The sequence below is a fragment of the Herbaspirillum sp. SJZ107 genome (assembly GCF_006715485.1).
Taxonomy (GTDB): Bacteria; Pseudomonadota; Gammaproteobacteria; order Burkholderiales; family Burkholderiaceae_D; genus Telluria.
In genome coordinates this window covers 1-57,465 of sequence record NZ_VFNH01000002.1, presented here as the reverse complement: position 1 = coordinate 57,465, position 57,465 = coordinate 1, and the positions used below count along the sequence as shown (strand labels likewise).

Sequence of the window (57,465 nt, the reverse complement as noted above, 5' to 3'; positions counted from 1 at the left end):
CGAAGCCAAGCTCGCCAAGCTCGGCCTGCGCACCGACATGGACCTGGTCCTGCACCTGCCGATGCGCTACGAAGACGAGACCGAGATCGTCCCGATCCGCGAAGCCTGCCTGCGCGGCGGCCACGTGTCGCAGGTCGAAGGTGTGGTGATCAAGAATGAAATCAGCTACAAGCCGAGGAAGCAGCTGCTGGTATCGATCGCCGACGAGACCTCGGACATCCAGCTGCGCTTCATGAATTTCTACGGCAGCCAGGTCAAGCAGCTGGCCGAAGGCACGCGCGTGCGCGCCCGCGCCGAAGTGCGCCACGGCTTCTTCGGTGCCGAGATGGTGCACCCGGTGTATAAAATCGTCAACGAAGGCGCGCCGCTGCCGACTTCGCTGACGCCGGTGTACCCGGCCGGCGAAGGCCTGTCGCAGACCATCCTGCGGCGCGCGATCAACGATGCGATGAAGCGGGTCGAATGGCAGGACACGGTGCCGCCGTCGGTGCGCACGCGCCTCAACCTGGCCGAATTCCAGCCGGCGGTGCGCCTGCTGCACTACCCGCCGGCCGACGTCGACACCCATGCACTGATCGAGCGCAGCCATCCGGCCTGGACCCGCGTGAAATTCGACGAGCTGCTGGCCCAGCAGCTGTCGTTGAAGCGCGCGCAGCAGGCCCGCCGCGAAAAGGGCGCGCCGCACCTGCGCACGGTGGGCGCACTCTCGAAGGCTTTCCTGGAAACCCTGCCGTTCAAGCTGACGAATGCCCAGGCGCGCGTGGTCAAGGAAATCAGCGCCGACCTGCGCGAGGGTTACCCGATGCAGCGCCTGCTGCAGGGCGACGTCGGCAGCGGCAAGACCGTGGTCGCCGCGCTGGCAGCGGCCCAGGCCATCGACAGCGGCTACCAGGCCGCGCTGATGGCGCCGACCGAAATCCTGGCCGAACAGCACTTCCGCAAGATCGCGGCCTGGATGGAACCGCTTGGCGTAAAAGTCGCCTGGCTCACCGGCAGCCTCAAGAAAAAGGAAAAGCAGGCAGCCAGCGAGATGGCCGAAACCGGCGCCGCCAACCTGGTGATCGGCACCCACGCACTCATTCAAGACTCGGTGCAGTTCGCGAAGCTGGGCCTGGTGCTGGTCGATGAGCAGCACCGCTTCGGCGTCGGCCAGCGCCTGACCTTGCGCAATAAAGGCAGCGACGGCCTGGTGCCGCACCAATTGATGATGTCGGCTACGCCGATCCCGCGCACGCTGGCAATGACCTATTACGCCGACCTCGAAGTGTCGGTCATCGACGAGCTGCCGCCGGGCCGCACGCCGATCGTCACGCGCGCAATCGACCAGAACCGGCGCGATGAAGTGATCGAACGCGTGCACGCGGCCGCGCTCGAGGGACGGCAGGTGTACTGGGTCTGTCCGCTGATCGAAGAATCGGAAGCGCTGCAGCTGCAGACCGCCACCGACACCTTCGAGACCCTGGCCGCTTCCCTGCCCGACCTCGTGGTCGGCCTGGTGCACGGGCGCATGAAGCCGGCCGAGAAGCAGGTGATCATGGATGCCTTCTCCGCCGGCCATGTGCACGTGCTGGTGGCGACTACCGTGATCGAGGTCGGCGTCGACGTGCCGAACGCGTCATTGATGGTGATCGAGCACGCCGAGCGCTTCGGCCTGTCGCAGCTGCACCAGCTGCGCGGGCGCGTCGGACGCGGCTCGGCGGCCAGCGTGTGTCTGCTGCTGTATCAGAGCCCGCTCGGCCACGTGGCCAAGCAGCGCCTGATGACGATGCGCGAGACCACCGACGGTTTCGAGATCGCACGGCGCGACCTGGAAATCCGCGGCCCCGGCGAATTCCTGGGCGCGCGCCAGTCGGGCGAGGCGATGCTGCGCTTTGCCAACCTGGAAACCGACCAGTGGATCGTGGAACAGGCGCGCGACGTGGCGCAGTGGCTGCTGGATGCGGGGACGCCGGAGGCGGAGGCGATCGTGGATGCGCACCTGCAAAGGTGGCTTGGGGGGCGCGAGGAGTTCCTCAAGGTTTGAGGCATGGCCTCACATAGCGTTAGCCATAAACGTCGCCCCTGCGAAGGCAGGGGCGACGTGCTTATGCCAACGAATCGTGTCTGTTTTACTTGGCAGCCGCGACCGTAGTGTCCTTGTGTGCCGCAGCCTTGTGCTCAGCCTTCGCTGCCTTGTGTTCGGCCTTGGCTTCCTTCACCTCGGCCTTCGCTTCGGCCTTGGTCTCTTTCGCATCCGCCTTGGCTTCCTTCACTTCGGTCTTGGCGGTCTGCTTGGCTTCCTTCACGTCGGCCTTGGCTGCAGCCTTGGTCTCTTTCACTTCAGCCTTCGCTGCCTGCTTTTCCTGCTTGGCTTCGGCCTTGGCGGCCGCCGGGGTGGTGGCGGTGGCCGGTGCCGGGGTCTGGGCGAATGCTGCGGTTGCGAACAGGCCGGCGATCAGGGTAGCGATGGTCTTTTTCATGATGAATGGTCCTTTGTTTCGTTTTCGGTTGCAGCGCACGTTCATCGTGTCGCCTGTCCATAAAACGAGGCAACCCATCGCCCTGTTGACGGCCTTTACAAACGCTTACCGTGCTGACAGATGCTTACAACTCGGCCGTATGCGCCTCATTCGACCCTGGTCAGCTCCACGCCATCCACCGTCATCTTCCACTTGCCGCCTTCGCGGTGCGGCGGCTTGCTGAAAGCAAACCGCGTATGCATGCGTGGTCAAATGGCGACAGCGCCTGCAGGCGCGCTTACACCCATAAAAAAAGCCCGCACTGGGCGGGCTTGCGATGCGTGGCGACTGGCTTATTTGCTGGTCGATGTCGGCGTGCCCGAGGTGCTCGGGTCGGTCGGACCGGTGGTCGTGGTCTGGGCGTCGGCCGGCATCTTGGCATCGGCTTTCACCGGTGCATGCTTCTTGGGATGCTTGGCGCTCGCTTTGTGCGCGCCCTTGGTTTCCTTGGCGTCGGCCGCGGCCACTTCCTTGTCATGGGTGGCCTGTGCCTGGGCGACAGCCGGCGAGATCGACGATTGCGGCGTCGCGGTCGACGGGGTGGCCGGAGCCGGCGTGGTCTGGGCGAAAGCTGCGGTGGCGAACAGGCCGGCGATCAAAGGTACGATGGTCTTTTTCATGATGGAACGTCCTCTTCAGTGTTGGTTGGGTGCACGTTATCGTGGCACGTGCCCCTCTAACGCAGCCTTTGCTCCACCTGTTGACCTGATTTACAAGTACTTACACCACGGTTCAGGCAGCCTTGGATTCGTAGCCGTACCAGGCGTCGAACAGGTGGCTCGCCTTGGCATCCTTGACTTCCGGGCGGGCGCGCAGCCAGGTCACCACGGTCTCGATGTCCGCTTCGCCGGCCGAACCGCGTTCGGCCCGGGCCACGATGCCGCCGGTTTCCAGCAGCGGCATGCGGCCGCCGAAGCCGCCGGCCAGCAGGCCGTGGCCATCGAGGAAGTTCGAGAATGCGCTGAGGAAATCGTCGTAGGGTTCGCCGTCCATCGGGCTGGCGAACACCAGGTCGACTTCGAAGCTGAGTTCCTGGAATTCGGCGACGCGCTGTTTCTTGCGCTGGCGCGGACTCAGGCGCCGCACGCGGCAGTTGGCGCAGGGGTTCTTTTGCATGGTCTTCCTTTATTGGTTGAACAGCGCATCGGCTGCATACTTCAGCCCGATCTGGCGCCGGATCTCGTCCATCACGCCCATCAGGGCCAGGGTATCGTCGTGGGTCATGCCCGGACTTTCGATCAGGCCGGCCTGCCAGCAGCGCTGGGCCTCGATCGCTTCGTGCACGTAGCCGTTGCCCAGGTAGGGCGTGGCCACGGTGCGGGCGACGCCATCCAGGCGCGTCACGGTCACGGTCTGGGCGTGGTGGAACTTGGTGTTCATGCGCACGCGGCCCAGGTCGCCGGCAATCGTCAGTTCGCTCGGCAGGTGCGCGCGCAGCGAGCAGCTGCAGCTGGACATGCCGCCGCCGCGGTGCTTCAGCACGAAGCTGGTCTGTTCGTCGACGCCGGTGGCGCCGATGTCGGCCTGCGCCACCACCGATTCGACCGGCCCCAGCAGCGCCACCGCGATCGACAGCGGGTAGATGCCGATGTCGAGCAGCGCGCCGCCGCCCAGTGCCGGGTTGAACAGGCGGTGTTCGGGACCGGCCTGCGCGGCGAAGCCGAGGTCGGCGATCACCTGCACCGCCTTGCCGATCTCGCCGGATTCCACGATGCGGCGCACCTCAGCCAGGCCCGGCAGGTAGCGCGACCACATCGCTTCCATCAGGAACAGGTTCTTGGCACGCGCCAGCGCCACCAGTTGCTCCGCTTCGGCGCGGTTGACGGTGAACGCCTTTTCGCACAGCACGCCCTTGCCTGCTTCCAGCGCCATGCGCACGTTCTCGAAGTGCATCGGGTGCGGCGTGCCGACGTAGATCAGGTCGATGTCGGCCGCCTGCGCCAGTTCTTCATAGGAGCCATACGCCGTGCCGCCGAATTCCTGCGTAAATGCCTGCGCACTTTCCAGCGTGCGCGAGCCGACGCCGGCCAGCACCGCATCCGGCGTGTCCTTCAACGCATTGGCAAAGGCCTTGGCGATCCGGCCGGTGCCGAGAATGCCCCATCGTACGCTTGCGGTCATTTTTTCTCCTTCTTGGGTCTGAATACGGTCTCGTCGAGATAAAACGCTTCATCCTGTTCCGGCCACCAGCCGGGCACGCCCAGCACCTGCAGCGGCGTGAAGGCGGCGGTCGTCAAGCCCTCCGCCGCCAGGCTGCCGGCCAGCGTCTGGTCGATCCAGTCGCGCCGTTCCTGCCACGGTAGCCCGAACCAGGCGCCGCCCGCGAACAGCACGCGCGTATGGGCGGTGATCGCCTTGCGTGGCGCGACCAGCTTTTCCATCAGCGCGTGGCCGAACAGCCAGACCTGGGCATCGTCGAGGAAGCGGGCGCGCCGGGTGTGCAGGACTTCGTGCCAGCGGTGGGCGCGCAAGCCTTCGGCCAGCGCCCGGCCGTCGTCGCTGTCGCGCACCACCAGCAGCGCGGCGTTCTCGTCGAACAGGGTGGCGGCATCGCGCGCCGGGCCGCGCGACTTGCCGACGCCGGCGGCCGCGATCTGCGCCGCCTGCAGCGCATTCAGCTCGCGCTTGATGAGCGGGAAGGTCTGCCACACCAGGCCATTGAAGAAATCGTGCAGGTTGTCGCGCGTCGGCACGCCGCCGGTGGTGCCGATGAAGGCTTCGTAGGCGGTGCCGGGCGGCAGGTCGTCCTGCGGCACGAAGCGGATCGGCAGGCCGCGGTGGTTCTGCAGCCCGAGGCGCGTGGCGTTGGCGTTGAACGCGTCGATGAAGCCTGCGCCGCCAACGATGTCACCACGCAGGCTGTCCCAGGCGGGACGCACCGCGTCATACCACGGGCGCGCCCAGTCGATGTCCGCGATGTCCGGGACCATGCGCCGGCTTACACCATCTTCCAGCCGATCTGTTCGCCGGCGTTCAGCGGCACCAGCTCGTGCTCGCCCATCGGCACGGTGGCCGGCAGGGTCCAGCTTTCGCGCTTGAGGGTGATGGTGCCCTGGTTGACCGGCAGGTCGTAGAAATTCGGGCCGTTCAGGCTGGCGAAGGCTTCCAGCTTGTCCAGCGCGCCGGCTTCGTCGAAGGCGGTGGCGTACAGCTCCATCGCGTGCAGCGCGGTGTAGCAGCCGGCGCAGCCGCAGCTGGCTTCCTTGGCGTGCAGCGCGTGCGGGGCGGAATCGGTGCCGAGGAAGAAGCGCTCGTCGCCGCTGGTCGCCGCGGTCACCAGCGCCAGGCGGTGTTCTTCGCGCTTGAGCACCGGCAGGCAGTAGTAATGCGGGCGGATGCCGCCGCGGAAGATCTCGTTGCGGTTGTATAGCAGATGATGCGCGGTGATGGTGGCGGCGATCGGGCCTTCGGCTTCGGCCACGTACTGGGCGGCGTCGCGCGTGGTGATGTGCTCGAACACGATCTTGAGCTCCGGGAAATCGCGGCGCAGCGGGCGCATCACGCGTTCGATGAACACGGCTTCGCGGTCGAACAGGTCGATCTCGTGGTCGGTGACTTCGCCGTGCACCAGCAGCGGCATGTCGAGTTCCTGCATTACTTCCAGCGTCTTGTAGCACTTGCGCAGGTCGGTCACGCCGGCCGCCGAATTGGTGGTGGCGCCGGCCGGATACAGCTTCACCGCATGGATGAAGCCGGTGTCGACCGCGCGGCGGATTTCGTCCGGATCGGTATTGTCGGTCAGGTACAGCGTCATCAGCGGCTCGAATGCCATGCCCTGCGGCAGAGCAGCCAGGATGCGCTGGCGGTACTCGGTGGCGGCGGCGGCGGTGGTGACCGGCGGTTTCAGGTTCGGCATCACGATCGCGCGCGCGAACTGGCGGGCGGTGTGCGGCAGGACGTCGGCCAGGGTGGCGCCGTCGCGCAGGTGCAGGTGCCAGTCGTCGGGGCGGGTGATAGTAAGGGTATCTGGGGATTCGATGATGGACATGGCGGTTCTCGGATTGCGGACGGCGATATTCTACCCCGTGGACATCGCCTGGAGCACACCTCATGGCGCACTCGTGATCTAATGCCGGCTCGCCACCGAGACAGGATTTTTCATGCCGACACGCAGCATTACCGAATTGACCACCCTCGCCACCGACGCCCTGGTGCGCGCCGGCGCCGGGCGCGCCATGGCCGAATCCACCGCGCGTGCGCTGGTCGCGGCCGAAGCCCAGCATCTGAGCTCGCACGGCCTGTCGCGCGTGCCCCAGTATTGTTCGCACCTGGCCAGCGGCCGGGTCGACGGCAAGGCCGTGCCGCGCGTGCAGCAGACCCGCCCCGCCGCCCTGCTGGTCGATGCCGCCGACGGCTTTGCCTTCCCGGCCTGCGAACTGGCGGTGCAGGAAGCGATCCGCTCGGCGCGCGCATGCGGCGCCGCCTTTGCCGGCGTCACCAACAGCCACCACTCCGGCGCCGCCGCCCTGCAGCTGGCGCCGGTGGCGGCCGCCGGCATGGTCGGCCTGGCATTTTCGAATTCGCCCGGCGCGATGCCGGCCTGGGGCGGCAAGCGGCCGCTGTTCGGTACCAACCCGATCGCCGCCGTGTTCCCGCGCCGCGACGCCTCCCCGCTGGTGATCGACCTGTCGCTGTCCAAGGTCGCGCGCGGCAAGCTGATGGTGGCCAAGCAGGAAGGGCGCAGCATTCCCGAAGGCTGGGCGCTGGACAAGGACGGCAACCCGACCACCGATCCGGCGGCAGGCATGGAAGGGATGATGCTGCCGGCCGGCGGCGTCAAGGGCGCCATGCTGGCGCTGGTGGTCGAGCTGCTGTGCTGCGCACTGACCGGGGCGGCGTTCGGCTTCGAGGCCGATTCCTTCTTCCCGGCCGAAGGCAACCGGCCGCGCATCGGCCAGGCCTTCCTGGTGGTCGACCCGGCGGCGCTGGCCGGCGGCGAGGTATTCCACGCCCGGATCGAGACGCTGGTGGAAGCGATGCTGGTGGACGAGGACGTGCGCCTGCCGGGGTCGCGCCGCGAGGCGCTGGCGGATCATGCCGAGGCAGAGGGCATCGCCGTGCCGGCCACGCTGCTGGCGCAGCTGGAGGCGCTGGCGCGGGCCTAATCTATATTAGTGGATGATCCGGGACAGGAACTCGCGCGCCCGCTCCGACTTCGGGGCCTCGAAAAACGCTTCCTTGGCGCTGTCCTCGACGATGCGGCCGCCATCCATGAACAGCACGCGGTCGGCCACCTTGCGCGCAAAGCCCATTTCGTGGGTGACCACCATCATGGTCATGCCGTCCCTGGCAAGGCCGACCATCACGTCCAGCACCTCGCCCACCATCTCGGGGTCGAGCGCGGACGTCGGTTCGTCGAACAGCATGGCGACCGGATCCATCGCCAGCGCCCGCGCGATCGCCACCCGCTGCTGCTGGCCGCCCGAGAGCTGGGCCGGGAACTTGTCCTGGTGCGCCAGCAGGCCGACCCGTTCCAGGTATTTCAGGCCGTTGGCCGTGGCCTCGTCGCGCGAGCGTTTCAGCACTTTCATCGGCGCGAGGGTCAGGTTGTCGCGCACCGACAGGTGCGGGAACAGCTCGAAATTCTGGAACACCATGCCGATGCGTGCGCGCAGCGCCGGCAGGCCGGTGCGCGGATCGCCGACCTCGGTGCCGTCGACGCGGATGCTGCCCTGCTGGAAGGGCTCGGGACCGTTGACGGTCTTGATCAGGGTCGACTTGCCGGAACCGGACGGGCCGCACACCACCACGACGTCGCCGCGCGCCACCCGGGTGGTGCATGCGTCGAGCACCCGGAAGGTGCCGTACCATTTGCTGACCCCATCGATTTCGATCATCTGTTTCCCTCGTATTGTCGTGCATTTACAAAGACTTGCGCGTGCTTGACAGCACCATCAACGCCAAGGATACTGCGGAACTTGTCAATATCATCAGCTTAACGGCACTGTGCAGGACCATCCATATCCTGCCCCGGATTTTGCCTGAAACGCCGCGGGAACAGGACGGACGATCTTCTCCTGCGCCCTGCCCTACTGCGCCGCCATCACCAGAGGAAGCAATATGACCAATCGAAACCGCCTCACCACCTACATCCTCGTAGGCCTGGTGCTGGGCATCGTCGTCGGCTACGTCGCGAACACGAACATGGCCGATCCGGCCGGCTTCGCCGACAAGATGTCGCTGGTGACCACGCTGTTCCTGCGCATGATCAAGATGGTGATTGCGCCGCTGGTCTTTTCCACGCTGGTGGTCGGCATCGCCAAGATGGGCGACGCCAAGGAAGTCGGCCGCATCGGCGTCAAGGCGCTGGGCTGGTTCATCATCGCCTCGCTGATTTCCCTGACCCTGGGCCTGATCCTGGTGAACATCTTCCGCCCGGGCGACGCCATGGCGCTGTCCGGCCACGTGCCGGCAGCCACCGCGTCCTCCGGCATCACGACCACCGGCTTCACGCTGGCGGACTTCGTCAACCACCTGGTGCCGGCATCGATCGTCGACGGCATGGCCAAGAACGAGATCCTGCAGATCGTGATCTTCTCGATCTTCTTCGGCACCGGCGCCGCTGCCGTGGGCGCACGCGCCGCACCGCTGGTGGACGCCATCGACGGCGTCGCCCACGTGATGCTGAAGGTGACCAGCTACGTGATGAACTTCGCGCCGATCGCGGTGTTCGCCGCGGTCGCCAGCACCATCGCCAAGAGCGGCGTCGGCGTGATCGCCACCTACGGCCTGTTCATGGGCGAGTTCTATATCAGCATGGTGCTGCTGTGGCTGCTCTTGATCCTGATCGGCGTCGTGTTCGTCGGTCCGCGCATCCTCAAGCTGATCGCGATGCTGCGCGAGCCGACCATCCTGGCCTTCACCTGCGCCTCGTCGGAAGCAGCCTACCCGAAAACCCTGGAAGGCCTGGAGCGCTTCGGCGTGAAGAACCGCCTGGCCGCTTTCGTGCTGCCGATCGGCTACTCGTTCAACCTGGACGGCTCGATGTTGTACTGCACCTTCGCGTCCATCTTCATCGCCCAGGCCTACGGCATCGAACTGCCGCTGTCGACCCAGCTGACCATGATGCTGGTGCTGATGCTGACCTCGAAGGGCATCGCCGGCGTGCCGCGCGCCTCGCTGGTCGTCATCGCCGCCACCCTGAACCAGTTCCATATCCCGGAAGCCGGCCTGCTGCTGCTGCTCGGCATCGACCACTTCCTGGACATGGGCCGCTCGGCCACCAACGTGATCGGCAACGGCATCGCCACCGCGGTGGTGGCGAAGTGGGAGGGCGAACTGGGCCAGCCGGTCGCCGAAGAGAAGGATATGTCGACGGCGACGCTGCGCTGATCCGGCGCTGAACCAGACAAGGCTTTCCCGACGTGGAAAGCCTTTTTTTATGAACGCAGCTTTTTTTATGAACGCAGCATGTGAACGTCGTCCCTGCGCAGGCAGGGACCCAAGTTTCAAGCTTTGCCACGAACTTGGGCCCCTGCCTTCGCAGGGGCGACGGTATATTTGAGTACCAGTCCCAAGGAGATCCCATGAACCTGAAATCCGCGCGCACCCTGTTCGCGCTCTTCCTCTGCCTGTTCGCCCTCGCCGCCCAGGCCCAGACCGCCACCGCCAGGCTGCCGCGCGTGGTCATCCTCGCCACCGGTGGCACCATTGCCGGCACCGGCGCCACCAGCACCACCACGGTCGGCTACACCGCCGCCACGGTCGGCGTCGACGCATTGATCAAGGCCGTGCCCGAGCTGCAGAAGGTGGCCCAGGTCAGCGGCGAGCAGGTGTTCCAGATCGCCAGCGAAAACATGGGCAACGAGCAGTGGCTGACGCTGGCCAAGCGCGTCAACGCGCTGCTGGCCAGGCCGGACGTCGACGGCATCGTGATCACCCACGGCACCGACACCATCGAGGAAACCGCCTACTTCCTGAACCTGGTCGTCAAGAGCAGGAAACCGGTGGTGGTGGTCGGCGCCATGCGGCCGTCGACCGCGATCTCGGCCGACGGTCCGATCAACCTGTACAACGCGGTACTCACCGCCGGCAGCCAGGAAGCGGTCGGCAAGGGCGTGCTGGTGGTGCTGAACGACCAGATCAACGCGGCGCGCGAAGTCACCAAGACCAACACCGTCACCACCGACACCTTCAAATCGCCGGAGCTGGGCATGCTCGGCTACGTGGTCGGCAACCAGCCGCACTTCTACCGCGCCTCGACCCGCAAGCACACCGCGGACACCGAATTCGACGTGTCGAACCTGACGTCGCTGCCGCAAGTGGACATCGCCTACACCTACGCCAACGTCGGCCCGACCGCGATCAACGCGCTGGTGGCCGCCGGTGCCAAGGGCCTGGTGCACGCCGGCGTCGGCGACGGCAGCCTGCCCACCAAGGTGCGCCCTGCCCTCTCCAGCGCACGCAAGAACGGCGTGGTCATCGTCCGTTCGAGCCGCGTCGGCCAGGGCATCGTGGCGCGCAATGGCGAAGCCAACGACGACGAGCTGGACTTCGTGGTGTCGGATACCCTGAATCCGCAGAAGGCGCGCATCCTGCTGATGCTGGCGCTCACGAAGACCACGAACACCAGGGACATCCAGCGGATGTTCTACACCTACTGATGCGAAGTTATGGAACGTTCTTGACGTAGTAAACAGAGTGTGTAAACATTACTAAACCACTCCTCCCTTGCGGTGTCATTCAGTTGGCTCTCGTTTGGGACGAAACAGCCGCTCTTCGGGGCGGCTTTTTCACATCTGAAGAACGTGTCGCGTGACATCCTATTCCAATCCCCCAAGAACTACAGCGGTCTACGTCGACGGTTACAACCTTTACTATGGCCGGTTACGCGGCACCGCCTTCAAATGGCTGGACCTCGTCAAACTGTTCGATACCCTGCTCGCTCAACGAGACCAGAGCGAAACGTTAGCACGGCTCCATCTTTTCACTGCACCTGCACTTGCTACATTCGCCAGTCACGGCAATGCATCGGTCGAAGCACAGGCAGCTTATCATCGTGCGTTGAAGGCAAAATACGAAGATCGTTTCGAAACGATTTACGGTACGCACTCGTTCGACAAAAGCGGTACGCTGTTGCCCGTCTATTTGCCCGATCAACCTTTCGATCGGACAAACCGCACTCGCGTGTGGAAACTGGAAGAAAAGAAGACCGACGTAAATCTGGCACTGCGAATGTATCGTGACGCATGCAAAGGTCGCTATGATCGCATGATACTGGTCTCGAACGATAGCGATGCAGAGCCTGCACTCGAAGCACTGCGTGTCGACTTCCCACATATCATGCTCGGCGTGGTAATGCCGATTCGGCCTGTGACTGCCGGCATGCCGGCACATCGCCGGCCAAGCGGCTCATTAGCCAAACAAGCAGATTGGACACTCTCTCATCTCAGTGACGCAATGCTCAGTGCAGCGCAGTTACCAGCAATCATACCTACCAAGAAGAAGCCCATTCGCAAGCCAGGCCACTGGTAACTACGCTTTGGGGACTCCTTGGTGATCAAAACGCGTGCATGACCCCCAGCGATACGCCACGCTGGGAAGTCTGCTTCGACGCCGGGATCAGCGCGCCGGTGTAACGGTTGACGTCGAACTCCGCGTACAGGTTGGTGGTCTTGGAGAAGTAATACGCGGCGCCGACCATGCTCAGCTGGCGCGAGCCCGCCCCCGTTGCACTGTCGTACTCGGAACGGTAGATGGCCGCGGTCAGGTCGAGCGCCCGGCTGACCTTGTAGCTGACGCCGCCGAAGCGGGTCTCGTTCCGGTACGTTCCCGCATTCGCGGTTTCCTGGCGTTCGCGCGACACGCCAGCCTTCACCGTTACCGCCTTCCATCTGAAACCGCCGCCGGCCGTGAACGAATCGTTGGCGAATCCGGTTGTCGTTTCCTTGTGAATGTAGTCGGCAGCAGCCAGCAGCGTGCTGCCGCTGTAGCTGAAGGCGAGGCCCTGGGCCGAGCCCTTGCCGGCGTCGCCCGCGATTTCGCCCAGCGCATACTCGGCGCGCAGGGTCAGGCCGCCGAAGGTGCCGGTGTACTGCACGTCGTTGTTGAAGCGCGTGCCCGAATTCGAAGAAGCGCTCAGCCCCGCGGTTCGCGCCGCCGCCGGCAGGGTAGTGCCTGCCCCCGATGCCAGCGGGATGATCGGCGTGTAGTGATGCTCGAACGGATCAAGGAAGCGCTCGGTACGGAAGCCGACCGTGTACTGGCGGCCGACGTCGATCGCGCCCCAGTCGCCGCCCAGTCCCACCGCCGCGGTACGGTTGAACAGCGTATTGTTGGTGTTGTCCAGTTCTCCGGTATCGCTCCTGAAACCGCTCTCCAGCTGGAAGTGCGCATTCAGGCCATTGCCGAGGTCTTCCCGGCCGCGAAAGCCCAGCCGGTTGGAAAAGTAGTTGCCGGAACTCGCCGTCAGCAGGCCGCTGCCGGCTGCATCGACGTTGGTCTGGTAGCGCAGGCCGCCGTCGATGGTGCCGTAGATCTGGACCGACGCCGGCGCAGCGCATGCGGCGGCCGGCAGCATGGCCGCCAGGGCCAGCATCAAGGGTGCTTGGGTTTTCATTGTCTCGTTGTTTTATAAGTATCGTGGACAGCCGGGGCGCACGAAGTCCCCGGCCGGCGGCCGGTGAAAACGGCGGGAGAGCGGCGGCCCGGGACGGCCGCCGCTGCGTACGGTCTCAGGCGGCTGCTTTGGCCGACGCGTTGCGCGTCGCCTGGTGCGCGCCGTTGCTCAGTATGAGCAGGGTGACGATGCTGGCCAGCGCCAGGATCGCGATCGGCAGCAACGCCAGCGAATAGCTGCCGGTTTCTTCCCGGATCCAGCCGTAGACATTGACCATCAGGCCGCCGCCGATCAGGTTCGCGCATGCATTGATCGCCGCCAGGCCGGCCGCCGCCCCCGAGGCCGGCAGCCACGACGAGCTCAGGGCCCAGAACGGTCCCTTGAACGAGTAGGCGCCGATCAGGACGCAGGACAGCAGCACCACGGTCGGCGCCAGCGAGGTGATGAACAGGGAGCTCAGCATGCCGCCGGAAATCAGGGCCAGCGGGATCGCGGTATGCCAGCGGCGCTCGGCCTTGCGGTCCGAATGGCGGCCCCACCAGACCATCAGGATGGCCGCGATCACGTAGGGAATCGAGTTGATCAGGCCCGTCTCCATGATGCTCAGGCCGAAGGACTTGAGCAGCTGCGGCTGCCACACGCCGAGCACCGTGCCTGCCGCCGATGCGGTCGAGCACACCAGCGCCATACCCAGCACTTCTTTACTGCGCAGCAGCTTGGCGAGCGGGATGTGGGCGGCCGTCTTTTTCTCGCTGCGCTCTTTTTCCAGGCGCGCCGACAGCCAGTTGCGCTGTTCCGCGCTCAGCCACTTGGCCTGCTCCGGACGGTCGGTCAGGAAGTAGAGGCAGGCAAAGCCCATCAGCACCGTCGGGATGCCTTCGAGGATGAACAGCCAGTGCCAGCCGCGCAGGCCCAGCAGGCCGTCGGCCTGCAGCAGCAGCGCCGACAGCGGCGAGCCGACGAAGCTGGCCATCGGCACCGCGACCATGAAGATGGCGACGATGCGGCCGCGGTAGGCGGCTGGGAACCAGTAGGTAAGATACAGCACGACGCCGGGGAAGAAGCCGGCTTCGGCCGCGCCCAGCAGGAAACGCATGACGTACAGCGAGGTCGGGCCCTGCACCGCCGCCATGCCGGCCGATACCAGGCCCCAGGTGATCATGATCCGGGCGATCCACTTGCGCGCCCCGAACTTTTGCAGCGCCAGGTTGCTGGGCACCTCGAACAGGAAATACGAGATGAAGAACAGGCTGCCGGCGAAACCGAACATCTTCTTGGTGAGGCCAAGGTCGTCGTTCATCTGCAGCGACGCCATGCCGATGTTGCCGCGGTCGATGAAGGCCAGCAGGTAGCACAGCATCAGGAAGGGGATGAGGCGCCAGGTCACCTTGCGGATGGTGTCCGCTTCGAGGCGCGCGTTGTGTTGGATCTCGCTCATGTCGTCTCCAATAGTAATCGTCCGGGGCGCGTCTTGGTGCGCGCTTGTTTTGTTTTATATGCCGTCAGGCTTGCTGTTCGAGTACCGCCAGCACGTTCTGCGCCGCCGCCGTGCCCATGCCGACATAGGCATCGCTGGTCACGCCGCCGATGTGCGGCGACAGGATCGCGTTGGGAACGCGGGTGAATGGATGATCGGCGGCGAAAGGCTCGACCTGGAAGCTGTCCAGGCCCGCGGCCAGAAGCGCACCGCTGCGCAGGGCGGCTTCGAGCGCCGCTTCGTCGATCAAGCCGCCGCGCGCGGTGTTCACCACGATCGCGCCGGGGCGCATCGTCGCCAGCGTGTCGGCGTTCAGCATGTTGGCGTTGTCCTTCGTGAGCGGGCAATGCAGCGACAGCACGTCGGACCCGGCGATGACGTCCGCCAGCGGCAGCAGGTCGACGCCTTCCGGCGCCGCCTTGGCGAACGGATCGTGGGCGATGACGGTCATGCCCATCGCGATGCCGACCGCGGCCACGCGCGCGCCGATCGCGCCGAGTCCCACCAGGCCGAGCGTGCGGCCGCGCAGTTCCAGGCTTTTATGGGTCGCCTTGTCCCAGTGGCCCGCGTGCATGCGCACGTCGAGTGCCGGCACGTTCTTGGCGCAGGCCAGGATCAGGGCCCAGGTATGCTCGGCCACGGCGGGCGCATTGGCGCCGGTGGCGGCCTTGACGGCGATGCCGCGGCGCTTGGCCGCTTCGCTGTCGATGGTATCGATGCCGGTGCCGTGCTTGGACACCACGCGCAGCTTGGCGCTGGCTTCCATCACACGCTCGCTGATGCGGCCGTAGCGCGCGATGATGGCGACCGGCTGGTACTGGCGGCTCAGGGCGACCAGGTCGTCTTCGCCGGGCGTCTTGCCGGCGTAGACGATGTCGAAATCGGACAGCAGCGCCACCGCCTGCTCGGCGATGTCGGCGCCGGTCACCAGTACGACCGGGCGCTGCTGGTTGGTGTCGAGGACGGCGTTCACAGGGTCTCTCCTTCGGCCAGCACGCCGGCCTTGCGCAGGGCGCCGTCCAGCCAGGTCGGGCGCAGCTGCTTGCCGCTGCGGATGCCGTCGATGCGCGCGGTTTCGTCGGCCAGTTTCTGCTTGGCCGCATCCAGCACGGCCGGCACCTTGCCTGGCTCGACCACGACCACGCCGTCGGCGTCGGCCACCACCAGGTCGCCCGGCTGCACGGTCACGCCGCCCACCGACACCGGCCAGTTGATCCGGCCCGGCACCAGCTTGGTCGGACCGTTCGGGTTGGCGCCGATGGCGTACATCGGAAAGCCGAGGGCGCGGATCGCTTCGGTGTCGCGCACGGCGCCGTACAGGATCACGCCGGCGATGCCGAGCGCCATGCACTGGCTGACCATGATTTCGCCCATCAGTGCGCAGGATTCGTCGCCCTTGCCGTCGACCACCAGCACGTCGCCCGGCTTGGCAACCGCCATCGCGGCGTGGATCATCAGGTTGTCGCCGGGGCGGACTTCGACCGTGATCGCGGTGCCGGCAATGCGCATGCCAGGTGACAGCGGCGCGATGCGGCTGCTCAGGGCGCCACGGCGGCCGGCAACGTCGGCCAGGATGGACGATGGGTATTCGGCTGCGCGGGCGACCAGGTCCGGGCTGGTGCGTTCGATGTCGCGGATTACGTCGGGTGGAGTGGAATGGCTCATGGTAAGTCCTCGGTCGTGGTGGTGAGGACTGCCATCAACGGGTCAGAAAGGCGCGACGCGGCCAGGAGGCGTGCGCCGGGGATGTGCTCCGGGGCGCGCGGCGGGTGCAGCTGTCTCCTTGTTGCGTTGGCGTCCTCTGGCGCTGCGAAGGCAGCCTGCTCAGGGAAGCTTTTGTATGGATCGAGTATAGGAAGCCGAATTCATAATGTATATTCACTTAATTTTTAGATTCTTAAACTTTCAGGAATATATCGATGGACTTCCGTGACCTGAAATATTTCGAAGTGATCGCCACCGAAGGCAACCTGGGACGCGCTGCCGAGCGCCTGCACCGCACCCAGCCGGCGCTCACCAAATGCATCGACCGGCTGGAGGAAGACCTCGGCACCGCGCTGTTCGAAAAGGACGGACGCGGCATGCGCCTGACCGCGGCCGGCCAGGTGCTGCTCAAGCGCACGCGCCTGATGGCGATCATGGTCGAGGAGACCGCGCGCGAGATGCAGGACCATGCCGGCGGCCTGCAGGGCACGGTGCGCATCGGCTGCGTGCCGACGCTGGCCGAGCACCTGATGCCCGCGGTCTTCGCGCAGCTGCTGGCCGAAGCGCCGGCGATCACCGTCAACCTCGTCGTCGGCATGAACGACAACGTGCTGGGGCACCTGCGCGACGGCGACATCGACCTGGTGATCGGCCCGATGCTGGATGCCGATCCGGACATCGTGAACGAGCAGATCGCGGAAGACACGGTGGTCGTGATGGCGAGCGAAGACCACCCGGTGTTCGACGCGCCCACCACGCTGGCCGGCCTGCTGGACTACAAATGGATGCTGCCGGCCACCACGGTGGCCTCGCGCCAATGGCTGGACCAGACCTTCGCGCGGCACGGATTGCCGCGCCCGCAGGTGCAGATCGAGTCGAACGTGCTGAACGCGATCCTGCCGATCCTCGAGAAAACGCCCTTGCTGGGATTCGTTACCCGCCTCAACCTGGTGGCCGGCAGGGCCCGCCTGCGCGAAGTGGTCCTGGCCGAGACCCAGATGCAGCGGCGGCTGGGATTGGCATACCGGAAGAACGGTTACCTGTCGCCGGTGGCAGCGCGCGTCGCCGCCATCCTGCGCGCACGCGGAAAAGAGCTGCTGATCATGTGAGGCGCGCACCTGTTGCCATCCCTGGTGTCAAACCTTCTCTCCCGCGAACGTGCTGCGAAGCGCGGAGCTTTTCTGACAGGAGGTTTTATGTTGGCAACTAACTTTCGTGGACCATACCGGATCCGGGTATCGCAAAAACCGGATCCCGTGATCGAACACCCGGGCGACGCCATCGTCCGCGTGATACGCGCCTGCATCTGCGGCTCGGACTTGCACCTGTACCACGGCCTGGTGCCCGACACCCGCATCGGGCATACCTTCGGCCATGAATTCGTCGGCATCGTCGAAGAGGTCGGCTCGGCGGTCGAGACGCTCAAGCCGGGCGATCGCGTGCTGGTGCCGTTCAACATCTTCTGCGGCTCATGCTTCTTCTGCGACCGCGAGCTGTACAGCAACTGCCACAACGTCAATCCGGAAGCGACCGCGGTAGGCGGCATCTACGGTTATTCGCATACCACCGGCGGCTACGATGGCGGCCAGGCCGAGTTCGTGCGCGTGCCGATGGCCGACGTCGGACCGTACAAGGTGCCGGACGATATCGTCGACGACGATGCGGTGCTGCTGACGGACGCGCTGCCGACCGGCTACCAGGCCGCCGAGATGGCCGATATCCACGAAGGCGACACCGTGGTGGTGTTCGGCGCCGGTCCCGTCGGCATCTTCGCGGCCAGGTCGTCCTGGCTGTTCGGCGCCGGCCGCGTGATCGTGGTCGACCATGTCGACTACCGGCTCGACTTCGTGCGCCGCTACGCCCCCGCCGAGATCGTCAATTTCCGCGAGGTGGGCGACGTCGCCCTGCACATCAAGAAGATGACCGACTGGCTGGGCGCCGATGCCTGCATCGATGCCGTCGGCTGCGAGGCGTCGGGCAGCCTGGCCCAGACGCTCACAGGACGCTGGACCATGCTGCAGGCAGGCGCGGCGACCGCGCTGTTCTGGGCCATCAACTCGGTGCGCAAGGCCGGCAACGTGTCGATCGTCGGCGTGTATGGGCCGACCTTCAACGCCGTCCCGATCGGCAACGCGCTGAACAAGGGCATCACGATGCGCATGAACCAAGCGGCCGTGAAGCGCCATGTGCCGCACCTGATCGAGCACATCCGCCAGGGGCACCTGAACCCGAAGGAAATCATTACCCACCGCGTGCCGCTGGAAGAGGCGTCCGACGCGTACCACATCTTCTCGAGCAAGTACGACCATTGCATCAAACCCGTGCTGATTCCGCCGCGCGCAGGTTCGGCGCGCGCTCTGGCGGGCAGCGTCATCCACTGAAGGAGCCGCCATGGACAACGACATCGCCCGCCGCGATCTGGCCGAGCAGCGGCGCAACCCGCAGCACCACGGCCATGTGGACTACGAGCGCCAGCTCGACCACGACCTGAACCGCCACAGTCCGCCCCGCGAACAGCTGCAAAGCATCCCGGGCTGGGGTTCGGACCTCGACCACAAGAACCGTCCTGCCATCCCGATGGAGCGCATGCCGCCGCGCTTCATCCACGTGCCCCAGGGGCAGCCGGTACAGCAGGCACAGACCGTCGAAGTGTTCTGTTCGCCGGAGCGGCCCGGCATCACGCCGATCTTCGGCACGGCCGAGCCGCCGAAGTGGGTATCGGGCGCGATCCGGCGCCTGGCCTACAAGCTGCCCGAGAACGACCTGCGCCACTGGCTGATGCTGATCGCCGCCGACCGCGTCAACATGGTCGAGGGCATTGTCGACGACCTGCGCCACGGCCACCTACCCAATGTGCTCGGGGAAATGGGAATCCGGTCGGAACTGCGCCACAACCCGGCGGGGCTGGTACGCAAGGCGCTCATCACCGCCGCGGTGGTGGGCGGCGTCATGGCCTTGATGAAGCGCCGCGACCGTTACTGATCCAAACAGATAGATGGAAAAAAGCCCCGCATTTGCATGACAAACGCGGGGCTTTCTTTTTACTTCACTGCCCTGCTCTGCTAGCTGCCCGGATGCAGGATCACCTTGGTCCAGCCGTGGTCGCGCTCGTCGAAGTGCTGGTAGGCGTCCGGCGCCTGGTCCAGTTTCAGCTCGTGGGACACGATGAATGAAGGCTTGGCGCGGCCGGCGTGGATCAGGTCGCGCAGTTGCCGGTTGTACGCCTTGACCGGGCACTGGCCGGTGGCGACGCGCTGCCCCTTGAACCAGAGCATGCCCCAGTCGAGCGCTATCTTTCCTTCCTTCCCGAGGTCGTCGGGGCTGCCCGGGTCCTGCGGCACGAACACGCCGACCACGCCGATGCCGCCGGTGAACTTGACCGAGTTGACCAGGTTGTTCATCGTGAGGTTGGGTCGTTCCTGGCGGTGATGATGGTGGTCGTGGCACTGGTAGCCGACGCATTCGCAACCGGCGTCCGCGCCGCGCCCATGGGTCAGGTCCATGACGCGCTGCACCGGGTCCTCTTTCGAATAATCGATCGCGATCGCGCCGATCGACTCGGCCAGCTTGAGGCGGTCGGCATGGCAGTCGACTACCATCACGCTGCACGCCCCCTTGATCATCGCCGAGTGCGCCGCCATCAGGCCCACCGGCCCGGCGCCGTAGATGACCACCGCGTCCCCGGGCTTCATGCCGGCCAGTTCGGTCGCATGCCAGCCGGTCGGGAAGATGTCGGCGCACATCACGTAGTCGGACTGCTTCTGCTCTGCGTCCGGCGGCAACTTGAGGCACATGAAGTCGGCCCAGGGCACGCGCAGGAATTCGGCCTGGCCGCCCTGCCATGGCCCCATGTCGGCAAAGCCGAAGGCGCCGCCGGCGATGCCCGGCTGGTTCGATTTCAGGCAGTAGTTGGTCAGGCCGCGTTCGCAGTTCTTGCAGTGGCCGCAGCTGACGTTGAAGGGGATGCAGACCCAGTCGCCAGGTTTGAGATTCTCGACCGCCGGCCCGACTTCCATCACCACGCCGAGATTCTCGTGCCCGAAGACGCGGCCCTGCTCGAAATCGGTCCGGCCCTCGTACATGTGCAGGTCGGAACCGCAGATGTTGGTACTGGTGATTCGGATAATCGCATCGGTGGGACGTTCAATCTTTGGATCGGGGACGTTTTCGACTGCAACCTGCCTGGGACCTCGATAGACAACAGCTTTCATCATCGACTCCTATAAGCCGCCAGGAAATAGCATGTCCTGCATGAGGACATGGTGCCGCGTCCTGGCAGTTGTTGGTGAATCCGCGGGCACACCGCGGAACCTTGCCCACCGCAGAGCAATTACCCGCCGTGAATGGACCGGCAAAGAGTAGGCATGGGTTGGTCGATTTGCAAGCAGCGATTCGCTAGCCTTTCAGCATCAATCGGCACGGCAAGAAAAACGGCATCGGCTGAAACGCCTTGCGGACACGGTTCGCGGTGACGTCGAGGCTGACGGCCCGCATGCAACGGTCGCGTTCGCGCGAGCGGTGCAAATTTCCACATGAATATCCTGAAAAATAAACGCCTTGCACCGTGCATAAAGGCGTCTAGACTGAGGCGTCCTGGCTGCGGCCGCCACTGCGATGCAGCGGGGCCCGGTTCGCACAGTCCCCACCTCAAGGAGGTTCGATCATGGCAGGCAGTATCGTTGGTGAGCAACGCGGCGGATCATCGCGCGGCAGTCCGTCCCCGGGCACCCCGGCCGGCAGGTCCATGCAGAACGTCAGCTGGATTCCGATCGCACTGGGCGCCGCCGCCATCGTGGCCGGCGTCAAAGGCAGCACGAAGGGCGCCGCGGCGCTCGCGCTCGGCGCAGTCGCCGGTGCAGGCGCGCTGGGCGCGTTGCGCGGCGCCCAGTCCGGCCACAGCAAGCAGGGCGCCGCCGACGGCCGGGCCGAGGTGGAGCGCTCGATCACGATCGGCAAGGACGCGGACGAATTGCGCCGCACCTGGCTCGACCCGAGGACGCTGCCGCAGGTCATGGCACGCTTCGCGACCGTGCGTGCCGCCGCCGAAGGCCGCATGTACTGGAAGGTCGAGGGGCCGCTTGGCCATGCCTACGAATGGGACGCCGAGACGCTGAACCAGCCCGGCGGCGACATCAGCTGGCGCTCGCTGCCCGAGGCCGCCATCCCGAACGAGGGATCGGTGCGCTTCCACCCTGCCCCGGCCGGCCGCGGCACCGTGGTGACCCTGCGCGTGCGCTTCGACCCGCCGGGCGGCGCACTCGGCGAAGGCCTCATCAAGCTGCTCGGCTCCACGCCGCTGCACCTGATCGCCGAAGGCGCGCTGCGGCGCTTCAAGAACCTCGTCGAAACCGGCGAGATCCCGACCACCGTGCGCCAGCCTGCCGCTCGCGCCGACACCCACTGAGGAGAGCAAGCGATGCGAGCACTTTACTGGAACGGCGTGAACGACCTGCGGGTTGGCACGGTGAAGGACCCCGAGCTGTTGAACCCGCGCGATGCCATCCTGCGCGTCAGCCTGTCGACCACCTGCGGTTCCGACCTGCACTTCATCGACGGCTACATCCCGACCATGAAGGCCGGCGACGTGATCGGCCACGAGTTCATGGGCGTGATCGAGGAAGTCGGCAGCGAAGTGAAGCGCGTGAAGAAGGGCGACCGCGTCGTCGTCCCTTCGTTCATCGTGTGCGGCCAATGCTGGTATTGCCAGAACCACCTTTACTCGCTGTGCGACAACACTCATCCGAAGCCCGAGCTGCAGGAACCGCTGCTCGGCGGCCAGACCACGGCCGGCATCTACGGCTACACCCACGCCTTCGGCGGCTACGCCGGTGCGCACGCGGAGTATGTGCGCGTGCCGTTTGCCGACAACGACTGCTTCAAGGTGCCCGACGGCGTGGCCGACGAGACCGCGCTGTTTCTCTCGGACGCGGCGCCGACCGGCTACATGGGTGCCGATTTCTGCGACATCAAGCCCGGCGACACGGTCGCGGTCTGGGGCTGCGGCGGGGTCGGCCTGATGGCGCAGCAGAGCGCGCGCCTGATGGGCGCCGAGCGCGTGATCGGGATCGACCGCTTTCCCGAGCGCCTGCAGATGGCGCGCGAGCATGCCGGTTCCGAGACCATCGACTACACCCAGGTCGACAGCGTGCTCGATACGCTCAAGGAGATGACCGGCGGGCGCGGCCCCGATGCCTGCATCGACGCGGTCGGGATGGAAGCGCATGGCACCGGGCCGCAATACGCCTACGACCTCGTGAAGCAGGCCTTGCGCCTGGAGACCGACCGCGGCCAGGCGCTGCGCGAAGCGATCATGGCTTGCCGCAAGGGCGGCACGCTGTCGGTGCTCGGCGTCTACGGGGTGCTCGACAAGTTCCCGATGGGCGCCCTCATGAACAAGGGCATGACGCTGCGCACCGCCCAGCAGCATGGGCAGGCCTACATGGACCGCCTGCTGGCGCACGCCCAGAAGGGCGAGCTGAACCCGGCCTACCTTGCCACCCACCGCTTTTCGCTCGAGGACGGGCCGCGCGGCTACGACATGTTCAAGCACAAGAAGGACGGCTGCGTACGCGCGGTATTCGCGCCGTAGCGGCCATGATCCGGCGCGCACGCGTGCGGGATGGCAGACTCATGGGCTGGCGGTCTACAATGCAGGCATTCCGTCAATACATGATCTGCCATGCGCCCAGACCCGCTCCCCGATGATCCGCCGCACAGCGGCGCGGCCACAGGCCAGTTCGGGTGCTGGGAGATGGACTTGTCCGACATGACGCTCGTCCTGTCGGAAACGGCGCGCGCCATCTGCGGCCTCGGGCCGGCCACCTGCGGCCTGGACGACGTGCTGCAGCACGTGCATCCGGACGAGCTGCAGCACGTGAGCGACATGGTGCACGCGGCGCTGCACGCCGGCGCGCGGCTCGACCTCGGTTACCGCATCGTGCGTGCTGCAGGCGAGACGCGGCACGTGCGCGTGCGCGCCGAGCTGTTGCGCCAGGAGGGCGGCCGCGCGCGCTACCTGGGCTCGGTCGAGGACGTGACCGAGCAGGTACGGCGCCAGTCCGAAGCCGAGCGCAACGCGTGGCTGCTGCAGATGGCGAGCGGTGTCGCGCACCTGGGTGGCTGGTCCTACGATGCGGCGCAGGGCCGCGTGATCTGGTCGGACGAAGTGTGCCGCATCCACGAGGTGCCGCTCGGGACCGCGCCCACGGTCGAGGAGGCGATCGGGTATTTTGCGCCGGAGTCGCGCGCCAGGCTGAGTTGCCTGGTCGACGCCTGCCTGCGCGGCGGCACACCCTACGACGAGGAACTGCAGCTCGTCACCGCGCGCGGCCGCCACGTCTGGGTGCGCTCGATCGGCGAACCGGTACGCGGCGCGGACGGCACGATCGCCGGGTTGCAGGGCGCGTTCCAGGACATCAGCGACAAGCACGAGGCCGAACAACAGGCCGCGGACATGGCCGAACGGCTGTCGGCCACGCTCGAGTCGATCACCGACGCCTTTTATACGCTGGACCACGAATGGCGCTTCACCTACCTGAACCCGGAAGCCGAGCGGCTGTTCAAGCGCCCGCGCGCGCAGTTGCTCGGCAAGGTGCTGTGGGAGGAATTCAGCGCGCTCGAGGGCGGGGTCGGCTACCGCGAGTTCCACCGCGCCGCGCGCGAGAACCGCACCGTCGTGTTCGAGGAATACTATGCGCCTTACCAGGTCTGGTCCGAGGTGCGCGCCTATCCTTGCGCACAAGGTCTTACCGTCTACTTCCGCGACGTCACCGAGGCGCGCAAGACCGAGGAGTCGCTGCGCCTCAGCGAAGAACGGTTCCGCACCATCGCCCGCGCCACCACGGACGTGGTGTGGGACTGGAACCTGGAAGACGACAGCTTGTGGGCCAGCGACAGCATCGAATCCGTATTCGGTTATACCCCAGCCGATTTTTCCGGGCCGATCCGGGGCTGGTCCGACCATATCCATCCGGACGAACGGGAACGCGTCATCAGTAACATCCAGTCGGCCATCGCCGCCGGCGGCGACCACTGGATGGATGAATACCGCTTCCTGCGCAAGGATGGCTCGACCGCCTTCGTACTGGACCGCGGCTACATCACCCGCGACGCTGGTGGGCGCGCCATACGCATGATCGGCGCCATGGTCGACCTGACCGAGCGCCGGCAGGCCGAACACCGGATCGAATACCTGGCCTACTACGACGTGCTGACCGAGCTGCCGAACCGCCAGCTGCTGATGGAGCGGCTGCAGCGGGCGCTCGACGACAGTGCGCGCGGCCGTTCCGCCAGCGCGCTGTTTTTCATCGACCTGGACAATTTCAAGTCGCTCAACGACACCCACGGGCATGCGCTGGGCGACCAGTTGCTCAGGCAGGCGGCGCAGCGCCTGCGCAGCTGCCTCAGCCGCCATGACACCGTGGCGCGCTTCGGCGGCGACGAGTTCGTGGTGCTGCTCGAAGGCTTGAGCATGGACATCCACCAGGCATGCGCTCAGGCCAGGCGGGTGGGCGAGCGCATGCTGGTGACGCTGCGCCAGCCGTACGACCTCGGCCAGTACACGCACTACAGCACGGCCAGCATCGGGATCGTGCTGTTCAAGGACGCCGCGGACGACAGCGGCGAGTTGCTCAAGCGCGCCGACATGGCGATGTACGAGGCCAAGAATGCGGGCCGCGGCACGCTGAGTTTTTTCAACCCCGACATGGAAGCGGCGCTGGCGGCGCGCATGGCGCTCGAGAACGACCTGCGTCATGCCCTGCGCCACTGCGAACACGAATTCGCGCTGCACTACCAGCCGCAGATCGACCGCGACGGCAAGCTCACCGGCGTCGAAGCGCTGGTACGCTGGCGCCATCCGGTGCGCGGGATGGTTTCGCCGGTCGAGTTCATTCCGCTGGCCGAGGAAACCGGACTGGTGGTGGGACTCGGGCAGTGGGTGCTGAAGCAGGCCTGCGACCAGCTGCTTGCCTGGGCCGCCAACCCGGCGACCGCGCACATCGAGATCGCGGTCAACGTCAGCGTGCGCCAGTTCCACCACCCGCAGTTCGTCGCCCAGGTGCTGGCACTGGTGACGGTGCCCGGCATCGATGCGCGCCGGCTCAAGCTCGAACTGACCGAAACCTCGCTGCTGGAAAACGTCGACGATACGATCGCCAAGATGCATGCGCTCAAGCTGCACGGGGTGAGCTTTGCGCTGGACGACTTCGGCACCGGCTACTCCTCGCTGGCCTACCTCAAGCAGCTGCCGCTCGACATGCTCAAGATCGACCGCTCGTTCGTGCTCGATCTCCTGACCAACCAGAACGACGCGGTGATCGCCCGCACGATCATCGCGCTGGGCCGCAGCCTGGGCTTGCGGGTACTGGCCGAAGGCGTCGAACTGGCCGCCCAGCGCGACTTCCTGTTCGAGCACGGCTGCGACGCCTACCAGGGCTACCTGTACGCCCCGGCCTTGCCGGCCAGCTCGGTGACCTCGGTCGCCTGCAAGCCATGACCAGTTTGCTTTCCGAAGCAAACCTGGAACTTTAGCCGGTTATCTACCGTCGTACGGTGATTGCTTAGCTGGAAAGGAGGCGTCATGAAACGCATGCTTGCAGTCTTGACGATGGCGGCTGTCGCGCCCTGGGCCGGCGTGGCATCGGCACAGTCGCCGGCGCAGCCAAGCGCGCAGGCCCCCGCCGCGCCGGTCGCCGGCAGGACACCCCTCGGTGTCACCGTGGTCGAGATGGAAACGATTGTCGTTGGCTGGAGCGCCAAGCGCGACCTGCTCGGCAAGACAGTGGCCAATGACAAGAACGAAAAGATCGGCAAGGTCGATGACGTGATCATTTCTCCAGGCAAGGGTAACAGCACACCCGCCGCCCCGTTTGCGATCATCGGCGTGGGTGGGTTCCTGGGCATTGGCAAACGGGACGTTGCCATCCCGATGGATCAGTTCAAGGTCACTAATAAGCAGCTAAGCTTGCCTGGTGCGACAAAGGATGCCCTGAAGGCCTTGCCACCGTTCGTGTACCAGAACAAGTAACACTGCTCTATAGGTCCTGCGAACGTGACCGGCAGCGGGCGCCGATGTGCTTTGCTCAGGCATGGGTGTCCACCACCAGCCGGCCGTGCAGCGTCCCGGCGAGCAGTTCCGGCGCCAGGGTGATTGCCTGCGCCAAGCCGACTTCCCGTGTAATGGTCGCCAATTTACCGGGGTCCAGTTCGTTCGCCAGCCGCTCCCAAGCCGCCACCCGTTTCGGCAGCGGGGCCATCACGCTGTCGATGCCGATCAGCCTGACGCCGCGCAGGATGAAGGGCGCAACCGACGCCGGGAAATCCATGCCCTGCGCCAGCCCGCAGGCCGTGACGGTGCCGCCGTAACGGGTCTGTGCGGCCGCATTCGCCAGCGTGTGCGAGCCGACGGCATCGACGACGCCGGCCCAGCGTTCCTTCTGCAGCGGCTTGCCAGGCGCGGACAGCGCGGCGCGATCGATGACCTCAGCCGCGCCGAGGGATTTGAGGTAGTCGGCCTCGGCCAGCTTGCCGGTGGACGCGACCACGCGGTAGCCCCAGCCGGCGAGAATCGCAATCGCAATGCTGCCGACGCCGCCCGATGCGCCGGTCACCAGGATGTCGCCGCTGCTCCTGTCGACGCCTTGCTCCTGCAGGGCCATTGCGCACAGCATCGCGGTGTAGCCCGCGGTCCCGATGGCCATCGCGGTCCGGGCCGACATGCCCGGCGGCCGCGGGATCAGCCAGCTGCCTTGCAGCCTGGCACGCTGCGACAGGCAACCCCAGTGCGTTTCGCCGACACCCCAGCCGTTCAGGATGAATGCGTCGCCCGCCTTCCAGTCCGGATGCGAGGATGCAATGACTTCCCCGGCCCCGTCGATGCCGGGCACCATCGGCCAGCTGCGTACCACCGGCGCCTTGCCGGTGATGGCGAGGGCGTCCTTGTAGTTCACGGTCGAATAGTCGATGCGCACCGTCACATCGCCGTCGAGCGGTAACTGTGCGTCGTCGATCCCGGTAAGCCGGGCCGCGGTGGTGCCGTCATCGTTCTTGTCGAGCAGGATTGCTGTGAACATGCTGGGTCTCCAAAAATGCGTGCGCCGAAGGCGGGGCTGACGAGTATGGATCGACAAGATACTACACTCCTGCCGGCACGACGCTCGTGCCGCAATCCGGTATCGGGCGCGCTTGCACCGTCTGCCAAACGACGCTATCGTAAGACCGATCTACCGCAGGGGGAGATCATGGCGGACATGCTGACACCGAACCGGACGGCCAGGCCAAGCGATTCAAAAGGTTTCCAGCGCATGTTTGCGCCGGGTCGACTGACGCTCGGCGTGTTCTTCCCGATCGAGGCGTTCAGCGGCGACCAGCCGACGATGCTCGGCCAGGAACGCCTGGCCCGCCGCGCCGAGGAACTGGGATACGCCGCGCTGTGGTGCCGCGACGTTCCGCTGCGCGACCCCAGCTTCGGCGACGTGGGCCAGGTCTACGATCCGTGGGTCTATCTTGGCTGGATCGCGGCGCACACCAGCGAGATCGCATTGGCGACCGGCGCCCTGGTCCTCACCCTGCGCCACCCCTTGCATAGCGCCAAGGGCGTGGCATCGGTCGACCGGCTCTCTGGCAACCGCCTGGTACTCGGCATTGCCTCGGGCGACCGGCCAGTCGAATTCCCGGCCTTCGGCGTCGACTTCGAACAGCGTTCCACCCTGTTCCGCGACAACCTGCGCGTGATGCGCGCCGTCCTCGGCGGGGCGTTCCCATCGCTCCAGACGTCCTATGGCACGCTGCCAGGGACTGCGGACCTGGTGCCCAAGCCGGCCACGCCCGTGCCGATGCTCGTCACCGGTCACAGCGGGCAGTCGCTGGAATGGATCGCGAAAAACGCGGATGGATGGATTACCTACCCGCGCGGACTCCAGCGCCAGGCCGAGGTCGCGGCGCACTGGCGCGCCGCGGTGGAAGCTGCGGCGCCCGGCGTCTTCAAGCCGTTCGTGCAATCGTTCTATGTCGACCTGAGCGACGATCCCGACGCCGCGCCGACGCCGATCCACCTGGGCTTGCGCGGCGGCCGGCATTTTATCCTGCGTTTTCTCGAGGCGGTACGCTCGATCGGGGTCAATCACGTCATCCTCAACTTCAAGTACGGCGCGCGCAACGCGGGCGACGTGCTCGAAGAAATCGGCAAGGAGATCCTGCCGCAGCTTGCGGCATCCCAGCCCTGAGCCACATTGGGAGCAAGAGGCAACTATTATGGCGACGACAAAACTTGATAAAGCGGCATGGCAGCAAACCTTTGACCAGTTGTCGAAATCACTGCTGGTCGGCAAAGAGGTCGAAATCGAGGTGACAGGCCTGCGTATCGGCGACCAGATCGAGCAAGAGTGGATTCAATTGCTGGGCGTGAGCTACGACCCCAAGAGCGATCTCATCCAGATTCTGGTCGAAGGCCTCGATCACCTGATCCCCAAGCCGCGCGAAGTCTGGATCGATCACGGCCCTATCGGACTGGCCAGCATGGAAGTGATCAACGACGACGACCTGCGCCAGATCATCCGGCTGCGCGAGCCGCTGATGCTGCCCTATTCCGGATGATGGACAAGGCCGGCGGCGTGCGCGCTGCTCAGAACTGCTCGGCCGCCACCGGCTGCCCGAACAGATACCCCTGGAACGCGCGGCATCCGTGCTGGGCGAGAAAGTTGCGCTGACCCGCCGTTTCGACGCCTTCCGCGATCACGTCCAGTCCCAGGGTGTGGCCCAGCCCGAGGATCGTGCGCGCGATCGCGGCGTCGTTCGGGTCGGTAAGCACGTCGCGCACGAACGACTGGTCGATTTTCAGCTGGTCGAGCGGCAGGCGCTTCAGGTAGGCGAGCGAGGAATACCCGGTACCGAAGTCGTCGAGCGCGAACCCGATCCCGTTCTCCTTGAGCGCGTGCATGGTGTCGATCGTATTCTCGATATTTGCCAGCAGCAGGCTCTCGGTCAGCTCGAGCTTGATCCGGCGCGGGTCCGCGCCGGTGCGTTCGATGACCTGCAGTACCTGGTCCACGAAGCCCGGCTGGCGGAACTGGCGCGCGCTCACATTGACCGCCATCGTCAGGTGCGCGGTTTGCGGCCGGCTGCTCCAGCACACGAGCTGGCGGCATGCGGCTTCCAGGACCCACTCGCCCAGCGGCAGGATCAGCCCGGTCTCTTCGGCAAGCGGGATGAACACCGATGGCGAGACCTGCCGGCTGCCCGGGCGCTGCCAGCGCAGCAGCGCCTCGGCGCCCACGAGGGCGCCGTTGCTGTCGGTCTGGCGCTGGTAATGCAGGGTGAAGCCGTGGGTTTGCAGGCTGTGGCGCAGGTCGGCCTCCAGCTCGACGCGCGCATTGATCACCGTCTGCATGTGCAGGTCGAAGAACCGGATCGTGTTGCGGCCGGCCGCCTTGGCCTGGTACATGGCGAGGTCCGCACGCTTGAGCAGTTCGTCGATGTCCTTCATGTTCTTGTCGAACAGGGCCACGCCGACACTCGGGCTCGTGTGGTGCTGGTGCCCATCCAGCTGAAAGGGCTCGGCGAATGCCCCGAGCAGCTTTTCTGCGACCAGCTCGGCCTGGGCGGCCGCCTCTTCCGGGTCCGTGCTCAGGGACTCCAGCACGATGACGAATTCGTCCCCGCCGTGCCGCGCCACCGTGTCGCTGCCGCGCGATACCCGCGCTTCGAGCCGCCGCGCGACCTGCTGCAGTAGCTGGTCGCCCTTGTCGTGCCCGAGCGTATCGTTCAGGGTCTTGAAGTTGTCCAGGTCGATGAAGAGCACGGCGCCGCCATGGCCGTCGCGCTTGGTCGCCGCAACCGCGTGGCGCAGGCGGTCCAGCAGCAGGCGCCGGTTCGGCAAGCGCGTCAGGGGATCGAAGAAGGCAAGGTTCAGGATCGCCTGCTCGTCGCGCTTGCGCTGGGTGATGTCGGTGTCGATTGCCAGTATCGATTGCGGCTGTCCATCGTCGCCGCGCACCAGGGTCAGGTGCGATTCGACCGGCACCGCGCGGCCATCCTTGCGGCGCTTGGTGAGTTCACCGCGCCACTCGCCCTTGCGCAAGGCCTGCTCGAATGCCTGTTCCAGGTCTTGCTCGTCCAATGTCAGGAGTTCGCTCTTTTTCTTGCCGATGGCCTCGGCGGCGGTCCACCCGAACAGGCGTTCGGCGCCCTGGTTCCAGTAGGTGATCCGCAAATCGGCGCCGGACACCGAGATCGCATCGTGGGCCTTGTCCAGGAGCGATGCCAATAGCCGGTTACGCGCTTCGGCCGCGCGGCGCTCGGCTTCGGCCTGCTTCTCGGCGGTGATGTCGAGCATCGCCCCGACCACGTTGAGCGTCGCTCCCTCGGCGTCGCGCCTGAACACGCCCTGGTCGCGTACGCTGACGTAAGTGCCGCCCTGGCGCAGGAAACGGTATTCCGCACGCCAGGTTGCCTGTCCGCCGCCCATGGCCGCATACAATCCGCCGACGACCCTCTCGCGGTCCTCCGGCGCGATCCGGGACGCCCAGTCGTTGATGCCGTCAGTAAAAGTTTCTGCGCCGTAGCCGAATACGGATTGCACGCCCTCGCTCCACCACAGGCGGTCATGTGGGACATCCCAGTCCCAGATGATGTCGCTGGTCACCCTGGCCACCATCCTGAAGCGCTCGGTGCTCTCGCGTTCCATTTCCTCCAGCCGCTTGCGCTCGGTAATGTCGGTGGTATAGGCGGCCAGGCCTTCTTCCGTGGGGAAGATGCGCACGTCCTTCCAGACCTGCAGCGGGTCGTAGTATTCCTCGAATGCGGCCGGCCGCCGGTGCGCCATCACGAGTTCGTACTGCGCGCCGAACCATGTCCCCACCAGGTCGGGGTATTCCTCCCACAATACCTTGCCGAGCAATTCCTGGCGCGCGCGCCGCAGCAGCCGTTCGGCTGCCCCGTTCAGGTAGGTGAACCGCCATTGCCTGTCCAGCGTGTAGAACGCATCGGACATGGCTTCCAGCGTCCCCAGCAGCTTGCGCGACATTGCCTGCAAGGACGCGGTCGATTGCCGTAACTCCGTGATGTCGTGCACGGTGCCTGCCAACATCAGCGTGCCGGACTCGTCGAAGTACGGCACGCCCTGCACCCGCACATGGCGTGCCGTGCCGTCCGGCCGGACGACACGGTGTTCGAGTTCGATCCGGCGCGGCTGCTGCCGGTTTTCTCGGAGCGCAGCCAGCACCATGGGCCGGTCGTCCGGATGCACCATCAACAGGTAGGTCTCGGTCCTGCCGTCAAAGCCGCTCTTGCCGATCCCCATGATGCGGCAGGTCTCGTCCGACCAGACCAGCTTCTCGAAAGACGGATGGAATTCCCAGGTGCCGACGTGACCAAGGGCTTGGATCTCGGCCAGCTGCCATGCGACCAACTGTTGGCGGTTCAACGCTCCGCGCTGTTCTCCGCTTGCTGATCTGTTGTCCGTCGTCATGCTGTCGTTCCGCGCTGTGCGGTCGCCTGGTCGCTCGTATTGTCGCGCTGCCATCGCTTGCAGGCGGCGTCAGGCATCGTGTTAGTGCAGCACTTTATAAGACGGAAGGTAGCGCGCTAAGTTCCACTACTGTTCATCGCATCTCCTGCGGTTCGATTTCGAGGCGCGCTCAGACGCTTGTTGCCGGCATCCCGCTGGCGGCGCGCACGCGGGCCGGCGGCCAATCGTGCGCCGCTCGGCCGCCGGCTTTTTGCTAGTATCGATTCGCCTGCCCGCCACGCGAAGGAGCAAGGATGGACACCTCTACCGTTTCATCCCGCGGCGCCGACCCGGGCGCCCTACCCGTCACGCTGGAAGTCAACGGCGCCGCGCTGTCCCTGACGGTCGCGCCCTACGTCACGCTGCTCGACCTGCTGCGCGAGAGGCTGCAGCTGACCGGCACCAAGAAGGGTTGCGACCATGGCCAGTGCGGAGCCTGCACCGTCCTCGTCGACGGCAAGCCGATCAACAGCTGCCTGAAGCTGGCCGTGACCGCGGACGGCGCCAGAGTCACCACCATCGAAGGCCTTGGCGCCGACGGCCGGGGGGGCGCGCTGCAGCGCGCCTTCATCGAGCACGACGCCTTCCAGTGCGGTTATTGCACACCAGGACAGGTCTGTTCGGCCGTGGCTCTGGTTGCCGAGGGCATCGCGTTCACGTACGATGAAGTACGCGAATACATGAGTGGCAACCTGTGCCGCTGCGGCGCCTATCCCAACATCACGGACGCGGTGATGGACGTACTGCGCCAGCAACCGGGGCCGGATACATGAACCGTTTCGACTATGAACGCGCCAGCGATGTGGCGCAGGCCGTCGGCCTGGCCGACCGGGCCATGGCCAATGCGGCCGAGAGCGCCGCCCCGGTGCGCTTCCTCGCCGGCGGCACCAACCTGGTCGACCTGATGAAGGAAGACGTGGAATGCCCGCATACGCTGATCGACGTCAACCGCCTGCCGCTGCGCGCGATCGAGGAACTGCCCGACGGCGGCCTGCGGCTCGGGGCGCTGGCGACGAATGCGGAAACGGCCGACCATCCGGTGGTGCGCGCCCGCTATCCGGTGCTGTCTTCCGCCATCCTGTCGGGCGCCACGCGCCAGCTGCGCAACGCCGCGACCGATGGCGGTAACCTCAACCAGCGCACCCGCTGCTGCTACTTCTACGACACAGCCACCCCGTGCAACAAGCGCACGCCCGGCGCCGGTTGCGGGGCAATCGGGGGCTTCACCCGCATGCACGCGATCCTCGGCGCCAGCGAGCACTGCGTCGCGACCAACCCGTCCGACATGGCCGTCGCGCTCGCCGTGCTCGATGCCCGGGTGCGGGTGACGGGGCCGCAGGGCGAACGAACGATCCCGCTGCTTGACTACCACCGGCTGCCGGGCGACCAGCCCTGGCGCGACAACAACCTCGCCGCCGCCGAGCTTGTCACGGCAGTCGACCTGCCGCCCGGCGACTTCAGCGCCCACTACACCTACCTCAAACTGCGCGACCGCCTGTCGTATGCGTTTGCGCTGGTGTCGGTGGCGGTGGTACTGGCGCGCGACGATGCCGGACGATGCACAGACGTGCGGATCGCGCTCGGCGGGGTGGCACACAAGCCGTGGCGCGTGCTGGATGCCGAAGCGCTGCTGCGCGCAAACGCGCCGGACCGCGCGCTGTTCGAGCAGGTCGCCGCGCGTATGCTCGACGGCGCGGTCGGGCTGGGCGGCAACGATTTCAAGATCGAGCTGGCGCGCCGGGCCATCGTGCGGGCGCTGGAGCAGGCGGCCAGCGGCCGGCCGCAGTCGCACACCGACAAACGGATCGCCTGAAGGAGCCGACATGAACACGAACATGAGCGCCAGTCCCCGCATCGGCGACCCGATCGACCGCTTCGACGGCGAGGCTAAGGTCACCGGAAGCGCCCGCTACGCAGCCGAACATTTCCCGCCAGGGCTGCTGTACGGCTGGATCGTCTCCAGTAGCGTCACGCGTGGCCGCGTCACCGGCATCGACGAGACGGCAGCCCGTGGCGTGCCCGGCGTGGTCGAGGTGATCAGCCACCGCAACCGGCGCCAGCTGCCCGGGGGCGACGACAGCTACAAGGATGAGATGGGCGCGTCCGGGAAGCCGTTCCGTCCCCTTTTCGACGACAAGGTCCTGTTCAGCGGCCAGCCGGTGGCGCTGGTGGTGGCGCACACCCTGGAGGCCGCGCGCGATGGCGCCAGCCTGATACGTGTCAGCTACGAGAGCGCGATCCACAATACCGACTTCGCACTGGCGCTGGCGGAACAATTCGCGCCGCAGTCCGACCCACGCGAGTCTCAGGAGCCGGAGCGCCGCGGCGTTCCCGACCAGGCCCTCGCGCAATCGCCGCGGCACCACGCCGCCACTTACTGCCATCCGGCGGAGCACCATAACCCGATGGAGATGCACGCGGCAACGGTGATCTGGGAGCCGGGCGACCGCCTGAGCGTCTACGACAAGACGCAAGGGACCCGGAACGCGCAGTCCTGGCTGGCCAGGGTATTCGGCCTGAAGGAGGACCAGGTCAGGGTGCGCAGCGAATTCGTCGGCGGCGCTTTCGGTTCCGGGCTGCGGCCGCAATACCACGTGTTCCTGGCCGCGCTCGCCGCCCTCATGCTGCAGCGCCCAGTGCGGGTGGGCATGACGCGCCAGCAGATGTTCACGCACGTGTACCGGCCGCCGGCAGTCCAGTCGGTGGCGCTCGGCGCCAACGCCGACGGCAGCCTGAACGCGATCGTCAACAATGCCACGCATACCACCTCGCGCTTCGAAAGCTACACCCAAACGGTCGTCGACTGGGGCCTGACGCACTACAAGTGCCCCAACGCCAGCGGCGTGTACACGCTGGCCCCGGTGGATACCTACACACCGGGGGACATGCGCGCGCCGGGGGCGGCGACCGGTGTGAACCTGTTCGAAATCGCGATGGATGAGCTGGCATACGCGGCGGGCGTCGACCCGCTCGCGCTGCGGCTCGTGAATTATGCGGACAGGGATGAGATGCACGATCGTCCCTACACGTCCAAGGCGCTGCGCGAGGCACTGGAGGCGGGGGCGCAGCGCTTTGGCTGGGAGGCGCGCGTGTCCGCGCCGCGCTCGATGCGCGAAGGCAGGGAGCTGGTGGGATGGGGCATGGCGACCGGCGTGTGGGAAGCATCCTTCGAAAAGACCAGTGCGCGTGCGCGGCTCGCGCAAGATGGCACCCTGGAAGTGGCGTGCGCGATGACCGACATCGGCACCGGAACCGCCACCGTGATGGCGCAGGTGGCCGGTGACACCCTGGGCGTGCCGCTCGAACGCATTCGCGTGCGGCTCGGCGACAGCGACCTGCCCGAGTCGCCGGTCGAGGGAGGCTCGTGGGGCGCTGCCTCGTCCGGCGCGGCGGTGCACCTGGCTTGCCGGGCGGTCGGCACGCAGCTGCACAAGATCGCTGCCGGGATGGCGCCGAGTCCGATCGCCGGTGCCGCGTTCGATGGGGTCGCGTTTGGCGACGGCCACATGATGCTCAAGACCGACCCTGCACGGCGTGTTTCGCTGGCGGACATCGTCCGTGCCAGCGGCAAGGATTGCATCGAAGCCGAACAGGCGGCCGAGCCGGACCAGGGCGAGTCGGCGGACAAGGCGCCGAAAGCGAAGAACACGCACAGCGCGGTCTTTGTCGAGGTCAGGATCGACGAAGAACTCCCGATCGTGCGCGTGACGCGCATCGTGATCGCGGTGGCGGCCGGGCGCATCATCAACAGCAAGACGGCGCGCAGCCAGGTCATCGGCGGGGCGGTCATGGCGGTCGGCATGGCATTGCACGAAGAAACGGTGATGGATCACCGGTTCGGCCGCTTCATGACCCACAACTTTGCCGATTACCACATTCCCGTGAATGCAGACATTCCCGGGATCGAGGTGCTCTTCATCGATGAGCCGGACGCGGAAGTGTCGCCGCTGGGCGTCAAGGGCGTCGGCGAGATCGGCGTGGTCGGCACGGCCGCGGCCGTGGCCAACGCCATCTACCACGCCACCGGCAAGCGGGTACGGTCCTTGCCGGTCACAATGGACAAGCTGCTCGGATAGAGGCCACCTCAGTCTCGAATACCTGAACGTGCCTCCCAGGCTTCGCGGCCATCCGCACAGCGCGGAGACGGCGCATGGGCCTTGAACCCGGCCCGGCTGCCGTTCACTTGCTCCGGCGCTTGACCGCGTAGCCATACTGCACCGGCCACGCAGGCTCTTCCTCGAACGCATGCTGGGCCTTCAGCGCCCAGTACGGTTCACGCAGCAGTTCGCGCCCGACCAGCACCAAGTCGGCATCGCCGCCGGTGACGATGTCGTCGGCTTCCCTGGGATCGGTGATCAGCCCCACGGCACCGGTCGGGATATCGGCGCCGTCGCGGATCCTGCGGCTGCAGGGCACCTGGTAGCGCTTGGCGACCGGGATGCGTGCAGTCGGCAGGTTGCCGCCGGTCGAGACGTCGATCAGGTCGACGCCGGCCGCCTTGAGCCGCCGCGACAATTCCACCGATTGCTCGATATCCCAGCCGCCCGCCGTCCAGTCGGTTGCGGAGATGCGCACGAAGAGCGGCAGCTCGCCGGGCATGATGGCGCGCACGCGCTCGGTCACGCGCAGCACCAGGCGCATGCGGTTGTCCAGGCTGCCGCCGTACTCGTCGTCGCGCTGGTTGCTGTGGGGCGACAGGAACTGGTGCAGCAGATAGCCGTGCGCAGCGTGGATTTCCAGCAGCCTGAATCCGGCTGCCAGCGAACGGCGCGCCGCCTCCTCGAACAGGTCGACGATGCCGTCGATGGCCTGCTTGTCCAGCGCGACGGGCAGCGGGTCATCCGGATAGAACGGGATTGCACTGGGCGCCACTACCTGCCAGCCACCCTCGGCGCTGGTCTTGAGGGTTGCGCCGCCTGTCCACGGCGCCTCGGTGCTGGCCTTGCGGCCGGCATGCGCCAGCTGGATACCGGCCACCGCCCCCTGGCTGTGGACGAAGGCGGCGATCCTGGCCAGCGGGTCGACGTGGGCGTCGCTCCAGATGCCGACATCGCCCGGGGTGATGCGGCCTTCCGGGCTGACGGCGGTGGCCTCGACCATCACCAGGGCGGTGCCGCCGACCGCGCGGCTGCCCAGGTGCACCAGGTGCCAGTCGTTGGCGAACCCATCCTCGGCCGAATACTGGCACATGGGTGCCATCGCGATACGATTTCGCAGCACCACGCCCCGCAGGTTCAGTGGGCTGAGCAGGTCGACTTCCGGGACCTCGCGGTCGTGGGAGGCGTCCGCCAGGGCGCCGTGCGTGGCCACGTCGGGGGACTGGGCAACATTCGGGTTCATCGCTGACCTCCGGCTTCGGATACGTGACCGGTTTAGACAAGGATGCGGGGTGCGAGTTGCGCAGGCGGCAGCGCCATCCCGGTCCGGCTGAAGCGCTCCTGCGCAAAGGCGAGCGCATCGAGCATCGGCCGGTGCACCAGCCGACGCATGCCGCGTTTGCTGTCGCAGTCCCACAGTCCCATCGGCATCCACGGACGCGGCCGGTGCCAGTCGAACATCCCGATGATCGGATAGATGCAGATGCCGCCCAGCGGCACGCTGGCGTCGAACAGGCCGTCGACTTCGTCCGCCAGTTCACGCAGCCAGCGCGCCCGGTGCACGCCCCAGTGCGAGGTTTCCGAAATGATGAGCTCGCCGCCGTAGCGCGCATGCACCGAGCGGATCAGGTCGCGCAGCGGCACCCGGCGCGGGTCCTCGTCGTCGAGCCATTCGCCTTCCTGCCCGAGTTCCCATTGCGAGTTCCAGTAATAGTTGATACCGACCACGTCGAGGTGCGCGCGGCTGCCGCCCAGTTCCGGCAGGGTCCGCCCGCACAGCATGTCCCAGCTTTCGAACACCTGGTCGTCGTTGAAGACCCGGGCCTCGCTCAGCGATGCGGGCCGCTCGTTCCTCGGCGCCACATGGCACAGCGGATCGGCATTCAGGAAACGCGCGTCCGGCACCCTGGCCCGGATCGCGTCGATGCCGGCGATCGCGGCGCGGGCCAGCGCCACCTTGAACTCGTGGTGGCGGCCAGTGATATAGGGCGCGAAACGGCCGACCTCCCCCGCCACCCATGAAAAGTACGACGGCTCGTTGACCGGGGTGAACCACAAGGTACCCTGGAGCCGGCGGCGCAGATAGCGGGCACAGGCTGCGCAATACTCGGCGAACCTGGAGACGAAGGTGGCCGACAGCAGGTCCAGGCCTGCCGGGTAGCCGAAATGGAACAGGTCCCAGACCACGTCGACCTTGTACCTGCGCGCCGCGCGGACGAGCGGTTCGACCGAGGAAAAATCAAAACCGCCACGGCCTTTGTCGACCAGCGGCCAGCGTATGCCGTCGCGCACGGCCCGGATGCCGACCTCGCACAAGCGGCGATAGTCGGCGTCGGCATGACGCAGGTGGCCGGTCTCCTCGATCAAGTCGATCCAGTCGCCCTCGCGGTTGAAGCCGGTGGTGCATTCGAACCCACCGAGAAAGTAACTGCTGAACAACATGGTGAACCCTCCCAGGGTTCTTCATGCGCACCTAGTTTATTGGCGTACCGGGAGCGCGCTGTAAGTGTACGCGCAGCCCGAACGTAGGTTAAATCCCACTATTAGTAGGGGATCTACTAGAGCCCGGTGCGGCTTCCGGCTCAAGCCGACGCTGCCGAGTCACACCAGCGCGTGACCCTGCAGCCGCGTCAGGATCGCCAGCGGGCTGGCGTCCTTGTCGTACTGGTGCAGCGGCGACAGCTGCGCCGTGTATTCCAGCATGTACTGCCCCGCCATCACCGAGTGCGAGGTCTGGTCCGAGAAGCACACCCAGGCGCAGCCCGGCGGAAAGCCGAAGGTTTCCTGCGGCGCGTTCTTCTGGTAGTCGAGGTCCGACTTCATGGCGTCGTGCAGCTGCAGCATCAGGTGATCGTACTCGCTGCGCAGCGATTTCGTGATGCCCAGTGCATTGATCAGTTTCGCCTGCCAGGCCGCGTACGGTTTGAGGCGCGGCAGGAAGCGCCGGGCCACGTCCTCGAACGGTTCACCCACGCGCCACACGCGCGGCTGGCCTTCCAGGTTGACGTTGGTGAACACGCGCAGCAGGCGTTCGCCGCGATTGGGTCGCGACGGGAAGGCGTCGACGTGCAGGCGCCGGTCGTCGGCGCGCCAGGATTGCACGCGGGTCTGCACCACCGACGGCCGGAAGCTGGTGGCGCCGCGGCGCAGGTGCTCGCCATAGCGCGGCACCAGGTTGCCCAGCAGGCCCTCGGCCTCGGCGCGGAAGCGGCCGATCATCCCGGCCAGCATCGCCTTGTCGGCATCGTCGCCGGCCGCGCCCTTCAGATTGCCGCCCGCATCCAGGCTGATGTTGCGGCTCTTGGGGTCGCGGATGTCTTCGCGGAACAGCGCCAGCTCTTCCTTCTGCGGCGCGAAACCGGCCTTGCCGTAGGTCCCGAAGTTCGGGAAGTACAGCACCTTGCCCGCTTCCAGCGCGGCGATCCAGGCCGGGTTGCCGTGGCCGACGTCGGCCATGTCGATGTCGACGATCTGTTTATCCATGTCGTTCCCTTAGTCTTGTTCCACTTCCTGCGGCGAGGCCAAAGCTTCGTCCTGCCTGGCCTGCTGGCGGTCCCACATCTGCCGGTACAGGCCATCGGCCGCGATCAGCGACGCGTGCGTGCCGCGTTCGACGATGCGGCCATGGTCCAGCACCAGGATCTGGCCGGCGTCGGCGATGGTCGACAGGCGGTGCGCGATCACCAGCGTGGTGCGCTGCCTGGCGATCTCCTTGAGTTGGGTCTGGATCGCCTGCTCCGACTTCGAGTCGAGGGCGGAGGTCGCTTCGTCGAAGATCAGGATCGCGGGATTCTTCAGGAGGGTGCGCGCGATCGCCACCCGCTGCTTTTCGCCGCCGGACAGTTTGAGGCCGCGTTCGCCCACCATTGTCGCATAGCCGTCGGGCAGGCTCTCGATGAACTCGTGGATCGAGGCCGCGCGCGCCGCCGCGAAAATGTCCTCGCGGCTGGCGCCCGGACGGCCGTAGGCGATGTTGTATTCGATGGTGTCGTTGAACAGCACCGTATCCTGGGGCACGATGCCGATCGCGTGGCGCAGCGAATCCTGGGTCACGTGGCGCAGGTCCTGGCCGTCGATGCGGATCGATCCGCTTTGCACGTCATAAAAGCGGAACAGCAGCCGCGACAGGGTCGACTTGCCCGAGCCGCTGTGGCCGACCACGGCGGTGGTGGTGCCGGCCGGGATGCTGAAATCGACGTCGAACAGGATCTGGCGCTTGGGGTCGTAGCTGAATTCCACGTGCGAGAACTCGACCCGGGCGCCCTGCGTCACCAGCGGCTTGGCATCCTTCGAATCGGCCACCTCGCGGTTCTGCTCGAGGAGCCCGAACAGGCGCTCCATGTCGGCCAGGCTCTGCTTGATCTCGCGGTAGATCACGCCCAGGAAGTTGAGCGGGATGTACAGCTGCAGCATGAAGGAATTCACCAGCACCAGGTCGCCCAGGGTCATGCTCTTGTCGATCACGCCCTGGGTGGCACGCCACAGGATGGCGGTGACGGCGGCGGCGATGATCAGCGACTGGCCGCTGTTCAGCAGCGACAGCGAGGTCTGCGAGCGCACCGCGGCGCGCTCGTAGTTCTGCAGGCCTTCGTCGTAGCGCTTGGCTTCGTAGTCCTCGTTGCCGAAGTACTTGACGGTCTCGTAGTTGATCAGCGAGTCGATGGCCTTGGTATTCGCCTTCGAATCGAGTTCGTTCATCGTGCGCCGGAAGTGGGTGCGCCACTCGGTCACGCTGATGGTGAAGGCGATGTAGGTCACCAGCGCGATGCCGGTGATGATCGAGAACCACTTATCGTAGTGCAGCGCCAGGTAGACCAGCACCAGCGTGATCTCGACCAGCGTCGGCAAGATGGAAAACAGCGAATACGAGACCAGCGAGCTGACGCCGCGCGTGCCGCGCTCGATGTCGCGCGTCATGCCGCCGGTCTGGCGGTTCAGGTGAAAACGCAGTGACAGCGCGTGCAGGTGGCGGAACACGCGCAGCGCGATGGTGCGTACGGCGCGCTGGGTCACGCGCGCGAACAGGAATTCGCGCAGCTCGGTGAACAGCGTGGTCGAAAAGCGCAGCGCGCCATACGCCACCAAGGCGCCCAGCGGCAGGATCAGCAGCGCGTGCGGGTTGGTCGGGCTGATGCTGAGGCTGTCGACGATGCGTTTCAGAACCAGCGGCACGCCGATGTTGGCCAGCTTGGCGCCGACCAGGCAGATCATGGCCGCCAGCACGCGCCATTTATAGACCCACAGGTAAGGCAGCAGCGTGCGGATGGTGGCCCAGTCGTCGCGGCGGGCATTCGGATCGGACGTTGGCGGAGGAGAACTGGCGGATGAGCGTCGCATGACAGGTATGCAAAATGTATGTTGTAATCTGGGACGATTGTAGCCTTTTACAGAGAATTCAAGATGACCCAGCCAGAAAACCAGACCCCGTCCACGCTGCGCCTGCCTGAAGGAAAAATGCCGGTGCTGCGGATGATGCCCTCCCCGTCCGACGCCAACGTGTATGGCGACGTGTTCGGCGGCTGGATCATGGCCCAGGTCGACGTTGCCGGTTCGCTGCCGGCGGTGCGCCGCGCCAATGGCCGCGTGGCCACCATCGCCGTCAATTCCTTCCTGTTCAAGAATCCGGTGTTCGTGGGCGACCTGCTCTCCTTTTATGCCGACATCACCAAGGTCGGCAACACCTCGATCACTGTGTACGTCGAAGTCTACGCCGAACGCAACCGCCTGCAGACCCACGTCGTGAAAGTGACGGAAGCGACGCTGACCTATGTCGCCACCGGCCCGGACCGCAAGCCGCGCCAGCTGCCGCCGCTCGACTCCCTGATGATCGAGCCGTAAGCGTTGCCTGTGCAGCCGGCGCGCCGCCTGTTCCTGCTCGATGCGGCGCGTCTCGCGGCCGCCGCATCGGCATCCTCCATCGTCCATGCGGCGCCGCCCAATGGCGCCGGCTACCCGTTCGCGCTCGGCGTCGCTTCCGGCGCCCCGCTGCCCGATTCGGTCGTGCTGTGGACCCGCATCCTCCCCGATCCGCTGAACGCCGCCACCAGCCCCAGGCTGGCGGTGGCGCTGCGCTGGGAAGTCGCGCACGACGAGGCGTTTCGCAAGATCGCGGCCAGAGGCACGGCGGTCGCCACGCCGGAACTCGCGCACAGCGTGCGCGTGAACGTGACCGGCCTGCAGCCGGCGCGCTGGTACTGGTACCGCTTCATGCTGGGCGACGCCGTCAGCCCGGTCGGCCGTACCCGCACCGCCCCTGCCGCGGGCGCGATGCCGGACCTGCTCAAGCTGGCGGTGGCCTCGTGCCAGCACTGGGAATTCGGCAGCTATGCGGCGCACCGCCACATCGCGGCGGCGGCGCCCGACCTGGTGGCCTTCCTCGGCGACTATATCTATGAATGGGGTCCGTACCGGCTGCAGCATCCGCAGCGCCAGGTGAGGAGCGACGAATCGTTCACGCTGGACGACTACCGCCGCCGCTACGCCCAATACAAATCCGATCCGGACCTGCAGGCCGCGCACCTCGTGGCGCCGTGGATCGTGACCTGGGACGATCACGAAGTCGCCAACGATTACGCGGCCGGGCGCGACGAGCGTTTATCGCCCACCTTCGCCGCGCGCCGCGCCGCGGCCTACCAGGCCTTCTACGAACACATGCCGCTGCGCCTGCCGCCGCCGAAGAGCTTCGCCAGCGTGCGCATGTTCCAGCGCTACGACTGGGGCCGGCTGGCGCGCTTCCACGTGCTGGACGACCGCCAGTACCGCGCCGTGCAGGTATGCCCGCGTCCGAACGCCGGCGGTTCCTCGTCGGTCAGCGCGCGCGCCTGCCCGTCGCTGCTCGATCCGCGCCGCAGCATGCTGGGCGGCGAGCAGGAAGCCTGGCTCGAGGCCGGGCTGCGGGCGTCGAAGGCGCGCTGGAACATCCTGGCCCAGCAGACGCTGATGGCGCAATCGAGCCAGGTGCCGGCGACGGGGCCGGACGGCGGCCGCTTCTGGACCGACGGCTGGGACGGTTACCCGGCGGCGCGGCGGCGCCTGCTCGATACCCTGGCCACAACCCGCGCCGCCAATCCGCTGGTGCTGGGCGGCGACGTGCACACCTTTTATGCGAGCGAGCTGCGGCGCGACTTCGGCCGGCCGGTGTCGAAGGCGAATCTGCTGGTGGCCACCGAATTCGTCGGCACCTCGGTGACGTCGAGTTCGCGGCCGCAGGAGCGTACCGCGCAGCAGGTGGCGCTCAATCCGCACATCAAGTATGGGCGCAGCGACCGGCGCGGCTACATGCTGCTGGAGGTGACGCCGAAGGAGACCCGGACCCGGTTCATGGGGCTGGATGAGGTCCGGGATGCGCGCACTGGGCAGCGGGCGTTGGCGGGGTTCAGGGTGGTGGATGGGAAGGTGGGCGTCGAAGTAACGTCGATGTAGGCCCGTATCCTTGGCACGTCGCCCCTGCGGAGGCAGGGGCGACGTGCTGGAGCTGACACGTAAAACAAATCAAGCCGTCTGCTTCTCATCCCGCAACTCGCGCCGCAGGATCTTGCCCACATTCGTCTTCGGCAGCGTCTCGCGGAACTCGATGTACTTCGGCCGTTTATAACCGGTCAGCTGCTCCTTGCAGTAAGCCTGCAGCTCGTCCTTGTTCAGCGCTGCATTCTTCTTCACCACGTACAGCTTCACGGCCTCGCCCGAATGCTGGTCGGGCACGCCCACGCAGGCCACTTCGAGCACGCCCGGGTGCGCCATCACGACTTCCTCGACTTCGTTCGGGTAGACGTTGAAGCCGGACACCAGGATCATGTCCTTCTTGCGGTCGACGATGCGGGTGTAGCCCAGTTCGTCCATCACGCCGATGTCGCCGGTCTTGAAAAAGCCGTCCGCGGTCATGACCTTCGCGGTTTCGTCCGGACGCTGCCAGTAGCCGTTCATCACCTGCGGGCCGCGCACCGCGATCTCGCCGCGGGTGCCGAACGGAACTTCCTGGTCGGTCTCGTCGAGGATGCGGATCTCGGTCGAGGGCAGCGGCAAGCCGATGGTACCGGTGAATTCCTTGATGTCGCAGCGGTTGGCGGTGACCACCGGCGAAGTCTCGGACAAGCCGTAGCCTTCGACGATCGGGATGCCGGTCACGGCCAGCCACTTGTCGGCCACCGGCTTCTGCACCGCCATGCCGCCGCCCGGGCAGACCAGCAGGCCGGAGAAGTCCAGCTTCGCGAAGTCCGGGTTGTTCAGCAGGCCGTTGTACAGCGTGTTCACGGCCGGGAAGATGTTGATGCGGTAGCCACCCAGCTCCTTGATGAAGCCCTTGATGTCGCGCGGGTTCGGGATCAGGAGGTTCATGCCGCCCACGCGCAGGCCCAGCAGCGCGCACACCGTCAGCGCATAGATGTGGTACAGCGGCAGCGCGCACACGAACTGCGGCTGCTGGCCGGCCGGGATCTTGCCCAGGGTCGGGCCGAACCAGGCTTCGTTCTGCAGCACGTTGGCGATCACCTGCTTGTGGGTCAGTACCGCACCCTTGGAGACGCCGGTGGTGCCGCCGGTGTACTGCAAAAAGGCGACGTCGTCGCGGCCGACATTCACCGGCTTGAGGGTCAGGCCCGCGCCTTGGTCCAGCATGCGCCTGAAGTACACCGCGCCCGGCAGCGACCACGCCGGCACCATCTTCTTGACGCTGCGGACCACGAAGTTGACCAGCAAGCCTTTCATGCCCAGCAGGTCGCCCATGCTGGCCACCACCACGTGCTTGACGCGGGTGTGGCCGACGACTTCGGCCGCCGTGTGGGCGAAGTTCTCCAGCACCACAAGCGCTTCGGCGCCCGAGTCGGTCAGCTGGTGCTGCAGTTCGCGCGCGGTGTACAGCGGGTTGACGTTGACGATGGTGTAGCCGGCGCGCAGCACGGCCGCCATCGCCACCGGATACTGCAGCACGTTGGGCAGCATGATCGCCACGCGCGCGCCCGGCTGCAGTCCGCGGCTCTGCAGCCAGGCCGCCATGCGGGCGGACAGGCGATCGAGTTCGGCAAACGTCATGGACTTGCCCATGCAGGCATAGGCCTTGCGGTCGGCATACTTTTGGAAGGCTTCTTCCAGCAGGTGCGTGAGGGAGCGGTATTGCGTCCAGTCGATCTCCTGGGGCACGTTCGCCTCGTACGACTTCAGCCAGAATTTGTCCATTGTTTGCCTCGTTTCTTGTTTATTCAGTATCCAGGCGCATTACAGCGCCAAACAAACGTCGTCCCTGCGAAGGCAGGGACCCAATTTTGCTGGCGTACCGACAACGCTGGCAGAACTTGGGTCCCTGCCTTCGCAGGGACGACGCCTTGATGCTAACGACGATTTTTAAACCACCTTCACGCCGCCTGCTTCTCTTCGCGCAGCGCGCGCCGCAGGATCTTGCCGACGTTGGTCTTCGGCAGTTCGTCGCGGAATTCGATGTACTTCGGTTTCTTGTAGCCGGTGAACTCCTGCTTGCAGTAGTCCATCAGCTGTTCGGCGTCCAGCGCCGGGTCCTTGCGCACCACGAACACCTTGACCGCCTCGCCGGAATGTTCGTCCGGCACGCCGACCACGGCGCATTCCAGCACGCCCGGGTGCGCCATGATCACTTCTTCCAGCTCGTTCGGGTAGACGTTGAAGCCCGACACCAGGATCATGTCCTTCTTGCGGTCGACGATCTTCACATACCCGTTGTCGTCCATGATGCCGATGTCGCCCGAACGGAAATAACCGTCGGCCGTCATCACCTTGGCCGTCTCGTCCGGCCGGTTCCAGTAGCCGCTCATGACCTGCGGGCCGCGGATCGCGATCTCGCCGATGCTCCCCAGCGGCAGCGCCCGGCCGTCGTCGTCGACGATGGCGATCTCGGTCGACGGCACCGGCAGGCCGATGGTGCCGGTGAAGCCGGCCGTGTCGCTGCGGTTGCAGGTGGCCACCGGCGCCGTCTCCGACAGGCCGTAGCCCTCGATGATGTTGGTGCCGGTGAGGGCGTGCCACTTGTCGTTGACCGCCTTCTGCACCGCCATGCCGCCGCCGTTCGCCACCTTCAGGCTGGAGAAGTCCACGTGCCGGAAGTCCGGATGATTCACCAGCGCGTTGTACAGCGTGTTCACGGCCGGCAGCATGTTGACCTTGTACTTCGCCAGCTCCCTGATGAAACCCGGGATGTCGCGCGGGTTCGGGATCAGGATGTTCAGCGCCCCAACCCGCATGCCCAGCAGCGCGCAGGCGGTCAGCGCGAAGATGTGGTACAGCGGCAGCGCACACACGATGGTCGGGAAATCGACCACCGGCGGCTGGCTCATCGACGGATTCAGCCAGGCTTCCGACTGCAGCACGTTGGCGATCACGTTGCGGTGGGTGAGCGTCGCGCCCTTCGACACGCCGGTGGTGCCGCCGGTGTACTGCAAGAAGGCGACGTCCGAGGCAGCGATCTGCGGCGCCGTGAACGGCATCCGCCGCCCCTGGATCAGCGCGTCCCTGAAACGCACCATGTGCGGAATCGAGAACTCCGGCACCATCTTCTTGACCGAGCGGACCACGAAATTCACCAGCAGGCCCTTGGCGCCCAGCAGCTCGCCCATGCTGGCCACGACCACGTGGCGCACCGGCGTCTTGCCCAGCACCTGCTGCACCGTGTGCGCGAAGTTCTCGAGCACGATGATGGCTTCGCTGCCGGAATCCTTCAGCTGGTGCTCGAGCTCGCGCGGCGTGTACAGCGGATTGACGTTCACCACCGTGTAGCCGGCGCGCAGGATCGCCGCCAGCGCCACCGGGTACTGCAGCACGTTCGGCATCATGACCGCCACCCGCGCGCCCTTCTGCAGCCCGCGGCTTTGCAGCCAGGCCGCCAGTCGCTTCGACATGGCGTCCAGCTCGCCATAAGTCATGAACTTGTCCATGCAGACGAAGGCATTGTTGGCCGCGTACTTCCGGAACGATTCTTCGAGCAGCTGCACCAAGGATCCGTATTGGTCGGGATCGATATCCGCGGGCACGCCGGGAGGGTACGACTTGAGCCAAATCTTGTCCATCAATGCCTCGTCTCCGTCTCTATTTTATGAGCCGCCCAAAAAAACGCACGGTCGTTCTCTATTGATAAATATGATGCTATCGGGCAGCGCGCCCGATAGCAAGCATTTTTATAGCAATTGGAACACAGCGTCTAGTGAGAAGGGGTGGCGGCGGGCGATGTGGGGGCATCGCTGCGCTGCACCATCAGCGGCGTGGCCGGCAGTTGCGGCGCCAGCGCCTTGAGGATGCGGTGGCGTTCCTTGCGGTCCAGCTCGGCCAGGCGCTTGACCGACTTGTAGAAGTTCGGGAAGCTGCGGTCGCGCTTGAGCATGGTGCGGAAAGCCGGCACGAAGTCCTCGTAGGTGGCGATCGAGGCCAGGTGGGCGTTCGACAGCGGCTGCTCGAAGAAGCGGTCGTAGCCGGCATAGCCGCCCCAGCTGCCTTTCAGGACCTGGTACTCGTCCTTCAGGCCCTGGAACAGGCGCGCCTTGACCACGCGCTTCTCGGCATCGCTGCGGTCGACGATGGCGTAGTTCTGCTCGAGCGCCTTACGGTACTTCAGCAGCAGCGCCAGGAAATCGTGCTTGCGGCTTTTATAGCGCGCATAGCCGTCGCGCATGGCCTGATTGCCGAAGCGCTCCATCCAGCGCTCGACGCCCACCTCTTCCACCGTGCTGGCGAAGGATTCGTTGAACTGGGAATCGCCCGGCACGTAGACCACCTGGTGCGCCAGCTCGTGGAAGATCATGCGCGCCAGCTCGGCATCCGGGTAGTTGATGAAGGTCGAGATCAGCGGGTCGCTGAACCAGCCGAGCGTCGAATACGCGGGCACGCCGCCGACTTCGACGTCGTTGCCTTCGGCCTTCAGCTCCCTGGCATAGGCGGTGGCCGCATCCTTGCTGTAATAGCCGCGGTAATTCACGCAGCCGGCCACCGGGAAGCACCACTCCAGTGGTTTCAGCGACAGCTCGGGCGTGGCGACCACGTTCCACAGCACGTATTGGCGCTTGAGGGCGGCGTAGTTCTTGTAGCTGTTGTTATCGGGTAAAGCCATTTCGCTAACAGCGAAGCGGCGGATCTGGCGCGCCGTCTCGAGGCGGAGGCGCAGTTTGGAACTGGTGCCGGGGTCGGCGATCCAGTCGTCGATCGGACGGGCGTCCGACAGGAGTTCAAGCTGGCCCTGCGCCGCCTGTCCGTAGTAATTCAGCGTCGAGCAGCTGGCCAGCAGTCCCGCCGCCGTGCCGGCAAGCAGCACGGGGCGCAACCACGGGGTGATTCGCGATAAAAATGTCATGTCTCAGGGTCATGGTGCGCGGGTTCATGGTTCGACCTTTTCGACCTGCACCAGGGTGTCGTAAAAGGTGGGCGCCCGGCCCATGTCGGTCAGGCGCTGGCTGGTCACTTCGTTGGCGTTCTTGCCGTCGCTGGCGAGCTTTTTCCACCAGATCGACAGGCCGACCACCAGGCCGGCCCGTGCTTTCGGGGTGACGCGGGCACGCGCGACGAACGAGCCCCGGTCATTGAAGATGCGCACCATCTCCTTGTCGGCGATGCGGCGCACGGCAGCGTCGTCGGGATGGATGTCCAGGTGCGGTTCACCCTCGGTGGCGCGCAGGCTCTGAACATTGACAAAGGTCGAGTTGAGGAAGTTCCTGGCCGGCGGCGAAATCATCGCCAATGGGTATTTCGCCGCCAGTTCGGGGTTGGATGCCACCGATTCGTAGTTCGGAATATAGCTTGGGACCGGATCGAGGCCGTCGGCCAGCATCGAGCTCGAGTAAAACTCGCACTTGCCGGACGGCGTAGGGAAGCCGCCGTCGGCGAACGGCGCGGCCGGCATGTTCAGCTTGCTCCACCCGGTACGCTTGAGCGACTCCCAGTCGAAGTGGACGGCGCGCGCATCCTTGTTGTTGAAGGCCGTGGCCGCCATCTCGTCGTCGCTTTCCTGGAAGGCCGCATCGGTAAAGCCCATGCGGCTGGCCAGCAGGCGGAAGATCTCGGTGTTCGGTTTCGATTCGCCCAGCGGCGCGATCGCCGCATTGTTGGCCATCATGTACAGGTGGCCGTAGGCCAGGTGGGCGTCGACGTGTTCCAGCTGGGTGGTGGCCGGCAGCACGATGTCGGCGTAGTCGGCGCTGTCGGTCAGGAAGTGCTCCAGCACCACCGTGAACAGGTCTTCGCGTTCGAAGCCGCGCTGCACCTTGGCCGAATCGGGTGCGATCGCCACCGGGTTGGCGTTGTAGACGATGACGGCTTCGATCTTCGGGCCGAAGCCGGGCGAGCTTTCCCTCAGCAGGTCGTCGCCGATGGTGTTCATGTTGATCGTGCGCGGCCGCGGTCCCTGCAGCAGGTCCGGACGCTGCAGCGCCGCGCGGTTGGCCGGGAACGAGCCCGAGGTCGACAGCTGGGCGCCGCCGGCCGCGTGGCGCCAGGCGCCCACCAGCGCCGGCAGGCAGGTGATGTTACGCACCGCCATGCCGCCGCCGCGCACCCGCTGCACGCCGTAGTTCAGGCGGATCGCCACCGGCTCGCCGCGCATCGCGGTGCCGCCGTATTCGCGCGCCAGGTTGACCACTTCCTCGACGCTGATGCCGCAGGTCTCGGCGGTGCGTTCCGGGTTCCATTCGGCGGCCCGCTCCTTCAGCTGCTCGAAGCCGACCGTGTGCTGCGCGATGTAGTCGTGGTCGAGCAGGTTTTCCTTGATGAGCACGTGCATCAGCCCCAGCGCCAGCGCGGCATCGGTGCCCGGCATCAGGGCGATGTGCTGATGGCATTTTTCGGCCGTCAGCGAGCGGTAGGGATCGATCGCGATCAGCTTGGCGCCGCGCCGCTTGGCTTCCTGCACGCGCATCCAGAAGTGCAGGTTGGAGGCGATCGGATTGCCGCCCCAGATGACGATCAGCCTGGCGTCCTGGAACTGTTCGATGTCGGTGCCGATCGAACCGCCGATGGTGTATTTGTAGCCCGTGAAGCCGGCGGTCGCGCACACGGTGCGGTCCAGGAAGGAGGCACCCAGCTTGTGGAAGAAGCGCATCGCCATCGCCTCGCCCTGCAGCAGGCCCATGGTGCCGCAATAGCTGTAGGGCAGGATCGCCTGCGGATCGCGTGCGGCGATCGGTTTCAGGCGAGAGGCGATCTCGTCCAGTGCCTGGTCCCAGCTGATCGGCTCAAAACGGCCCTCTCCCTTCTTGCCGACGCGGCGCAGTGGGGTCAGGATGCGGTCCGGATGATAGGTGCGGTCGATGTAGCGCGACACCTTGGTGCACAGCACGCCGGCGGTGGTCGGATGGTCCGGATCGCCCTTGATCTCCGTCGCCACGCCATTTTCCACGGTCACGTGGATGGCGCAGGTATCGGGACAATCATGGGGGCAGGTGGCCCTGACAAGGGTCTTGGTCATCGAATCAATCCGGGAAAAAACGTCGAGAATCCAGTACTTTAAACGATTCCGGCAGTGCTTGTACGGGTGCTGGCCTTCGGCGTTCGGGTCGGGCTAAAATAGGCTCGACCATGTATTGCCAGGCAGGCACCTAGGGAGAAGAATATGAGACTTGTCGAACCTATCCTCGCTTTTCAAACCGAGCTCGAAACGATCCGGCGCGACATCCACGCCCACCCCGAGCTCTCCTACGAAGAACAGCGCACCGCCGACGTGGTCGCGCAGTGCCTGACCGACTGGGGCATCCCGGTCGTGCACGGCCTCGGCGTGACCGGCGTGGTCGGCATCGTCAAGAGCGGCACCTCCGACCGTGCGATCGGCCTGCGCGCCGACATGGATGCGCTGCCGATGCAGGAGCTCAACACATTTGAGCATGCGTCGCGCCACGCGGGCAAGATGCATGCATGCGGCCACGACGGCCATACGGCCATGTTGTTGGGCGCAGCCCACTATCTGTCGCAGAACCGCAACTTCGACGGCACCGTGTACCTGATCTTCCAGCCGGCCGAGGAAGGTGGCGCCGGCGCCCGCCGCATGATCGAGGATGGGCTGTTCGACAAGTTCCCGATGGACGCGGTGTACGGCATGCACAACTGGCCGGGCATCAAGGCCGGCACCTTCGCCGTGGTGCCGGGGCCGATGATGGCCTCCAGTAACGAGTTCCGCGTGGTCGTGAAGGGTAAAGGCGCACACGCGGCCCAGCCGCACCGCGGCATCGACCCGGTGATGGTGGCGGTGCAGATCGCGCAAGCCTGGCAGACCATCATCTCGCGCGAAAAGAACCCGCTCGACACGGCGGTGCTGTCGATCACCCAGATCCACGCCGGCAGCGCCACCAACGTGATCCCCGACGAGGCCGTGCTCATCGGCACCGTGCGTACCTTCTCGACCGGCGTGCTGGACCTGATCGAGCGCCGCATGAACGAGATCGCGGGCGGCGTCGCCGCCGGTTTCGGCGCCGCCGTCGACTTCACCTTCAAGCGCAACTACCCGCCGCTGGTCAACGATGCCGAAAAAACCGCGTTCGCGATCGAGGCGATGCGCGCGGTGGTGGGGCCGGACAACGTCAACGCCGATGTCGAACCGACCATGGGGGCCGAGGATTTCGCCTTCATGCTGCAAGCCAAGCCGGGCTGCTATGTCTTCATCGGCAATGGCGAAGGCGAGCACCGCCTGGGCGGGCACGGGCTCGGGCCTTGCCAGCTGCACAATGGCAGTTATGACTTCAATGACCAGCTGCTGCCGATCGGGGCGAGTTATTGGGTGCGCTTGGTGGAGATGGGGTTGGCGTCGGGATCAGGCAACTGATCGGCACCGTTTCCCAAGCGCTTCCCCGGATTCATCCGCTCCAGCGCAATCAGCGCCGCCGCGTGATCGGCCCCCGCCAGTGCGGTCTCGATCGTCTCGTACTGCCGCGTCACCAGATCGGTGAGCGGCAGCCTCACCCCGGCCGCCGCGGCCGCCGCCAGCACGTTGCGCTGGTCCTTGATCTGGGTGCTCACCTTCCCGCCCGGCACGAAATTCCGCTCCAGCATGCGCTGGCCATGCACCTCCAGCACGCGGCTGCCGGCAAAGCCGCCGCGGATCGCTTCGCGCACGGCGCCGGCATCGGCGCCGGCCGCCTCGGCCAGCAGCAGCGCCTCGGCCACGATATTGATGGTGGCGCCGACGATCAGCTGGTTGCACATTTTCGCCACCTGGCCGCTGCCGGCCGGGCCCACGTGGCGCGGCTGGCCCAGCACCTGCAGCACCGGCCCGGCCTGCGCGACATCGTCCGCGGCGCCGCCGGCCATGATCGCCAGGGTGCCCTGCTCCGCGCCCTGCACCCCGCCGGACACCGGCGCATCGACGAAACGGCAGCCGCGTGCCGCCAGCCGGGCGGCAAAGGCGAGCGCCTCGTCCTGGCGCGTCGAACTCATGTCGATCCACAGCGTGCCCGGTGCCAGGTGCGCCAGCGCGGCGTCCAGCACGTGGCCGACCACCGGCCCCGCTTCCAGCATCGAGATCACGATGTGCGCGTCCTGCACGGCGTCGGACAAGCTGGCGCATGGCTGGGCGCCGCCGTCGCGCAGCGCTTCGGCCTTGGCCGGGCTGCGGTTCCAGACGCGCAGCGGATAGCCGGCCTGGGCCAGCCGGGCCGCCATCGGCTTGCCCATCAGGCCGATGCCGAGAAATGTCAGTATCGTGGAAGTCATTACTGTCCTCAGTGGTAAAAACGTCATGTCGATTCTAACAATTGGCGCGTCGACCACGTAAAAATCGCGGCACAGCTAAAATACCGGTATTCGCCGGACTCTCTTTTATTTCCACGGCGCTCATTCATAAAAGGCATACAGAATATGGTTTCTGCTAAAAACATCGTGATGTCCATCGCCGCCGTGGCCGCGCTGGCCGCTTCCCAGGCCAGCTTTGCCGCCGACGAATTCGGCGGCCTGGACTCGGTCGCGATCGAAGCCGGCGGTGGCGAACACGTCCAGGTGGTGCGCTGGTCGGCCCAGAAAAACTGGAACAAGAACTGGTTCGCCCGTGGCGGCTACCACCTGTCCGGCTACTGGGATGCGAACATCGCCTACTGGCGTGCCAACCGCTGGGACGACATCCAGGACAACCGCAAGAACCTGGCCGTGATCGGCGTGACCCCGGTATTCCGTTGGGAAGCCGACGACAAGCGCGGCTTCTACGGCGAAGCCGGCATCGGCGCCAGCGTGTTCTCGAGCGTGTACACCAACACCCACCGCCAGCTGTCGACCGCGTTCGAATTCGCGGACCACATCGGCGCCGGTTACGTGTTCGCGAACAAGTGGGACGTGGGCGTGCGCCTGCAGCATTACTCGAACGGCGGCATCAAGCATCCGAACGGCGGCGTCAACCTGGCGCTGGTGCGCGTGGCGTACAGCTTCTAAGCTTCGATCCGCTCAGTCTGGGCCCCACCTCCGAGGGGCCGAGGCTGCTTGAGCAGGCGTATCTAACGTCGGCCAACCCCGATTCATGTAACAATCTGCTCAGGCGGCGCCTGCCCCGGGCGTCGCGACCGAACGCAGAATTGCGCAGATCCCGATGACCGACACCAGCACCGTCAAACGCTACCTCCCGTGGCTGGTGGCGACTGCCCTGTTCATGGAGCAGCTCGACGCCACCATCCTCAACACCGCCATCCCCAGCATTGCCGCCAGCCTGCAGGTCACCCCGCTGAGCCTGAAATCGGTCGCGACCAGCTATATCCTGAGTCTGGCCGTCGGTATCCCGGTGAGCGGCTGGATGGCCGACCGCTTCGGCACGCGGCGCGTGTTCGCCACCGCCATCGCCGTCTTCACGCTGGCCTCGGTGCTGTGCGGGCTGTCGCTCAACGCCCCGATGATGGTGGCGGCGCGCCTGCTGCAGGGCCTGGGCGGGGCCATGATGATGCCGGTCGGGCGCCTGGCAATCATCCGCACCTTTCCCAAGAACGAGCTGCTGAAGGCAATGAATTTCGTGATCCTGCCGGCGCTGATCGGGCCCCTGCTCGGCCCCACGGTCGGCGGCCTGATCGTGCACTGGCTGTCTTGGCGCGCGATCTTCTTCGTCAACGTGCCGGTCGGCCTGCTGGCGCTGTATTTCGTGCTCAACCACATGCCGGACTACCGCGGCGCCGAGACGCGTCCGCTCGACGTGATCGGCCTGATCCTGTTCAGCTCCGGCACCGCCATCCTGTCCTGGCTGCTCGAAGTGTTCGGTGAACATACGCTGGACGGCATCACGGCCGGCCTGATGCTGGCGCTGTCGGTGGCGCTGCTGGCGGCCTACGTGTGGCATGCCCGGGAAGCGCAATTCCCCCTGCTGCGGCTGTCGCTGTTCAAGGTCCGCACCTTCCGCGCCTCGGTCCTGGGCGGCTTCATCACGCGCATCGGCGTGGGTGGCCTGCCCTTCCTGCTGCCGCTGCTGTACCAGCTCGGCCTGAAGCTGCCGGCGTGGCAATCGGGCCTGCTGATGATGCCGACCGCCGCGGCGGCGATGTGCATGAAACTGGTCGCGCCGAAACTCCTGGCGCGCTTCGGCTACCGTCAGGTGCTGGTCGTGAACACGATCTGCATGGGGATGACGATCGCGCTGTTCTCGCTGGTCGGCGTGGACACGCCCTGGTATGCGATCGCCTGCATCGGCCTGCTGCAGGGCTTCTTCAATTCGCTGCAGTTCTCCAGCATGAACACGCTGGCCTATTCCGACGTCGAGCAGAAGGATTCGAGCATGGCCAGCACCATCGCCAGCTCGTTCCAGCAGCTGTCGATGAGCTTCGGCCTGGCCTCGGGGTCGCTGGTGACGGCCTGGTTCCTGGGGCGGGTGCCGCAGACCAACCAGGTGATGGTGACGCAGGCGCTGCACCACGCCTTCATCACGCTGGCGGTGACGACCATGCTGTCCTCGCTGGTGTTCTGGCGCCTGCGCCGCAGCGACGGCGAGAGCATCAGCAAGGGCAAGACCGCGACCGCGGTGGCGCAGGATCCTGCGCCACTCTCGCAAGCTTGATCGCTACTGCGACAGCGTGATCATCTTGTAGGCCGGGTCGGCCTTGATCTTCTCCTGGGTGAACGGCAGCGCCGGCCATTCCTTGCGCGCATAGACGCCGATCTGGTCGGCATAGTAGGGCGATTTCGGATCGGTCGACTGGCCGTACACCAGCATGCCCTGGGCCTGCGGCCCGTCGGCGTCGAAGGTCACGGTCTGGATATAGCTGGCACCCCAGTACGGGTTGTTGTAGCCAGTCTTGCTGATGTCGGTGTTCCAGCGGATCGAGTTGTAGGCGCCGTCGACGTCGCCCAGGCCGCCGTGCAGCGCCACCCGGACGCCGTTACGGGTATCGGCCTGGTAATCGCCCAGCATGGCGTCGAGCGGAATGCCCAGGCCCTGCAGCTTGGTGGCCGCGGTCTTGATGGCCGCCAGCATGGCCGGCACGGCGGCCGGGGCCACGCCGGCCGGCGTATGCACCGGATCGGCCGCATTGAAGGGTACCGCCCACTTGTTCGGCAGGGTGGTCGCGATATTCCAGAACTCGCGGAACAGCAGCGCGCCGCGGCTGTCGATGTTCGCCTTGCGGTCCCAGCCGCGCAGCACCGAGCACGCCTGCACCACGGTCGCATCCTGGCTCACGGCGCAGGCGGGCAACAGGTCCGGCAGCACCAGTTCGGCCGCGTAGACGCGTTCGGCGAACATCAGCTCCTGCAGGTCGCTCGTCTGCAGGGTCTTGCGCTGGGCGATCCTGTCCTCGAGCTGGATGAAGCCGATGCGGCTGCGCAGGCGCTGCTCGACGCCGACGCGGCCGTACAGCGGCGAATAGCCGAGCGGCGCCGGGCCGGTCATCAGGGCGCGCGTGTTGTTCAGCCAATAGCTGTCGTTGGAATTGCCGACGTAATCGGTGCGGATGGTCCAGGGACCGTTCGCCGGCGAGAAGATGCCGGTCGGCGCATTCGCATCCTGGCCCCAGCCGCAGGCGGCGCGCGAACCGTCGAACATCAGCAGCGCCGGCTGCAGCAGGCAGTTGCTGCCGAACTTCTGGGTGGTCATGTGCGGCACCACGCTGGCGTCGGCGAACAGCACATTGCCGTCGCGGTCGGCCGCAAGGGTATTCACCCAGGGCAGGCCGACGGTCTTGTCGAGCGAGGCTTTGAGGGTCTGCACGCTGGTCGCGCTGCCGATGCCGAGCCATTGTTCGAGCATGCGGGTGTTGTTGCGGTTCGGGTCGGCGAACACGTAGGCGGCAGCCGTACTCCAGGTCAGGCCGGCTTCCGGCTTGACCAGCACCGGGCCCTGCTTGCTGAAGTAGAAGGTCTTGCTGCGCTTGGCCGTGGAGCCATCCGCCTGCAGCACGTCGATCGTCACCGTCTTCGACGTCATCTTGATCTTTTCGCCGTCCACCAGGTAGGTGGTGCCGGTGGCGTCGCCCGGGTCGAGCGGCAGGCGGAAGGTGGTGAAGTGGTTGGCGGCGGTGACGGTGTGGGTCCAGGCCACGTCGCGGTTGAAGCCGATCACGATCGCCGGCATGCCGCCCAGGATCGCACCCATCGCATCGTAGCGGCCAGGGACGGTCAGGTGGGCCTGGTAGAAGCGGTCGGTGCTAGTCCAGGGGAAGTGCGGATTGCCGAGCAGGAGGCCGCGGCCGCTGGTCGACAGGTCCTTGCCGACCGCGAGGCCGTTGCTGCCGAAGCCTTCGTAATGCAGCTTGTCGAGGCGCGCTGCCACGAAGCCCATGTCCGGCTTGCGGTTCGAGCGTGCGGCCAGCCGCACCACGGCGTTCGGATCGCGTGCGCCGGCCACGATTTCCCTGGCGAAGACTTCACCGGACGCGTGCAGCGACTTTTCGGCGAGGACCAGGTACATGTCGTCGACGCTGATCGGACGCACCCACTTGGCGCCGTTGCAGGCGGCGGGGTATTTGCCGGCATATTCGGTGATGTAGCGGTTGTAGCCGGCCACATAGCCTTCGAGGACGTCGCGCGCTTCCTGGCCGCCGGCGGCGTAGCCGGCGCGCAGCTGCTCGAGGTCGACGTAGCCCTTGAAGAAGAAGTCGCTTTCCTGGTTGCTGAGGTCCATGAAGCCGCTGGCGGCGCCGTATTCGTCGCCGGCGCGTGCGGTTGCGTGGGCATCCGGACCGAAGAATTGCGAACGCTCGCCGCGTGCGGTGAGCAGCGAATCGGCGAACATGCAGACGTTGTCCTGGGCATAGGCATAGGCCATGCCGTAGCCGATGCCGCGGAAATTATCGGCGCGCACATGGACGACGCCATGAGTGGTGCGCGTCAGCTCGGCGCTGTACTTGGTGGCCGGGATCGGGGCCGGTGCGTTGTCATTGCTGTCGTGGTGGCAGGCGCTCAGCGTGGCGCTGAGCAGTGCTGCGGTCGCGATCGGGAATAGCTGTCTCATGAAAACCCTTTTTCTTATGGGAATGTGGTGCAAAAGCATTCATCATCGTCATGACGATAGCAGACATCTTGATCTGGATCAGATGTTTTATTGCAAAAACAAACGCACAACAGGGGTTTTCTGTGGGAGAAAAGCAAAAAACCCCACTCAGCTTGCTGAGTGGGGTTTTGCATTACTACTTTTCTACTGCTATTAATTAGCCTGACGATAACCTACTTTCACACTGGTTGCAGCACTATCATCGGCGCAAAGTCGTTTCACGGTCCTGTTCGGGATGGGAAGGGGT

The 57,465-nt window shown here is 65.9% G+C and carries 46 protein-coding genes (1 of these 46 only partly in view); 22 read left to right on the top strand and 24 right to left on the bottom strand.

Going from position 1 to position 57,465, the window contains the following annotated elements:
* Positions 1–2,023, top strand: partial view of an ATP-dependent DNA helicase RecG gene (recG, locus tag FBX97_RS09985; RefSeq protein ID WP_141831168.1) — the 3' portion only. It extends 50 nt beyond the left edge of the window; 2,023 of the gene's 2,073 nt are visible here — the last part of the coding sequence; its start codon lies off the left edge, out of view; it ends in the stop codon at positions 2,021–2,023.
* A gap of 85 nt (positions 2,024–2,108) precedes the next feature.
* Here the strand turns inward: recG and FBX97_RS09980 are convergent, their stop codons facing one another.
* From FBX97_RS09980 to pyrC, 6 genes are all read right to left on the bottom strand, one after another.
* Positions 2,109–2,459 carry a hypothetical protein gene (locus tag FBX97_RS09980; RefSeq protein WP_141831167.1) on the bottom strand — a complete coding sequence of 117 codons (351 nt, stop codon included), beginning with the start codon at positions 2,457–2,459 and terminating at the stop codon, positions 2,109–2,111.
* 332 nt (positions 2,460–2,791) lie between these two features.
* Positions 2,792–3,118: a hypothetical protein gene (locus FBX97_RS30075; protein WP_255517408.1), complete on the bottom strand. Its 327-nt coding sequence runs from the start codon at positions 3,116–3,118 to the stop codon at positions 2,792–2,794.
* 112 nt (positions 3,119–3,230) lie between these two features.
* A complete protein-coding gene (locus tag FBX97_RS09970; RefSeq protein ID WP_141831165.1) occupies positions 3,231–3,614 on the bottom strand; it encodes a YggL family protein in 384 nt (127 codons plus the stop codon).
* 9 nt (positions 3,615–3,623) lie between these two features.
* Entirely contained in the window at positions 3,624–4,619 is a 996-nt protein-coding gene (locus FBX97_RS09965) for a Gfo/Idh/MocA family protein (RefSeq protein ID WP_141831163.1), read from the bottom strand.
* Complete coding sequence (locus FBX97_RS09960; RefSeq protein ID WP_141831161.1) at positions 4,616–5,428, bottom strand: DUF3025 domain-containing protein; 813 nt, start codon at positions 5,426–5,428, stop codon at positions 4,616–4,618. Before FBX97_RS09960 ends, FBX97_RS09965 begins: the two co-directional genes overlap by 4 nt.
* Before the next feature lie 8 nt (positions 5,429–5,436).
* Complete coding sequence (pyrC, locus tag FBX97_RS09955) at positions 5,437–6,486, bottom strand: dihydroorotase (RefSeq protein ID WP_141831159.1); 1,050 nt, start codon at positions 6,484–6,486, stop codon at positions 5,437–5,439.
* Between the two features lie 112 nt (positions 6,487–6,598).
* On the opposite strand from pyrC, the gene FBX97_RS09950 reads away from it, so the two are divergent.
* On the top strand, positions 6,599–7,603 hold the full coding sequence (locus FBX97_RS09950) for an Ldh family oxidoreductase (RefSeq protein ID WP_141831158.1): 1,005 nt from the start codon (positions 6,599–6,601) through the stop codon (positions 7,601–7,603).
* A 6-nt stretch (positions 7,604–7,609) separates the two neighbouring features.
* Here the strand turns inward: FBX97_RS09950 and FBX97_RS09945 are convergent, their stop codons facing one another.
* Positions 7,610–8,335: an amino acid ABC transporter ATP-binding protein gene (locus FBX97_RS09945; RefSeq protein WP_141831157.1), complete on the bottom strand. Its 726-nt coding sequence runs from the start codon at positions 8,333–8,335 to the stop codon at positions 7,610–7,612.
* Positions 8,336–8,558: 223 nt separating this feature from the next.
* Here FBX97_RS09945 and FBX97_RS09940 point away from each other — a divergent pair, with 223 nt between their 5' ends.
* The 3 genes from FBX97_RS09940 to FBX97_RS09930 all read left to right on the top strand — a co-directional run bounded on the left by FBX97_RS09940 (position 8,559) and on the right by FBX97_RS09930 (position 11,972).
* A complete protein-coding gene (locus tag FBX97_RS09940) occupies positions 8,559–9,830 on the top strand; it encodes a dicarboxylate/amino acid:cation symporter (protein WP_141831156.1) in 1,272 nt (423 codons plus the stop codon).
* Between the two features lie 194 nt (positions 9,831–10,024).
* Positions 10,025–11,101 carry a type II asparaginase gene (locus tag FBX97_RS09935; RefSeq protein ID WP_141831155.1) on the top strand — a complete coding sequence of 359 codons (1,077 nt, stop codon included), beginning with the start codon at positions 10,025–10,027 and terminating at the stop codon, positions 11,099–11,101.
* Positions 11,102–11,252: 151 nt separating this feature from the next.
* Positions 11,253–11,972 (top strand): NYN domain-containing protein, encoded by a 720-nt coding sequence (locus tag FBX97_RS09930; RefSeq protein ID WP_141831154.1) that lies wholly within the window; start codon positions 11,253–11,255, stop codon positions 11,970–11,972.
* A 25-nt stretch (positions 11,973–11,997) separates the two neighbouring features.
* Here the strand turns inward: FBX97_RS09930 and FBX97_RS09925 are convergent, their stop codons facing one another.
* The 4 genes from FBX97_RS09925 to FBX97_RS09910 form a co-directional block, all read right to left on the bottom strand.
* The gene (locus FBX97_RS09925; RefSeq protein ID WP_141831153.1) at positions 11,998–13,056 is read right to left on the bottom strand and encodes a porin; all 1,059 of its coding nucleotides are present in this window, start codon (positions 13,054–13,056) and stop codon (positions 11,998–12,000) included.
* 115 nt (positions 13,057–13,171) lie between these two features.
* On the bottom strand, positions 13,172–14,494 hold the full coding sequence (locus FBX97_RS09920; protein ID WP_141831152.1) for an MFS transporter: 1,323 nt from the start codon (positions 14,492–14,494) through the stop codon (positions 13,172–13,174).
* A gap of 64 nt (positions 14,495–14,558) precedes the next feature.
* On the bottom strand, positions 14,559–15,506 hold the full coding sequence (locus tag FBX97_RS09915; protein ID WP_141831151.1) for a hydroxyacid dehydrogenase: 948 nt from the start codon (positions 15,504–15,506) through the stop codon (positions 14,559–14,561).
* Complete coding sequence (locus FBX97_RS09910; RefSeq protein WP_141831150.1) at positions 15,503–16,198, bottom strand: RraA family protein; 696 nt, start codon at positions 16,196–16,198, stop codon at positions 15,503–15,505. Before FBX97_RS09910 ends, FBX97_RS09915 begins: the two co-directional genes overlap by 4 nt.
* 254 nt (positions 16,199–16,452) lie before the next feature.
* Here FBX97_RS09910 and FBX97_RS09905 point away from each other — a divergent pair, with 254 nt between their 5' ends.
* The 3 genes from FBX97_RS09905 (at position 16,453) to FBX97_RS09895 (ending at position 19,219) form a co-directional block, all read left to right on the top strand.
* Entirely contained in the window at positions 16,453–17,346 is an 894-nt protein-coding gene (locus FBX97_RS09905) for a LysR family transcriptional regulator (RefSeq protein WP_141831148.1), read from the top strand.
* 87 nt (positions 17,347–17,433) lie between these two features.
* Positions 17,434–18,618, top strand: coding sequence for a zinc-dependent alcohol dehydrogenase (locus FBX97_RS09900; protein ID WP_141831146.1), 1,185 nt, complete (start codon positions 17,434–17,436; stop codon positions 18,616–18,618).
* Positions 18,619–18,628: 10 nt separating this feature from the next.
* Entirely contained in the window at positions 18,629–19,219 is a 591-nt protein-coding gene (locus FBX97_RS09895; protein WP_255517407.1) for a hypothetical protein, read from the top strand.
* 80 nt (positions 19,220–19,299) lie between these two features.
* Here FBX97_RS09895 and FBX97_RS09890 read toward each other — a convergent pair whose 3' ends face one another.
* Positions 19,300–20,448 (bottom strand): glutathione-independent formaldehyde dehydrogenase, encoded by a 1,149-nt coding sequence (locus FBX97_RS09890; RefSeq protein ID WP_141834266.1) that lies wholly within the window; start codon positions 20,446–20,448, stop codon positions 19,300–19,302.
* A gap of 452 nt (positions 20,449–20,900) precedes the next feature.
* Between FBX97_RS09890 and FBX97_RS09885 the strand changes: the two genes are divergently transcribed.
* From FBX97_RS09885 to FBX97_RS09870, 4 genes are all read left to right on the top strand, one after another.
* A complete protein-coding gene (locus FBX97_RS09885) occupies positions 20,901–21,641 on the top strand; it encodes an SRPBCC family protein (RefSeq protein WP_141831145.1) in 741 nt (246 codons plus the stop codon).
* 12 nt (positions 21,642–21,653) lie between these two features.
* Positions 21,654–22,826 (top strand): zinc-dependent alcohol dehydrogenase, encoded by a 1,173-nt coding sequence (locus FBX97_RS09880; RefSeq protein ID WP_141831144.1) that lies wholly within the window; start codon positions 21,654–21,656, stop codon positions 22,824–22,826.
* 90 nt (positions 22,827–22,916) lie between these two features.
* Complete coding sequence (locus FBX97_RS09875; protein WP_141831141.1) at positions 22,917–25,733, top strand: EAL domain-containing protein; 2,817 nt, start codon at positions 22,917–22,919, stop codon at positions 25,731–25,733.
* Between the two features lie 84 nt (positions 25,734–25,817).
* Positions 25,818–26,264, top strand: coding sequence for a PRC-barrel domain-containing protein (locus tag FBX97_RS09870; protein ID WP_141831139.1), 447 nt, complete (start codon positions 25,818–25,820; stop codon positions 26,262–26,264).
* A 55-nt stretch (positions 26,265–26,319) separates the two neighbouring features.
* On the opposite strand, the gene FBX97_RS09865 is transcribed toward FBX97_RS09870, so the two are convergent.
* Entirely contained in the window at positions 26,320–27,309 is a 990-nt protein-coding gene (locus tag FBX97_RS09865; protein WP_141831137.1) for an MDR family oxidoreductase, read from the bottom strand.
* Between the two features lie 177 nt (positions 27,310–27,486).
* Between FBX97_RS09865 and FBX97_RS09860 the strand changes: the two genes are divergently transcribed.
* Complete coding sequence (locus FBX97_RS09860; RefSeq protein WP_141831135.1) at positions 27,487–28,461, top strand: LLM class oxidoreductase; 975 nt, start codon at positions 27,487–27,489, stop codon at positions 28,459–28,461.
* 28 nt (positions 28,462–28,489) lie between these two features.
* A complete protein-coding gene (locus FBX97_RS09855) occupies positions 28,490–28,831 on the top strand; it encodes a DUF5335 family protein (protein WP_141831133.1) in 342 nt (113 codons plus the stop codon).
* Between the two features lie 28 nt (positions 28,832–28,859).
* Here the strand turns inward: FBX97_RS09855 and FBX97_RS09850 are convergent, their stop codons facing one another.
* Positions 28,860–31,658: an EAL domain-containing protein gene (locus FBX97_RS09850; RefSeq protein WP_185748552.1), complete on the bottom strand. Its 2,799-nt coding sequence runs from the start codon at positions 31,656–31,658 to the stop codon at positions 28,860–28,862.
* A 338-nt stretch (positions 31,659–31,996) separates the two neighbouring features.
* Here FBX97_RS09850 and FBX97_RS09845 point away from each other — a divergent pair, with 338 nt between their 5' ends.
* Genes FBX97_RS09845 through FBX97_RS09835 form a run of 3 tightly spaced genes read left to right on the top strand, consistent with a single transcriptional unit; the run spans position 31,997 to position 35,818 of the window.
* On the top strand, positions 31,997–32,515 hold the full coding sequence (locus tag FBX97_RS09845) for a (2Fe-2S)-binding protein (RefSeq protein WP_141831124.1): 519 nt from the start codon (positions 31,997–31,999) through the stop codon (positions 32,513–32,515).
* On the top strand, positions 32,512–33,555 hold the full coding sequence (locus FBX97_RS09840) for a xanthine dehydrogenase family protein subunit M (RefSeq protein ID WP_141831122.1): 1,044 nt from the start codon (positions 32,512–32,514) through the stop codon (positions 33,553–33,555). Before FBX97_RS09845 ends, FBX97_RS09840 begins: the two co-directional genes overlap by 4 nt.
* Before the next feature lie 10 nt (positions 33,556–33,565).
* Complete coding sequence (locus tag FBX97_RS09835) at positions 33,566–35,818, top strand: xanthine dehydrogenase family protein molybdopterin-binding subunit (protein WP_255517406.1); 2,253 nt, start codon at positions 33,566–33,568, stop codon at positions 35,816–35,818.
* A 103-nt stretch (positions 35,819–35,921) separates the two neighbouring features.
* Here the strand turns inward: FBX97_RS09835 and FBX97_RS09830 are convergent, their stop codons facing one another.
* The 4 genes from FBX97_RS09830 to FBX97_RS09815 all read right to left on the bottom strand — a co-directional run bounded on the left by FBX97_RS09830 (position 35,922) and on the right by FBX97_RS09815 (position 41,176).
* Positions 35,922–37,082, bottom strand: coding sequence for an NADH:flavin oxidoreductase/NADH oxidase (locus tag FBX97_RS09830; RefSeq protein ID WP_141831120.1), 1,161 nt, complete (start codon positions 37,080–37,082; stop codon positions 35,922–35,924).
* A 32-nt stretch (positions 37,083–37,114) separates the two neighbouring features.
* Positions 37,115–38,281 (bottom strand): family 1 glycosylhydrolase, encoded by a 1,167-nt coding sequence (locus FBX97_RS09825; protein ID WP_221631790.1) that lies wholly within the window; start codon positions 38,279–38,281, stop codon positions 37,115–37,117.
* Between the two features lie 159 nt (positions 38,282–38,440).
* The gene (locus FBX97_RS09820; protein WP_141831118.1) at positions 38,441–39,322 is read right to left on the bottom strand and encodes a Kdo hydroxylase family protein; all 882 of its coding nucleotides are present in this window, start codon (positions 39,320–39,322) and stop codon (positions 38,441–38,443) included.
* Positions 39,323–39,331: 9 nt separating this feature from the next.
* The gene (locus tag FBX97_RS09815) at positions 39,332–41,176 is read right to left on the bottom strand and encodes an ABC transporter ATP-binding protein/permease (RefSeq protein WP_141831116.1); all 1,845 of its coding nucleotides are present in this window, start codon (positions 41,174–41,176) and stop codon (positions 39,332–39,334) included.
* Between the two features lie 63 nt (positions 41,177–41,239).
* On the opposite strand from FBX97_RS09815, the gene FBX97_RS09810 reads away from it, so the two are divergent.
* Complete coding sequence (locus FBX97_RS09810; protein WP_141831114.1) at positions 41,240–41,677, top strand: acyl-CoA thioesterase; 438 nt, start codon at positions 41,240–41,242, stop codon at positions 41,675–41,677.
* Positions 41,678–41,686: 9 nt separating this feature from the next.
* Entirely contained in the window at positions 41,687–43,261 is a 1,575-nt protein-coding gene (locus FBX97_RS09805) for an alkaline phosphatase (protein ID WP_141834257.1), read from the top strand.
* Positions 43,262–43,330: 69 nt separating this feature from the next.
* Here the strand turns inward: FBX97_RS09805 and FBX97_RS09800 are convergent, their stop codons facing one another.
* The 4 genes from FBX97_RS09800 to FBX97_RS09785 all read right to left on the bottom strand — a co-directional run bounded on the left by FBX97_RS09800 (position 43,331) and on the right by FBX97_RS09785 (position 50,246).
* The gene (locus FBX97_RS09800) at positions 43,331–45,010 is read right to left on the bottom strand and encodes a long-chain-fatty-acid--CoA ligase (protein ID WP_141831112.1); all 1,680 of its coding nucleotides are present in this window, start codon (positions 45,008–45,010) and stop codon (positions 43,331–43,333) included.
* 176 nt (positions 45,011–45,186) lie between these two features.
* A complete protein-coding gene (locus FBX97_RS09795; protein ID WP_141831110.1) occupies positions 45,187–46,866 on the bottom strand; it encodes a long-chain fatty acid--CoA ligase in 1,680 nt (559 codons plus the stop codon).
* A 131-nt stretch (positions 46,867–46,997) separates the two neighbouring features.
* A complete protein-coding gene (locus FBX97_RS09790; RefSeq protein ID WP_141831108.1) occupies positions 46,998–48,140 on the bottom strand; it encodes an aminopeptidase in 1,143 nt (380 codons plus the stop codon).
* 24 nt (positions 48,141–48,164) lie between these two features.
* Positions 48,165–50,246 carry a molybdopterin-dependent oxidoreductase gene (locus tag FBX97_RS09785; protein ID WP_141831106.1) on the bottom strand — a complete coding sequence of 694 codons (2,082 nt, stop codon included), beginning with the start codon at positions 50,244–50,246 and terminating at the stop codon, positions 48,165–48,167.
* A 144-nt stretch (positions 50,247–50,390) separates the two neighbouring features.
* Between FBX97_RS09785 and FBX97_RS09780 the strand changes: the two genes are divergently transcribed.
* Positions 50,391–51,593 carry a M20 aminoacylase family protein gene (locus FBX97_RS09780; protein ID WP_141831104.1) on the top strand — a complete coding sequence of 401 codons (1,203 nt, stop codon included), beginning with the start codon at positions 50,391–50,393 and terminating at the stop codon, positions 51,591–51,593.
* On the opposite strand, the gene FBX97_RS09775 is transcribed toward FBX97_RS09780, so the two are convergent.
* The gene (locus FBX97_RS09775; RefSeq protein ID WP_141831102.1) at positions 51,542–52,480 is read right to left on the bottom strand and encodes an NAD(P)-dependent oxidoreductase; all 939 of its coding nucleotides are present in this window, start codon (positions 52,478–52,480) and stop codon (positions 51,542–51,544) included. The genes FBX97_RS09780 and FBX97_RS09775 overlap by 52 nt on opposite strands.
* Positions 52,481–52,648: 168 nt before the next feature.
* Between FBX97_RS09775 and FBX97_RS09770 the strand changes: the two genes are divergently transcribed.
* Positions 52,649–53,188 carry an acyloxyacyl hydrolase gene (locus FBX97_RS09770; protein ID WP_255517405.1) on the top strand — a complete coding sequence of 180 codons (540 nt, stop codon included), beginning with the start codon at positions 52,649–52,651 and terminating at the stop codon, positions 53,186–53,188.
* 154 nt (positions 53,189–53,342) lie between these two features.
* Entirely contained in the window at positions 53,343–54,788 is a 1,446-nt protein-coding gene (locus FBX97_RS09765; RefSeq protein WP_141831098.1) for a DHA2 family efflux MFS transporter permease subunit, read from the top strand.
* Positions 54,789–54,791: 3 nt separating this feature from the next.
* Here FBX97_RS09765 and FBX97_RS09760 read toward each other — a convergent pair whose 3' ends face one another.
* Complete coding sequence (locus FBX97_RS09760; RefSeq protein WP_141831096.1) at positions 54,792–57,179, bottom strand: penicillin acylase family protein; 2,388 nt, start codon at positions 57,177–57,179, stop codon at positions 54,792–54,794.
* Positions 57,180–57,465 lie beyond the last annotated feature (286 nt).

Bases quoted from the DNA above. Each gene is read 5' to 3' on its own strand.
- FBX97_RS09980 (WP_141831167.1), bottom strand. From the start codon at position 2,459: ATGAAAAAGACCATCGCTACCCTGATCGCCGGCCTGTTCGCAACCGCA.
- FBX97_RS30075 (WP_255517408.1), bottom strand. From the start codon at position 3,118: ATGAAAAAGACCATCGTACCTTTGATCGCCGGCCTGTTCGCCACCGCA.
- FBX97_RS09970 (WP_141831165.1), bottom strand. From the start codon at position 3,614: ATGCAAAAGAACCCCTGCGCCAACTGCCGCGTGCGGCGCCTGAGTCCG.
- FBX97_RS09965 (WP_141831163.1), bottom strand. From the start codon at position 4,619: ATGACCGCAAGCGTACGATGGGGCATTCTCGGCACCGGCCGGATCGCC.
- FBX97_RS09960 (WP_141831161.1), bottom strand. From the start codon at position 5,428: ATGGTCCCGGACATCGCGGACATCGACTGGGCGCGCCCGTGGTATGAC.
- pyrC (WP_141831159.1), bottom strand. From the start codon at position 6,486: ATGTCCATCATCGAATCCCCAGATACCCTTACTATCACCCGCCCCGAC.
- FBX97_RS09950 (WP_141831158.1), top strand. From the start codon at position 6,599: ATGCCGACACGCAGCATTACCGAATTGACCACCCTCGCCACCGACGCC.
- FBX97_RS09945 (WP_141831157.1), bottom strand. From the start codon at position 8,335: ATGATCGAAATCGATGGGGTCAGCAAATGGTACGGCACCTTCCGGGTG.
- FBX97_RS09940 (WP_141831156.1), top strand. From the start codon at position 8,559: ATGACCAATCGAAACCGCCTCACCACCTACATCCTCGTAGGCCTGGTG.
- FBX97_RS09935 (WP_141831155.1), top strand. From the start codon at position 10,025: ATGAACCTGAAATCCGCGCGCACCCTGTTCGCGCTCTTCCTCTGCCTG.
- FBX97_RS09925 (WP_141831153.1), bottom strand. From the start codon at position 13,056: ATGAAAACCCAAGCACCCTTGATGCTGGCCCTGGCGGCCATGCTGCCG.
- FBX97_RS09920 (WP_141831152.1), bottom strand. From the start codon at position 14,494: ATGAGCGAGATCCAACACAACGCGCGCCTCGAAGCGGACACCATCCGC.
- FBX97_RS09910 (WP_141831150.1), bottom strand. From the start codon at position 16,198: ATGAGCCATTCCACTCCACCCGACGTAATCCGCGACATCGAACGCACC.
- FBX97_RS09905 (WP_141831148.1), top strand. From the start codon at position 16,453: ATGGACTTCCGTGACCTGAAATATTTCGAAGTGATCGCCACCGAAGGC.
- FBX97_RS09900 (WP_141831146.1), top strand. From the start codon at position 17,434: ATGTTGGCAACTAACTTTCGTGGACCATACCGGATCCGGGTATCGCAA.
- FBX97_RS09895 (WP_255517407.1), top strand. From the start codon at position 18,629: ATGGACAACGACATCGCCCGCCGCGATCTGGCCGAGCAGCGGCGCAAC.
- FBX97_RS09890 (WP_141834266.1), bottom strand. From the start codon at position 20,448: ATGAAAGCTGTTGTCTATCGAGGTCCCAGGCAGGTTGCAGTCGAAAAC.
- FBX97_RS09885 (WP_141831145.1), top strand. From the start codon at position 20,901: ATGGCAGGCAGTATCGTTGGTGAGCAACGCGGCGGATCATCGCGCGGC.
- FBX97_RS09880 (WP_141831144.1), top strand. From the start codon at position 21,654: ATGCGAGCACTTTACTGGAACGGCGTGAACGACCTGCGGGTTGGCACG.
- FBX97_RS09875 (WP_141831141.1), top strand. From the start codon at position 22,917: ATGCGCCCAGACCCGCTCCCCGATGATCCGCCGCACAGCGGCGCGGCC.
- FBX97_RS09870 (WP_141831139.1), top strand. From the start codon at position 25,818: ATGAAACGCATGCTTGCAGTCTTGACGATGGCGGCTGTCGCGCCCTGG.
- FBX97_RS09865 (WP_141831137.1), bottom strand. From the start codon at position 27,309: ATGTTCACAGCAATCCTGCTCGACAAGAACGATGACGGCACCACCGCG.
- FBX97_RS09860 (WP_141831135.1), top strand. From the start codon at position 27,487: ATGCTGACACCGAACCGGACGGCCAGGCCAAGCGATTCAAAAGGTTTC.
- FBX97_RS09855 (WP_141831133.1), top strand. From the start codon at position 28,490: ATGGCGACGACAAAACTTGATAAAGCGGCATGGCAGCAAACCTTTGAC.
- FBX97_RS09845 (WP_141831124.1), top strand. From the start codon at position 31,997: ATGGACACCTCTACCGTTTCATCCCGCGGCGCCGACCCGGGCGCCCTA.
- FBX97_RS09840 (WP_141831122.1), top strand. From the start codon at position 32,512: ATGAACCGTTTCGACTATGAACGCGCCAGCGATGTGGCGCAGGCCGTC.
- FBX97_RS09835 (WP_255517406.1), top strand. From the start codon at position 33,566: ATGAACACGAACATGAGCGCCAGTCCCCGCATCGGCGACCCGATCGAC.
- FBX97_RS09830 (WP_141831120.1), bottom strand. From the start codon at position 37,082: ATGAACCCGAATGTTGCCCAGTCCCCCGACGTGGCCACGCACGGCGCC.
- FBX97_RS09825 (WP_221631790.1), bottom strand. From the start codon at position 38,281: ATGTTGTTCAGCAGTTACTTTCTCGGTGGGTTCGAATGCACCACCGGC.
- FBX97_RS09820 (WP_141831118.1), bottom strand. From the start codon at position 39,322: ATGGATAAACAGATCGTCGACATCGACATGGCCGACGTCGGCCACGGC.
- FBX97_RS09815 (WP_141831116.1), bottom strand. From the start codon at position 41,176: ATGCGACGCTCATCCGCCAGTTCTCCTCCGCCAACGTCCGATCCGAAT.
- FBX97_RS09810 (WP_141831114.1), top strand. From the start codon at position 41,240: ATGACCCAGCCAGAAAACCAGACCCCGTCCACGCTGCGCCTGCCTGAA.
- FBX97_RS09800 (WP_141831112.1), bottom strand. From the start codon at position 45,010: ATGGACAAATTCTGGCTGAAGTCGTACGAGGCGAACGTGCCCCAGGAG.
- FBX97_RS09795 (WP_141831110.1), bottom strand. From the start codon at position 46,866: ATGGACAAGATTTGGCTCAAGTCGTACCCTCCCGGCGTGCCCGCGGAT.
- FBX97_RS09790 (WP_141831108.1), bottom strand. From the start codon at position 48,140: ATGACATTTTTATCGCGAATCACCCCGTGGTTGCGCCCCGTGCTGCTT.
- FBX97_RS09785 (WP_141831106.1), bottom strand. From the start codon at position 50,246: ATGACCAAGACCCTTGTCAGGGCCACCTGCCCCCATGATTGTCCCGAT.
- FBX97_RS09780 (WP_141831104.1), top strand. From the start codon at position 50,391: ATGAGACTTGTCGAACCTATCCTCGCTTTTCAAACCGAGCTCGAAACG.
- FBX97_RS09775 (WP_141831102.1), bottom strand. From the start codon at position 52,480: ATGACTTCCACGATACTGACATTTCTCGGCATCGGCCTGATGGGCAAG.
- FBX97_RS09770 (WP_255517405.1), top strand. From the start codon at position 52,649: ATGTCCATCGCCGCCGTGGCCGCGCTGGCCGCTTCCCAGGCCAGCTTT.
- FBX97_RS09765 (WP_141831098.1), top strand. From the start codon at position 53,343: ATGACCGACACCAGCACCGTCAAACGCTACCTCCCGTGGCTGGTGGCG.
- FBX97_RS09760 (WP_141831096.1), bottom strand. From the start codon at position 57,179: ATGAGACAGCTATTCCCGATCGCGACCGCAGCACTGCTCAGCGCCACG.